Annotated in this window: 51 protein-coding genes and 1 tRNA gene (2 of these 52 only partly in view); 23 read left to right on the top strand and 29 right to left on the bottom strand. The window is 72.8% G+C overall.

Annotated elements, in window-relative coordinates:
• A protein-coding gene (locus ACN267_RS15255) for a glycosyltransferase family 2 protein (protein WP_281899332.1) crosses the window boundary here: on the top strand, positions 1–82 show its 3' end. Its footprint begins 1,232 nt before the window's first position; only the last 82 of its 1,314 coding nucleotides appear in the window; its start codon lies beyond the left edge, outside the window; it ends in the stop codon at positions 80–82.
• Between the two features lie 45 nt (positions 83–127).
• On the opposite strand, the gene ACN267_RS15260 is transcribed toward ACN267_RS15255, so the two are convergent.
• The 3 genes from ACN267_RS15260 to ACN267_RS15270 form a co-directional block, all read right to left on the bottom strand.
• On the bottom strand, positions 128–1,363 hold the full coding sequence (locus ACN267_RS15260) for a beta-ketoacyl-[acyl-carrier-protein] synthase family protein (protein ID WP_421488968.1): 1,236 nt from the start codon (positions 1,361–1,363) through the stop codon (positions 128–130).
• Positions 1,364–1,433: 70 nt separating this feature from the next.
• Entirely contained in the window at positions 1,434–1,694 is a 261-nt protein-coding gene (locus ACN267_RS15265; protein ID WP_204928196.1) for an acyl carrier protein, read from the bottom strand.
• Between the two features lie 168 nt (positions 1,695–1,862).
• Positions 1,863–3,146 (bottom strand): cytochrome P450, encoded by a 1,284-nt coding sequence (locus ACN267_RS15270; protein ID WP_204957196.1) that lies wholly within the window; start codon positions 3,144–3,146, stop codon positions 1,863–1,865.
• A 153-nt stretch (positions 3,147–3,299) separates the two neighbouring features.
• Here ACN267_RS15270 and ACN267_RS15275 point away from each other — a divergent pair, with 153 nt between their 5' ends.
• From ACN267_RS15275 to ACN267_RS15305, 7 genes are all read left to right on the top strand, one after another.
• On the top strand, positions 3,300–3,845 hold the full coding sequence (locus ACN267_RS15275) for an RNA polymerase sigma factor (protein WP_421488969.1): 546 nt from the start codon (positions 3,300–3,302) through the stop codon (positions 3,843–3,845).
• The gene (locus ACN267_RS15280; protein WP_421488970.1) at positions 3,842–4,603 is read left to right on the top strand and encodes a hypothetical protein; all 762 of its coding nucleotides are present in this window, start codon (positions 3,842–3,844) and stop codon (positions 4,601–4,603) included. Before ACN267_RS15275 ends, ACN267_RS15280 begins: the two co-directional genes overlap by 4 nt.
• 223 nt (positions 4,604–4,826) lie before the next feature.
• Positions 4,827–5,303 carry an iron chaperone gene (locus ACN267_RS15285; protein WP_281899341.1) on the top strand — a complete coding sequence of 159 codons (477 nt, stop codon included), beginning with the start codon at positions 4,827–4,829 and terminating at the stop codon, positions 5,301–5,303.
• A gap of 51 nt (positions 5,304–5,354) precedes the next feature.
• Positions 5,355–5,801, top strand: coding sequence for a hypothetical protein (locus ACN267_RS15290; RefSeq protein WP_204957193.1), 447 nt, complete (start codon positions 5,355–5,357; stop codon positions 5,799–5,801).
• Between the two features lie 90 nt (positions 5,802–5,891).
• Entirely contained in the window at positions 5,892–8,150 is a 2,259-nt protein-coding gene (locus ACN267_RS15295; RefSeq protein WP_421488971.1) for a catalase, read from the top strand.
• Positions 8,151–8,246: 96 nt separating this feature from the next.
• Entirely contained in the window at positions 8,247–8,687 is a 441-nt protein-coding gene (locus ACN267_RS15300) for a hypothetical protein (RefSeq protein ID WP_204957191.1), read from the top strand.
• A 170-nt stretch (positions 8,688–8,857) separates the two neighbouring features.
• A complete protein-coding gene (locus ACN267_RS15305) occupies positions 8,858–10,516 on the top strand; it encodes a glycoside hydrolase family 27 protein (RefSeq protein WP_421488972.1) in 1,659 nt (552 codons plus the stop codon).
• A gap of 51 nt (positions 10,517–10,567) precedes the next feature.
• On the opposite strand, the gene ACN267_RS15310 is transcribed toward ACN267_RS15305, so the two are convergent.
• Positions 10,568–11,413 carry an alpha/beta fold hydrolase gene (locus ACN267_RS15310; protein WP_421488973.1) on the bottom strand — a complete coding sequence of 282 codons (846 nt, stop codon included), beginning with the start codon at positions 11,411–11,413 and terminating at the stop codon, positions 10,568–10,570.
• A 98-nt stretch (positions 11,414–11,511) separates the two neighbouring features.
• Between ACN267_RS15310 and ACN267_RS15315 the strand changes: the two genes are divergently transcribed.
• Entirely contained in the window at positions 11,512–11,985 is a 474-nt protein-coding gene (locus tag ACN267_RS15315; protein WP_204957188.1) for a MarR family winged helix-turn-helix transcriptional regulator, read from the top strand.
• Between the two features lie 24 nt (positions 11,986–12,009).
• Here ACN267_RS15315 and ACN267_RS15320 read toward each other — a convergent pair whose 3' ends face one another.
• The 7 genes from ACN267_RS15320 to ACN267_RS15350 form a co-directional block, all read right to left on the bottom strand.
• Positions 12,010–12,909 (bottom strand): NAD-dependent epimerase/dehydratase family protein, encoded by a 900-nt coding sequence (locus ACN267_RS15320; protein ID WP_421488974.1) that lies wholly within the window; start codon positions 12,907–12,909, stop codon positions 12,010–12,012.
• A gap of 128 nt (positions 12,910–13,037) precedes the next feature.
• A complete protein-coding gene (locus ACN267_RS15325) occupies positions 13,038–16,247 on the bottom strand; it encodes an ATP-binding protein (RefSeq protein ID WP_421488975.1) in 3,210 nt (1,069 codons plus the stop codon).
• 86 nt (positions 16,248–16,333) lie between these two features.
• Positions 16,334–20,017, bottom strand: a complete 3,684-nt coding sequence (locus ACN267_RS15330) for an RICIN domain-containing protein (RefSeq protein ID WP_204957185.1) — start codon at positions 20,015–20,017, stop codon at positions 16,334–16,336.
• Positions 20,018–20,076: 59 nt separating this feature from the next.
• The gene (locus ACN267_RS15335; protein ID WP_421488976.1) at positions 20,077–20,508 is read right to left on the bottom strand and encodes a hypothetical protein; all 432 of its coding nucleotides are present in this window, start codon (positions 20,506–20,508) and stop codon (positions 20,077–20,079) included.
• Positions 20,509–20,558: 50 nt separating this feature from the next.
• Positions 20,559–21,071 (bottom strand): hypothetical protein, encoded by a 513-nt coding sequence (locus ACN267_RS15340; RefSeq protein WP_204957183.1) that lies wholly within the window; start codon positions 21,069–21,071, stop codon positions 20,559–20,561.
• A complete protein-coding gene (locus ACN267_RS15345; RefSeq protein ID WP_421488977.1) occupies positions 21,061–22,863 on the bottom strand; it encodes a RyR domain-containing protein in 1,803 nt (600 codons plus the stop codon). Before ACN267_RS15345 ends, ACN267_RS15340 begins: the two co-directional genes overlap by 11 nt.
• Positions 22,864–22,925: 62 nt before the next feature.
• Positions 22,926–27,131, bottom strand: coding sequence for a HEAT repeat domain-containing protein (locus ACN267_RS15350; RefSeq protein WP_421488978.1), 4,206 nt, complete (start codon positions 27,129–27,131; stop codon positions 22,926–22,928).
• 244 nt (positions 27,132–27,375) lie between these two features.
• On the opposite strand from ACN267_RS15350, the gene ACN267_RS15355 reads away from it, so the two are divergent.
• Complete coding sequence (locus ACN267_RS15355) at positions 27,376–28,335, top strand: SCO2521 family protein (RefSeq protein ID WP_204957180.1); 960 nt, start codon at positions 27,376–27,378, stop codon at positions 28,333–28,335.
• A gap of 4 nt (positions 28,336–28,339) precedes the next feature.
• Here ACN267_RS15355 and ACN267_RS15360 read toward each other — a convergent pair whose 3' ends face one another.
• The 6 genes from ACN267_RS15360 to ACN267_RS15385 all read right to left on the bottom strand — a co-directional run bounded on the left by ACN267_RS15360 (position 28,340) and on the right by ACN267_RS15385 (position 34,609).
• Complete coding sequence (locus tag ACN267_RS15360) at positions 28,340–29,317, bottom strand: SCO2522 family protein (RefSeq protein ID WP_421488979.1); 978 nt, start codon at positions 29,315–29,317, stop codon at positions 28,340–28,342.
• Positions 29,302–30,186 (bottom strand): SCO2523 family variant P-loop protein, encoded by an 885-nt coding sequence (locus ACN267_RS15365; protein WP_421488980.1) that lies wholly within the window; start codon positions 30,184–30,186, stop codon positions 29,302–29,304. The genes ACN267_RS15360 and ACN267_RS15365 overlap by 16 nt, the downstream gene beginning before the upstream one ends.
• A gap of 44 nt (positions 30,187–30,230) precedes the next feature.
• Positions 30,231–32,072, bottom strand: a complete 1,842-nt coding sequence (locus tag ACN267_RS15370) for an SCO2524 family protein (protein ID WP_421488981.1) — start codon at positions 32,070–32,072, stop codon at positions 30,231–30,233.
• A 221-nt stretch (positions 32,073–32,293) separates the two neighbouring features.
• Positions 32,294–33,082 (bottom strand): SCO2525 family SAM-dependent methyltransferase, encoded by a 789-nt coding sequence (locus ACN267_RS15375; RefSeq protein WP_421488982.1) that lies wholly within the window; start codon positions 33,080–33,082, stop codon positions 32,294–32,296.
• Positions 33,083–33,848: 766 nt separating this feature from the next.
• A tRNA-Val gene (locus ACN267_RS15380) sits at positions 33,849–33,920 on the bottom strand.
• Positions 33,921–33,976: 56 nt separating this feature from the next.
• The gene (locus tag ACN267_RS15385) at positions 33,977–34,609 is read right to left on the bottom strand and encodes a TIGR02611 family protein (RefSeq protein ID WP_421488983.1); all 633 of its coding nucleotides are present in this window, start codon (positions 34,607–34,609) and stop codon (positions 33,977–33,979) included.
• Positions 34,610–34,902: 293 nt separating this feature from the next.
• Between ACN267_RS15385 and ACN267_RS15390 the strand changes: the two genes are divergently transcribed.
• A complete protein-coding gene (locus tag ACN267_RS15390; protein WP_053653619.1) occupies positions 34,903–35,334 on the top strand; it encodes an SsgA family sporulation/cell division regulator in 432 nt (143 codons plus the stop codon).
• Positions 35,335–35,407: 73 nt separating this feature from the next.
• Here the strand turns inward: ACN267_RS15390 and ACN267_RS15395 are convergent, their stop codons facing one another.
• Positions 35,408–36,184 (bottom strand): glucose 1-dehydrogenase, encoded by a 777-nt coding sequence (locus ACN267_RS15395; RefSeq protein WP_204957174.1) that lies wholly within the window; start codon positions 36,182–36,184, stop codon positions 35,408–35,410.
• A gap of 166 nt (positions 36,185–36,350) precedes the next feature.
• Here ACN267_RS15395 and ACN267_RS15400 point away from each other — a divergent pair, with 166 nt between their 5' ends.
• From ACN267_RS15400 to ACN267_RS15415, 4 genes are all read left to right on the top strand, one after another.
• Entirely contained in the window at positions 36,351–37,265 is a 915-nt protein-coding gene (locus ACN267_RS15400; RefSeq protein ID WP_204957173.1) for a helix-turn-helix transcriptional regulator, read from the top strand.
• Between the two features lie 7 nt (positions 37,266–37,272).
• Entirely contained in the window at positions 37,273–37,728 is a 456-nt protein-coding gene (locus ACN267_RS15405) for an RrF2 family transcriptional regulator (protein ID WP_204957347.1), read from the top strand.
• Between the two features lie 116 nt (positions 37,729–37,844).
• Positions 37,845–38,024 (top strand): DUF4236 domain-containing protein, encoded by a 180-nt coding sequence (locus ACN267_RS15410; RefSeq protein ID WP_007075522.1) that lies wholly within the window; start codon positions 37,845–37,847, stop codon positions 38,022–38,024.
• Between the two features lie 127 nt (positions 38,025–38,151).
• Complete coding sequence (locus ACN267_RS15415) at positions 38,152–38,682, top strand: potassium channel family protein (protein WP_421488984.1); 531 nt, start codon at positions 38,152–38,154, stop codon at positions 38,680–38,682.
• Here the strand turns inward: ACN267_RS15415 and ACN267_RS15420 are convergent.
• Together ACN267_RS15420 and ACN267_RS15425 are read right to left on the bottom strand one after the other, a co-directional pair.
• Complete coding sequence (locus ACN267_RS15420; protein WP_204957171.1) at positions 38,642–39,547, bottom strand: hypothetical protein; 906 nt, start codon at positions 39,545–39,547, stop codon at positions 38,642–38,644. The two genes, ACN267_RS15415 and ACN267_RS15420, sit on opposite strands and share 41 nt — an antisense overlap.
• 24 nt (positions 39,548–39,571) lie before the next feature.
• Complete coding sequence (locus ACN267_RS15425; protein WP_421488985.1) at positions 39,572–40,093, bottom strand: VOC family protein; 522 nt, start codon at positions 40,091–40,093, stop codon at positions 39,572–39,574.
• A 50-nt stretch (positions 40,094–40,143) separates the two neighbouring features.
• Here ACN267_RS15425 and ACN267_RS15430 point away from each other — a divergent pair, with 50 nt between their 5' ends.
• Together ACN267_RS15430 and ACN267_RS15435 are read left to right on the top strand one after the other, a co-directional pair.
• Positions 40,144–40,605, top strand: a complete 462-nt coding sequence (locus ACN267_RS15430) for a MarR family winged helix-turn-helix transcriptional regulator (protein ID WP_281903144.1) — start codon at positions 40,144–40,146, stop codon at positions 40,603–40,605.
• A 57-nt stretch (positions 40,606–40,662) separates the two neighbouring features.
• Positions 40,663–42,681, top strand: coding sequence for a tetratricopeptide repeat protein (locus ACN267_RS15435; RefSeq protein WP_421488986.1), 2,019 nt, complete (start codon positions 40,663–40,665; stop codon positions 42,679–42,681).
• A 347-nt stretch (positions 42,682–43,028) separates the two neighbouring features.
• On the opposite strand, the gene ACN267_RS15440 is transcribed toward ACN267_RS15435, so the two are convergent.
• Both ACN267_RS15440 and ACN267_RS15445 read right to left on the bottom strand, forming a co-directional pair.
• Positions 43,029–44,759, bottom strand: a complete 1,731-nt coding sequence (locus ACN267_RS15440) for an ATP-binding protein (RefSeq protein WP_421488987.1) — start codon at positions 44,757–44,759, stop codon at positions 43,029–43,031.
• Positions 44,756–45,412, bottom strand: coding sequence for a response regulator transcription factor (locus ACN267_RS15445; protein WP_204957345.1), 657 nt, complete (start codon positions 45,410–45,412; stop codon positions 44,756–44,758). The genes ACN267_RS15440 and ACN267_RS15445 overlap by 4 nt, the downstream gene beginning before the upstream one ends.
• A gap of 95 nt (positions 45,413–45,507) precedes the next feature.
• On the opposite strand from ACN267_RS15445, the gene ACN267_RS15450 reads away from it, so the two are divergent.
• Positions 45,508–46,647, top strand: coding sequence for a LolA family protein (locus tag ACN267_RS15450; RefSeq protein WP_281899387.1), 1,140 nt, complete (start codon positions 45,508–45,510; stop codon positions 46,645–46,647).
• A gap of 257 nt (positions 46,648–46,904) precedes the next feature.
• Entirely contained in the window at positions 46,905–49,166 is a 2,262-nt protein-coding gene (locus tag ACN267_RS15455) for a HelD family protein (protein WP_421490428.1), read from the top strand.
• 66 nt (positions 49,167–49,232) lie between these two features.
• On the opposite strand, the gene ACN267_RS15460 is transcribed toward ACN267_RS15455, so the two are convergent.
• Positions 49,233–49,640 (bottom strand): hypothetical protein, encoded by a 408-nt coding sequence (locus ACN267_RS15460; protein WP_421488988.1) that lies wholly within the window; start codon positions 49,638–49,640, stop codon positions 49,233–49,235.
• Between the two features lie 399 nt (positions 49,641–50,039).
• Between ACN267_RS15460 and ACN267_RS15465 the strand changes: the two genes are divergently transcribed.
• Positions 50,040–50,324 carry a hypothetical protein gene (locus tag ACN267_RS15465; protein ID WP_176739158.1) on the top strand — a complete coding sequence of 95 codons (285 nt, stop codon included), beginning with the start codon at positions 50,040–50,042 and terminating at the stop codon, positions 50,322–50,324.
• Between the two features lie 124 nt (positions 50,325–50,448).
• Here ACN267_RS15465 and ACN267_RS15470 read toward each other — a convergent pair whose 3' ends face one another.
• From ACN267_RS15470 to ACN267_RS15480, 3 genes are all read right to left on the bottom strand, one after another.
• Entirely contained in the window at positions 50,449–51,435 is a 987-nt protein-coding gene (locus tag ACN267_RS15470) for a sporulation protein (RefSeq protein ID WP_421488989.1), read from the bottom strand.
• Positions 51,436–51,498: 63 nt separating this feature from the next.
• The gene (locus tag ACN267_RS15475) at positions 51,499–52,764 is read right to left on the bottom strand and encodes a Bcr/CflA family efflux MFS transporter (RefSeq protein ID WP_281899392.1); all 1,266 of its coding nucleotides are present in this window, start codon (positions 52,762–52,764) and stop codon (positions 51,499–51,501) included.
• A 42-nt stretch (positions 52,765–52,806) separates the two neighbouring features.
• Positions 52,807–53,475: a TetR/AcrR family transcriptional regulator gene (locus tag ACN267_RS15480; RefSeq protein ID WP_421488990.1), complete on the bottom strand. Its 669-nt coding sequence runs from the start codon at positions 53,473–53,475 to the stop codon at positions 52,807–52,809.
• Between the two features lie 56 nt (positions 53,476–53,531).
• Here ACN267_RS15480 and ACN267_RS15485 point away from each other — a divergent pair, with 56 nt between their 5' ends.
• Positions 53,532–54,386 (top strand): alpha/beta fold hydrolase, encoded by an 855-nt coding sequence (locus ACN267_RS15485; RefSeq protein ID WP_421488991.1) that lies wholly within the window; start codon positions 53,532–53,534, stop codon positions 54,384–54,386.
• 82 nt (positions 54,387–54,468) lie between these two features.
• Here the strand turns inward: ACN267_RS15485 and ACN267_RS15490 are convergent, their stop codons facing one another.
• Positions 54,469–54,591 carry a hypothetical protein gene (locus ACN267_RS15490; protein WP_255553776.1) on the bottom strand — a complete coding sequence of 41 codons (123 nt, stop codon included), beginning with the start codon at positions 54,589–54,591 and terminating at the stop codon, positions 54,469–54,471.
• A gap of 101 nt (positions 54,592–54,692) precedes the next feature.
• On the opposite strand from ACN267_RS15490, the gene ACN267_RS15495 reads away from it, so the two are divergent.
• Complete coding sequence (locus ACN267_RS15495) at positions 54,693–55,124, top strand: NUDIX domain-containing protein (RefSeq protein ID WP_421488992.1); 432 nt, start codon at positions 54,693–54,695, stop codon at positions 55,122–55,124.
• Here the strand turns inward: ACN267_RS15495 and ACN267_RS15500 are convergent.
• Positions 55,098–55,532 carry a hypothetical protein gene (locus ACN267_RS15500; protein ID WP_421488993.1) on the bottom strand — a complete coding sequence of 145 codons (435 nt, stop codon included), beginning with the start codon at positions 55,530–55,532 and terminating at the stop codon, positions 55,098–55,100. The two genes, ACN267_RS15495 and ACN267_RS15500, sit on opposite strands and share 27 nt — an antisense overlap.
• Before the next feature lie 56 nt (positions 55,533–55,588).
• Positions 55,589–55,954 carry a DoxX family protein gene (locus ACN267_RS15505; protein ID WP_421488994.1) on the bottom strand — a complete coding sequence of 122 codons (366 nt, stop codon included), beginning with the start codon at positions 55,952–55,954 and terminating at the stop codon, positions 55,589–55,591.
• Between the two features lie 116 nt (positions 55,955–56,070).
• Here ACN267_RS15505 and ACN267_RS15510 point away from each other — a divergent pair, with 116 nt between their 5' ends.
• Positions 56,071–56,368 carry the 5' portion of a winged helix-turn-helix transcriptional regulator gene (locus tag ACN267_RS15510; protein ID WP_088642232.1) on the top strand. 80 nt of this gene lie beyond the right edge of the window, so 298 of the gene's 378 nt are visible here — the first part of the coding sequence; the start codon lies at positions 56,071–56,073; the stop codon falls past the right edge of the window.

The following is a 56,368-nucleotide window of genomic DNA, read 5'->3' on the forward strand; positions in this document are numbered from 1 at the left end:
CTACGTGACCGACATGCTGGACCAGCACTTCGCCGTCACCGTCGCCCGGTACGACGGGGCGTCGGTGCTCACCGTCCGCTGACACCGCCCCGACGCGGCAGTCGGAATCGTCCCCGGAGGCGGCGGGTCACGCCCCGGGCGGGCCGAACAGCAGGCTGACGTTGTGGCCGCCGAAGCCGAACGAGTTGGACATCACCGTGGTCACGGCGGCCTCCCGCGGCTGCTTGCGGATGTGGTCGAGATCGTCACCCGGGTCGGGGTCGTCGAGGTTGTGGGTCGGCGGGAGCAGGCCGCGACGCAGTGCCTCGACCCCGATCGCCGCCTCGATCACCCCGGAGACGCCGAGCACGTGCCCGGTGACCCCCTTGGTGGAGCTGACCGGCGGACCGGCCGCGCCGAAAACGTCCCGCAGGGCGGCCACCTCGGCCGCGTCACCGGCCCTGGTGCTGGTGCCGTGGGCGTTGAGGTAGCCGACGTCGTCGGGTCCCAGGCCGGCGTCGCGCAGCGCCGTGCGCATGCAGTGCGCCGCACCGGACCCGTCGGGGCGGGGGGTGGTCGGGTGGTAGGCGTCGTTGTTCGCGCCCCACCCGAGCGGGTCGGCGTACCGCCGGGCGCCGCGCGCCACCGCGTGCGCGGTGCGTTCCAGGACGAACACCCCGGCCCCCTCGCCGAGGACGAGGCCGTTGCGCCGCCTGTCGAACGGGCGGCTCGCCTCCGTCGGGTCCGACCAGCCGTGGGCGAGCGCGCGGGCGTTGCCGAACGCGTCGGCGAAGGTCGGGAAGAGCGGTGCCTCGCTGGACCCGCAGAGCACCAGGTCGGCCTCGTCGGCGCGCAGGATACGCAGCGCCTCCCCGATCGACTGGGCCCCGGACGCGCAGGCGGTGCCGATCGACGAGGTGTAGCCCCGGATGCCGTGCCTGATGGCGATCCGCGCCGCGCCCATGTTGGGCAGGGTGCCGGGCAGCATGTACGGGCTGACCCCGAACCGGCCCCGCTCGGCCCGCGCGAGGACCTGGCTCGCCAGGGTCGACAGGCCACCGACGCCGGAGACGATCACGGCCACCCGGTACGGGTCGACGTCGCGGCCCACCTCGACCCCGGCGTCGGCAAGTGCGTCACCGGCCGCCCGCAGCGCCATCACCACCGCGCGGTCGGCCACCCGGGACTCGGGGCCGGGCAGCACGCTGGCCGGGTCGATGTCCGGGCTGAACGCGGCGACGTCGACGACGCCGTGCACCGGGTGCCCCTCGGGCGGCCGGGTCAGGCCGGACCGGCCCGCGCAGACCGCGTCGAACACCTCGGCGGCGGTGCTGCCGACCGGGCTGACCAGCCCGATCCCGGTCACCGTCACGCCGGCACGCATGCGCGTCCCCTCTCGTGCTGCTGCACCGAACGCTTCACGGACCGCCTCCGGGGCGGCGCGGCGGGCACGGTCAGTGTGCCGAGGCGGGCTCGACGCGGGCGGCCACCGTGCGGCAGAACTCGCCGACGGTCATCATCGCCAGTGCCTCGGCCTCGTCGTCGTCGAAGGTCACCCCGAACCGGTCCTCCACCCGGACGGCCAGTTCGGCGAGGCCGAGCGAGTCGACGTCGAGACCGGCCGGACCGAACACCGTGTCGTCGTCGGCGCCCTCGATGTCGTACTTCATCTCGGTCAACGCGGCGAAGAGGAACGCGCGGATCTCGTCGGTCATGGTCGGGGTTTCCTTTCCGGAGGTCGGCGTCGGCGGACCCGGCCGCCGGTGGGACGCGGGAGGCGTGGCAGTGGCCGGGGACGCAGCCGGGACCAGGTGCGACGTCGGTGGGACCGTCGCCGCGCTGGTCACCGGAGCAGCCGCTCCGTTTTGATCGACCTTACTCAATCAAGCCGGTTGCGCAAGGTCCACCCGGGCGGTGCCGGCCGGCCGATCGGTCGCCGGCGCGACGACCCGCACCGCGAGCTGGTCGTACCCCCGCAGCATGAGTTGCCGTGGCGCGTCGGGGGTCGCGGCGAGCGCCAGCGCCGGGAACCTGTCGAGCAGCCGGGGCAGCGCGAGCCGCCCCTCCGTGCGGCCCAGCGCCGCCCCGACGCAGTAGTGCGGCCCGGCGCTGAACGCCAAGTGCCGGTTGTCCGCCCGGGACGGATCGAACGTGTCCGGATCGGGGAACCGGCGCGGATCCCGGTTGGCCGCACCGGTCAGCACCAGCGCCGTCCGCCCACGCGGGACGGCCACCCCGGCGACCTCGGTGTCCTCGGCGGCGTAGCGCACCGCAAAGTGCACAGGCGGCTCGTAGCGCAGGATCTCCTCGACGTACGCCGGGGCGAGGGACGGGTCGGCGCGCAGCGCGGCCAGCGCGGCGGGCCGCGCCAGCAGCAGGGTCAGCCCGCTGCCGAACAGGTTGGCGGTGGTCCGGAACCCCGCGTTGTACGTGACGATCAGGTTCGCCAGCAGCTCCGCCTCGGAGAGCTGGTCGGGGCGTTCGGCGCGCAGCCGGGCCAACGCCGAGACGAGGTCGTCGCGGGGTTCGGCCCGGCGGGCGGCGAGCAGCGTGGTGAAGTACCCGGCCAGCTCCTCGGCGGCGCGGTTGGCGGCCCGGATCTCCCGGAACGAGCGCGGCCCGATCTCCAGCACCGCGTCGAACGCACGCACCCGGGACGGGAACCAGGCCCGGTCGGCGGGCGGCACCCCGAGCAGCTCGCCGACGACGGCGCTGGGCAGCGGCAGGGCGAACGCCGCCATGAAGTCCACCGGGCGGCCGTCCGCGCCCGCCTCGGCGAGCCCGTCGAGCAGGTCGTCGGTGATCCGCGCGATCGCCGGTTCCAGGGCGGCGACCCGGCGGGCGGTCAGCGCCTGGCCGAACAGGTGACGCACCCGGGCGTGGTCCTCGGCCGGGGCGTTGAACATGCTGGCCTGTAGGGTCCGCAGCACCGCGTGGTCGCGCCAGCGGACGCCCGCGTGGTCCAGGTAGCGCGCGTCGAGCACCCGGAAGACCGGATCACGCAGCACCCGCTGGGCCGCGGCGTACCCGTGGACCACCACGGCGTGCGGTGCCGTCGGGGCGAGGGCGACCGCCTCCCCCAGCTCGTGCAGCCGGGCGTAGTACGGGTACGGATCGCGTCGGACCTCGTCGCCGAGCAGCTCGTCGAGGGATACCGGGAAACCCATGGCGCTCCTCGTCGGGGTGCACGGGCGGAGGATGCCGTGACCTTAGACGCATCGACGGCAGGCTGTCCACGGCTGGTTCGGTGCCGAACCGGGTGTGACAGTGGGGACGCCGCCGGACAGGTAGGGGGTGGAACGGCCGACCGAGAGGTGCACATGAGCAGTGCTGATGACGGCGTACGGGAGCAACGGTTCCGCTCCCTGCACGCCGCGACGTACCCGGACCTGCTGCGGTTCGTCCAGCGGCGGGTCCCACCCAGCGAGGCGGAGGACGTCGTCTCGACGGTCTTCCTCACCGCCTGGCGACGCTTCGACGACCTTCCCACCGACGCCCGTCCGTGGCTGTTCGCGGTGGCCCGCAACACGATGGCGAACCACACCCGGAGCTGGTTGCGCCGACAGGCCCTGGACGTCCGGCTGGTGGCGGCGGACGGGCCGGCGTACGCCGACGACATGGTCGACGCCGCCGCCCGGATCGACCTCGACCGGGCCTGGCGCAGCCTGCGACCCGCCGACCGGGAGGTGCTGGCGCTGGTGGCGTTCGACGGGTTGACCGCCGAGCAGGCGGCCACCGTGCTGGGCTGCCGCCGGTCGACGTTCGCCATGCGGTTGGGCCGGGCCCGGGAACGCCTGCGGGCCGCGCTGGAACCGGCCGCCCCCCGTCCGCACGCCCTCACCGTCTTCAAGGAGCAGCAGTCATGACGGATCTGGAACGCCTTGCCGCATTGGACCCGGCACGCGGGGTGCAGCCGACCCCGGCCGACTGGGAACGGGCCACCGCGGTCGTCGACGGGATCGTCGCAGGCCGGGCAGCCGTCCGTCCCGGGCCGGCACGCCGCCCGGTGACCAGGCGTTGGGTGGTCGGCCTGGTCGCCGCCGGGGCGGTCGCGGTGGTGGGCGCGGTCACCGTGCCCGCGCTGCTACCGGGGCCGATGGACCGGGCCTTCGCCGCCTGGACCCCGGTGCCCGGCGCGCTCACCGGCGAGCAGGTCATGCCGCAGGCCCGCCGGTGCGCCGCGAGCGGGGTGGGCAGCGAACCGACGGCACCGGTCGGCCCCGCCGACGTGCTCCTGGCCGAGCGCCGGGGGGTGGCCACCCTGCTCATCCAGCAGCGTGGCGCGGGCGTGATCGAGTGCATGAGCGTCGACGACGGCCAGCCGACCGCGATGACGTTGGCGGACGGCCCCCTGCCGCCTCCCGCCGCCGGCACCGTCAACCTTGAGACGCGCAGTTCGGTCGGCTCCGGCCGGGACCAGTACTCCAACGCCGTGGGTCTGGTCGGCCCGTCGGTCACCGGCGTCGACCTGGTCCTCGCCGACGGCAGGACCATCCGGACCAGCACCGGGGGCGGATGGTGGGCCGCGTGGTGGCCGGGGCCCGAGGGCGGTGAGATCGGCAGCATCACGGTGGTCGTGCACAGTCCCACCGGCTCCACCACGCACCGGATCGAGGACCTGTGACCGGCGGCCCCGCCGGGGTCCGGCGCACGGCGTGGCGGGCCTCGCCGCAGCGCCGCCCGGCGGGGCCGCTCGGGGCGGTCCCGGCCCGGTGGGCGACCCGGCCGCCGGGCGGGTCGGCCCGGCCGGTCAGGAATCGAGAAGCCGTCGGTCCGACCGGGTCATAGCCTTTACCCCAGGTGGCCGGCAGCGTGCCGCGCCCCGTCCGACCAGCGAGGGAGCCCGCGTGTCCACGAAGAAAGCGACCACCGCGACCGACGGCGACACCAGCGGGGAGGCCGGCGGCGGGTTCACCGCCGAGGAGCGGGCCGCGATGCGGGAACGTGCGGCCGAGTTGCGGGCCGAGGGGCGCAAGGGCGCCAAGAAGGCCGACGGCATGCAGGCGGTGCTGGACCGGATCGCCCAGATGGCCCCGGCGGACCGGACGCTCGCCGAGCGGGTGCACCTGACGGTCACCACGGTGGCCCCGCAGCTGTCGCCGAAGACCTGGTACGGCATGCCCGCGTACGCGAACGAGGACGGCAAGATCGTCGTGTTCTTCCAGGACGCCGGCAAGTTCAACTACCGGTACTGCACCCTCGGGTTCCAGGAGTCGGCCCACCTCGACGACGGTGACCTGTGGCCGGTGTCGTACGCCCTGCGGTCGTGGACCCCGGAGGTGGAGAAGCGGGTCCGGGACCTGGTGACCACGGCGGTCTCCTGACGGTCACCGCCCGGCGGGTGTCAGCGTCCCGTAGGCGGGTAGCCGGGGAGGATGACGCCCACCAGCAGAGCCCTGATCGCCGGTGCGGCCGGCGCGTCCGCCCTCAACGCCGTCACCTACCTGGACATGGCGCTGCGGGCCCGGCCGGCCAGCAGCGCCGCCGAGGACAGCGCCGGCCGGCTGGCCGATCTGGCCCACGTCGACCTCGGTGACCAGCGCACGGCCGCGAACCGCCGGTCCGGGCTCGGGCCGCTGCTCGGCTACGCCACCTCGGTGGCCGCAGCGGCCGGCTACGCGGCGGCGGGTGGTCGTCGGCTGCCCACCGCCGTGTCCGTCCTGGCGCTGACCGGCCTGGCCATGATCGGTTCCAACGGTCCGCTGACCGTGCTGCGGGTGACCGACCCCCGTACCTGGTCGGCCACCGACTGGCTGACCGACCTGGTGCCGCACCTGGCGTACGGCGCGGTGACCGCCGTCACCCTTCGTGCACTGCGCTGAGCCACCACGACCGACCGGCGTGTTTTGCGGCGGGATGCCCGGGTAGGGGAGGAACACCCGTTCCCCGCTCCCTGAAGAGGTGCCGCCCAGATGGAATCCCGCAAACCGACCGAGGTCGTCAAGGACGTGGTGGACGCCGCCGCCGAGAAGGTGTCCCAGCTGATGACCCCCGAGGTCCCCGGAGCGCCGGGCAGCGCCCCGCCGACCGTCGACGAACCCACCACCCCGCACGATCCGCTGCCACCGAAGAAGGAGCAGGGCGCACCGGAGACGCGTACCCCGACCGGCGCGGCCACCGGCGCGCCGACCGTCGCCAACGGCCAGCAGGGCGCGTTCCTCACCACCGCGCACGGGGCCCGGCTGCGCGACACCGACCACTCCCTGAAGGCCGGCCCGCGCGGCCCGACGCTGCTCCAGGACCACCACCTCCGCGAGAAGATCACCCACTTCGACCACGAACGCATCCCCGAGCGGGTGGTGCACGCCCGGGGCGCCGGCGCGCACGGCGTCTTCACCGGGTACGGCGCGCAGGAGGTGACCCGGGCCGGCTTCCTGCGCAAGGGGAAGGAGACGCCGGTGTTCGTCCGGTTCTCCACCGTCCTGGGGTCCCGGGGATCGGCCGACACCGTGCGCGACACCCGGGGCTTCGCCACCAAGTTCTATACCGACGAGGGCACCTTCGACCTGGTCGGCAACAACATGCCGGTCTTCTTCATCCAGGACGCGATCAAGTTCCCGGACATCATCCACGCCGGCAAGCCGCACCCGGACCGGGAGATCCCGCAGGCGCAGAGCGCCCACGACACCTTCTGGGACTTCGTCTCGCTGCACACCGAGGCGCAGCACCACACGATGTGGAACATGTCCGACCGGGGCATTCCGCGCTCGTACCGGACCATGGAGGGCTTCGGGGTGCACACCTTCCGGCTGGTCAACTCCGCCGGGGCGACGGTGCTGGCCAAGTTCCACTGGAAGCCGAAGCTGGGCGTGCACTCGCTGGAGTGGGAGGAGGCTCAGCTGCTCAGCGGCATGGACCCCGACTTCCACCGGCGCGACCTCTACGACGCCATCGAGGCCGGCGCGTACCCGGAGTGGGAACTCGGCCTGCAGGTCTTCCCGGACACCCCGGAGGAGACCTTCGCCGGCATCGACCTGCTCGACCCCACCAAGATCGTTCCGGAGGAGCTGGCGCCGGTGCAGCCGGTCGGGAAGCTGGTGCTCAACCGGACGCCGACGAACTTCTTCGCCGAGACCGAGCAGGTCGCCTTCCACCTCGGGCACCTGGTGCCGGGCATCGACGTCACCAACGACCCGCTGTTGCAGGGCCGGCTCTTCTCGTACGTCGACACGCAGCTCACCCGGCTGGGCGGGCCGAACTTCGCGCAGATCCCGATCAACCGGCCGCACGCGCCGGTCAACGACATGCTCCGCGACGGGTTCCACCAGCACGCCGTGCACGCCGGGGTCGCCCCGTACCGGCCGAACTCGCTCGACGGGGGCAACCCGTTCCCGGCCGGGGACGCCGAGCACGCGTTCGTCGACGTGCCGGTGACCGTGGCCGAGGCCCCGAAGGTCCGGGCCAACCCGGCCTCCTTCGACGACCACTTCAGCCAGGCCCGGCTGTTCTGGTTGAGCATGTCGCCGGTGGAGCGGGAGCACATCGTCCGGGCGTACACCTTCGAGTTGGGCAAGTGCTACCACCAGGCGATCCGGGAACGGCAGCTGCAGTGCCTGGCCAACATCGACCCGGTGCTCTGTGCGCAGGTGGCCACCGGTCTGGGCCTGCCGACGCCGGAGCCGACCGTGCCGCTGGCCGACGTCGCGCCCAGCCCGACGCTGTCCCAGCTCGGCCGCACCTGGCCGGCCGACGGCCGGACGGTCGGCATCGTGGTCGACGCCGACGCCGGTACCGACGACGTCGAGCAGGTACGCCGGGAGGTGTTCGCCGCGGGCATGGTGCCGCTGGTGATCGCCGCGCACGGCGGCACGGTGGGCGACCTGACGGTGCAGCGGACCTTCGCCACCGGCCGCTCGGTCGAGCTGGACGCGCTGCTGCTGGCCGGGGCCCCCGCTCCGGCACCGGACGCGCTACCGGCCCGGGACGCCAAGGCGGGTGCGGCGGACGCCACTGTCGTCGACCCCCGGGTGCTGCTGCTGGTGCAGGAGTGCTGGCGGCACGCCAAGGTGATCGGCGCCTGGGGCGCGGGCGTGCGGGTGCTGGAGCTGGCCGGGGTGGCCGGCGCGGCGGGCGTGGTGACCGGTGACTCGCCGACCGGTGTGCTCGCCGGCGCGCAGGCCCTGCTGGCCGCCCACCGGGTCTGGGACCGGTTCCCCGCCTCGATCTCCTGACGGGAGCTGTCGACGGGTGTCCGCCGTGGTGCACGGTGGACACCCGTCGCGGCGGGGCCGGCGGGCACCTTGCCGCCGGCCCGTACCGTCGGTGCGGTGGCCGCCGAGAAGGAGCTGTCCGGGCGGGGTTTCGCCATCGTCATCGTCGGCGTCGGCGTGCTGCTCTGCTGTGGCACCCCGACCGCCGGCTTCTACCTGTCCCGCAAGGACGCGAGGGAGGAGCCCGGCATCCGCGCCGCCGCCGACGCCTACCTGTCCGCCGTGGTCAGACATGACGACAACGGCGCGTACGACATGTTGTGTGCGGCCGACCGACGCCGCGAGTCGCGGGCGGACTGGCTGGACCGTCCTGCGGGCGGGTACGGGGTGACCGGGTTCCGGATCACCGACGTGACGGTCGAGCGTTCGGGCGATACACCGACCCGGCGGTGGGTGACCGCCGAGGTCACCTATTCGGACCAGGCACCCCGGACGGTGGGGTTGAACGTCGAGCGGCAGGACGGCGACTGGAAGGTGTGCAGCCCGGACGTCCGGTGACCGACCCCCGGACGGCGGGCGGCGGGCGGTGCGGCCCCGGGCGAGGGCGGCGCAGACCGGCCCCGGGTGCGGTCGACTGGCGCATATTGACGTCACATGTCAGACGAATTACGTTGGCGGACGTCGATGTATTACGAACCGTGGCCTGCACCCCGGCAAGGAGCGTGCGCATGTTCCGACGACGAGTCGCCCTGCTGTCCCCCGTACTGCTGGCGGCGACCCTGGGCACGGCGGTGGTCACCGGCGCGGCGGTGCTCGGCAGCGCCCCGCCCGCGCAGGCGCTGGAGAACGGCTTGGCCCGCACCCCGCAGATGGGCTGGAACGACTGGAACTCGTTCGGCTGCAACGTCAACGAGACGCTGATCCGGCAGACCGCCGACACGCTGGTTTCCAGCGGCATGGCGGCGGCCGGCTACGAGTACGTCAACATCGACGACTGCTGGTCGACCAAGCAGCGCAACGCCAGCGGCGACCTGGTCGCCGACCCGGCGAAGTTCCCCAGCGGCATGAAGGCGCTCGCCGACTACGTCCACGGCAAGGGCCTCAAGCTGGGCATCTACTCGTCGGCCGGGACGACCACCTGCGCCGGCTACCCGGCCAGCATCAACTACGAGCAGCGCGACGCCAACCTCTGGGCGTCCTGGGGCGTCGACTACCTCAAGTACGACAACTGCGGTGACCACCTCGGCCGCAGCGGGCAGCAGCGCTACACCGCGATGCGGGACGCCCTGGCGGCCACCGGCCGCAACATCCTCTACAGCCTGTGCAACTGGGGCCAGGAGAGCGTCTGGACCTGGGGCGCGTCGGTGGGCAACTCCTGGCGCAACACCGGTGACATCGGCGGCAACTGGAACTCCATCATGGGCATCCTCGACCAGCAGGTCGGCAAGGACTCGTACGCCCGGCCCGGTGCGTGGAACGACCCGGACATGCTGGAGGTCGGCAACGGCCCCACCGACACCGAGTCACGGGCCCACTTCAGCCTCTGGGCGCTGCTGAACGCGCCACTGCTGGCCGGCAACGACCTGCGCTCCATGTCGGCGGCCACCCGGACCATCCTGACCAACACCGAGGTCATCGCGGTCAACCAGGACTGGGGTGGCCGGCAGGGCTACAAGATCAGTGACAGCGGTGACCTGGAGGTCTGGCGTAAGCCGATGTCCACCGGAGCGGTGGCCACGGTGCTACTCAACCGGGGTGGCGGCACGGCCACGGTTACCACCACGGCCAGCGCGCTGGGCCTCGGCAGCGCCTCGTCCTACGCGGTGCGGGATCTCTGGGCGCACAGCAGCTCGACGTCGGGCGGCACGCTCAGCGCCTCGGTGCCGGCGCACGGCGCGGCGATGTTCCTGGTGACCGGCGGCGGCACTCCCCCGCCCACCACGCCGCCCCCGACCACTCCCCCACCGACGACACCTCCGCCGACCACGCCGCCACCTGGCACGACGTCCGCCGTGCGCAGCGTCTCCGCCGGCCGGTGCCTGGACGTCAACGGCGCGGCGCAGACCAACGGCGCGACCACCATCGTCTGGGACTGTCACGGCCAGGCGAACCAGTCCTGGACCTCGACCGGCAGCCAGGAACTGCGGGTCTACGGCAGCAAGTGCCTGGACGTCAACAACGCCGGCACCGCCAACGGCACGTCGGTGATCATCTGGGACTGCAACGGCCAGTCGAACCAGAAGTGGCGTTTCAACGCCGACGGCACCGTCACGGCGGTCGGCTCGGGCCGATGCCTGGACCTGGTGGGCAACGGCACGGCCAACGGCACCCGTACCCAGATCTGGGACTGCAACGGGGCGACCAGCCAGCGGTGGAGTCGCGGCTGAACCGGTGGCCGGGCACCGCTCGACGACGCGCCGCCTGCGCGCGGCGCGTGGTCAGTCCCGCGCGGCGAGGACCTCGCGCAGCGTGGCCGCGTACCCCCGGGGGTGGGTGGTGTTGCCGTTGTGCCCGCCGGGGAAGACCACCGGCGTGGTCCCGAGCAGCTCGGCCAGCCGGTCCGCGCACCGGCGGTCGAAGACCTCCGGCGCGGTACGGACGCCGACCGCCGGGACGATCCGGGTGCCGCAGCCGGGCAGGTCCTCCGGGCGCAGGTCGTCGCCGACGATCGCGGTGAAGTCCCGGCGGATGAACGTGTCGAAGTTGGCGACGCGCTGCGGCGTCAGCGGCTGCGGGGTGAGGTCGGGCTCGGCCACCTGGCAGGTCGGGTCGATGCCGAGCACCCGGGCGATCTCCCGCATCGCCTCGGTCAGCCCCCGGGCCGCGTAGCGCCTTTGGACGTCGAGCAGTTCGCGTTCGTGGCGGGTCCGCTCGGCGGTGGGCAGCAGCCGGGGTGAAACCGGCTCGTGGGCGACGAGGGTGTGCAGCCGACCGGGGTGGCGGACGGCCAGCCGCAGCCCGATCGAGGCGCCGAGGCTGCACCCGAGCATCGCGGCCGGCCGGTCGGTGAGGCTGGTCAGGAGATGGTGGACGTCGTCCGCGTGGTCGGCCAGGGTCACCGGCCGCTCCGGGTCGGTGAGCGTGCTGCGGGACAGCCCGCGCCGGTCGTAGGTCACCACGGTGTACGCGTCGGCGAGCTGCTCCACCAGGTCGGTGGTCCGGTGGGCGTCGCCCTCCCCGCTCTGGCCGATCAGCAGGAGCGGGCCACTGCCCCGCACCTCGTGGTAGAGCCGGGCGCCGGGAACGGCGAGCGTGCCGGTCCGGAGGGTGGCGGTGACGGACATCTGCGTCTCCCTGCGTCGGGCGGGCGGGTCCCGCCGACAAAAAGCATCGTATCAGATGCATCTTAAATGATGAATCTTTTCTGATGTACCCTGACCCGGTGAACGGCATCGAGTTGTTCCTCCTCGGGCGCACCCTCATGAAGCTCGGCGAGGAGGCGATCCCCACCGAGGGGATCGACTCCCACCCGGCGCTGCACCGCTCCGTGCTCATCGTCGCGAGCGACATCCGGGCCCACCCGGGCACCTCGGTCAGCGAGATCGCCGACCGGACGGGCTTCCCGCAGAGCAAGGTGTCGGTCTGCGCCGCCCGCCTGCGCGAGGCCGGCGCCATCGAGGCCACCCCCGACCCCGACGACCGGCGACGGCTGCTGCTGCACACCGCGCAGCAGCTCTCCGACCGGGTCGTCCAGATCAGGGCCGCCTCGGTCGACAGCGCGCTCGCCGCGGCCCTCGGCACCGACGACCCGGCCCGGATCGCCGAGCTCACCGCCGCCCTGGAGACCCTCGCCCGCAGCCTCACCCCGCAGGCGCTGCTACGACTGCGCGGCGGCACCGAGCCGACGGACGGGTGAACGGGCTCGCTTCCGGCGGCGCGGCTAGCCGGTCGGGGCGAAGGTGTCCCGCAGCGCCGGATCCAGCGACCGGCCGGTGGTGGGTTCCATGAACAGCTCGGCCAGCAGCAGGTCGGCGAGGTGGGTGGGGTTGAGGCCCGCCTCCCGGCGCGCGAGACCGTGCAGCAGGCCACCGCAGCCCAGCGCGGCCCGTACGGCGGGGGCGGGCAGGCGGCCGACCCGACGCGGCTGACCGACGGCGGTGGCGATCCGGGTCATCATGGCCGCCCAGGTGAGATTCTCGTCGACGACCGGGACGTCCGCGCCGCGCGCCTGTTCGAGCGCCTCGACGGCGACCTCGGCCACGCTGCGCGCCGAGGCGGCGGCGGTGCCGCCGACGGGGACCGCCAGCGGCACCCGGGACCGTGCCCACCGGTCGAGCGGACCGGCCCAGTTGGGCAGCCGGTCGCCGGCCCGGCCGAAGACGAACGGCAACTCCAGCACGGTGACCGGGAGCTGCGGGCCGGCGGCGACCCGGCCCTCGGCGGCCTGTTCCCGCCGGCACCTGACGTAGACGTGCCGGTCCGCCAGCCGCCACTGCGGATGCCGCCGGTCGAAGAAGGTGTAGTACGACCCGGTCAGGACCGCCCGGGTGAGGCCCTCGGCGCGGGCGGCGGTGAGCAGGCGTACCACCGGGTCGACGAGTTCGCGGCGCAGCACCGGATGGATCGGCCGGGGCAGCACCCGCTGCTCGTCGGCCCGGGTGGCGAGGACGACACCGTCGTGCCCGGCGAGCAGCGACCGCAGGTCGTCGGTCGGGGCGGACTCGACGTCGAGCAGATGGTCGACACCGGGCCGGGCCGTCCGGGCCACCGTGGTCACCGTGTGCCCCCGCCCGCGCAGCACCTCGACGACGTGCCCGCCGATCAGACCACTGCCGCCCACCACAAGGATTCTCACGTCTCATCGTCCACTGCGGACCCGGCCGGTTGTCAAGCCACGCTCCCCCGCCGGCGGTCGACGCCGCCCGGTGCCGGTCGCCGCACCGACGTCCCGCCACCACCGGCGGTGGGTCAGGTCGTCAGCTCGGCGAGGAGCCGCTCGGCCCGGCGGGTGTGCAGGAACGCGCCCCGCGCCGCCGACACCGTCCGGGCCTTCTCGGCGGCGACCCGGACGACCTCGACCGGCTCGCCCCGCGCGCGCAGCAGCCGGGCCCGCAGCAGGAGCAGCAGCCCCTCCGGGTGCCGCTGACCGCACGACTCCAGATAGTGGTCGGCCTGGTCGAGCGCGGTCGCTGCGGCGTCGACCGCGCCACCGGCGAGAAGCATCTCGCCGAGGAGACCGTGCCAGGCGGCGACGTCCGAGCGGGGCGGGTCGAGTAGGTGCGCGGCGATGAGCCGCCGGGCCCGGTCCGCGTTGCCGAGCGGATCCCGGCCGGTCACCGCCAGCGCCCAGCAGCGGGCCAGCCGCTGGTAGGTGCCGAGGAAGACGAACGAGAACCCAGGGTCGACGGCGATCCCCCGGCCGGACGCGCGCAACGCCAGCACCGGATCGCCGACGATCACCGCTATCCGGGTGGCGGCGCACGCCCACACCGTGACCATGTACGGGTCGTCGCCGGCCAGGTCCTCCAGCCCGTCGAGCACGGCCCGGCCGTCGGCCACCGCGCCGTGCAGCGTGGTGACCTCGGCCAGCATCGCGGCCATCAGCAGTTGGAGGTCGTGCCGCACCGGGTCCTCGTCCCGGCGCGGGACGTCGAAGATCATGTTCCGGGACCTGTCGAGCCAGCGGACCGCCTCACCGATCTCCCCGTAGTCCCACTGTTGCAGGCCCCAGGCGTGCAGGCCGCAGGCGAGCACCCACGGGTCGGCGGACTCCCGCCCCCGCTCCAGCAGCCGGCGGGCCAGCGGGGCGCTGCGGTCGAGTTCGACCGCCTGGACCAGGGCGGCCCAGCGGGAGTAGAGGAAACCTGCCGCCTCCCGCTCCCGACCGAGGTCCCGGGCCAGGTGCTCGGCCCGTTCCAGCAGGTCGGTCACCGAGGAGCCGTACATCGACCGCATGCCGAGAACGGCGGTGAGCTGGGCCAGGGCGGACAGCTCCCATACGGCGAGACCCGCACCGCGGGCCACCTGCACCGCCGAGCGCAGCCACCGCTCGGCGACGTCGAGCGCCGACTTGCCCGCCGCCTGCCGGCCCGCGCGGATCAGCGCCTGCGCCGTCCGGGCCGGTTCGGCGAGCAGGCCGGCGGACCACAGGTGGTGGGCGAGGCGCTCGGCCACCGTCTCGGCGTCCGCGCCGCCCTGTTCCAGCGCGTCCGCGATCCGCAGGTGCAGCTGTCCCGCCTGTGCCGGCCGGGTCGTCGCGGTCACCGCCTCACGTACCAGGTCGTGGGCGAACCGCAGCGAGAACGGGTCGTCCGGGCGGCTGCGGAGCATGCCGAGCGCCTGCACCGGTTCCAGCTGTTCCAGGCAGCGGTCGAGGTCGAGCCCGGCCGCCCGGGCCAGCAGCCCGAGTTCCACCTCCCGGCCGATCAACGCGGCGGTCCGGAGCAGGTCGCTGCTGCCGGCGGCCAGCCCGGACATCCGGTCGATGACCACGTCCCGAACGGTGGCCGGCACGCCGGCATACCCCCGGGGCCGGTCGGTGAGCAGCCGGGACAGTTCCCGGACGAAGAACGGGTTCCCGGCGGTGCGGGCGAGGATGCTCCGGGTCGACTCCGGGGTGGGTGTCGAGCCGGTCTCCCGGCGGATGAGTTCGGCCACCTCGGACTCGGTGAGATTGCCCAGGCGGATCCGCTGGTGGCCGGGGAGCCGGCTGACCGCGGCGAGCATCCGGGACAGCGCGACGCCCGGGGTGGGAGCGTGGTCGCGCAGCGCGCCGACCAGTGTGGTGCCGCCGGGCAGCCGGGCCGCCAGGTGGCCGATCAGGTGCAGGGACGCGTCGTCGCCCCACTGCAGGTCGTCGAGCGCGAGCACCGTCGGCCGCCGGGCCGACGCCGCGGCGACGATCGCGACGACCTGTTCGAAGAGCCGGAACGGGAACCCGTTGTCGGGCAGCACCGGCGCGGCGAGGACGTCCTGGCGCGGCTCCAGCAGGCTGCCCAGCTCCCGGCCGACCGGGACGGCCCCGGGTCCGTCGGGCATCCCGTCGAGCAGGGTCCGGATGGCCTGGACCCACGGCCACATCGAGGGTGCGCCACCGCCGTCGAGGCACTGCCCCCAGACGACGAGCGCGCCGCGCCGCGCCGCCTCGGCGGTGGCCTCCCGCAGCAGCCGGGTCTTGCCGACCCCTGGCTCACCCTGGACCAGCACCAGCGCGGTGCCGCCCGCGAAGGCCGCCGTGGTCGCGTCCCGCAGGGCCGCCAGTTCGCCGGCCCGGCCGACCAGGCCGTCACCGGTCGGGCCCGGCGGTACGGCCGGCACGGCAAGGCCCGGCGGTGCCGTCCGGCCGAGCGCGTGGTGGTACGCCTGGCTCAGCGCCGGGCCCGGGTCCACCCCCAACTGCTCGGCGAGGTCGGCCCGGACGGCCCGGAACACGGCCAGCGCCTGCGCCTGTTGGCCGGCGGCGACCAACGCGGTGACCAGCGCCGCCTGCACCGGCTCGTGCAGAGGCGTCATCGCCGCCGCCAGCCGCAGGGGGACGAGGACCTGGTGCGGCTGTCCGGCCGCGATGGCCAGGTCGGCGGCGGCGACGGCGGCGGTGAAGAACTCCCCGTCCAGGGCGGCGAAGAGGGCGACCGCGCCCGGCCGGTGCGGGTAGCCGTCGCCGGCCGGCCCCCGCCACAGCGCGAGCGCCCGGGAGTACGCGTCGAGGGCGTCGGTGTCCCGGCCTGCGGCGAGGTGGGCGGCGGCGGTCCCGACGTGCCCCCGGAACGCCATCAGGTCGAGCAGCTCCGCCGTGGCGGCGAGGCGGTAGCCGGTCGCGTGCCGGTGCAGGTAGGAGCCGACCGCCCGGGGTGGCAACCCGGGTTCCAGCAGGCGGCGCAGCGCACCGACGTACTTGTGGATGACGTTGACCGCGGTCGCGGGCGCGTCGTCGCCCCAGACGAGGTCGATCAGCTCGGTGGTGCTGACCGGTTCACCGGCGCGGGCCAGCAACAGGACCAGCAGGTAGGCGCGCTGGCGGGGGCCCGGGTCCAGCTCGACGCCGCCCCGCTGCACGCGCAGCGGGCCGAGGATCTGAAGTCGCAGCGCGCCCTGCGGCCGGGTCCGGTGCCCACCCTCGACGCCATCTCCCGACGACAGCCCCACCACGCCCCGGTGACCCCCGACCGTCGACGACATCGACGCCGTTCAGCTTACGCCGCAGGACGTCGCCGACCGGTGCGCAGCATGCCCCGGGGCGCGGGGGTCGTCGCCCCCGCGTCACCTCACCAGCGCCAGCCCTCCCGCCCGGTGTCCGGCACGGACTCCACGCTCAGGTGCGCGTGCAGGCCGTGGTCGGTCAGGTAGGTCTGGACGAGTTGGCCCTGCACGACGGTGTTGTTGTAGATGGTCATCGAGGCGGTGTCCTGGTGCACGCACCAGACCTGCCCCTGGCTGTGCGGGTCGTAGCCGTCCAGCACCACGTGCGCGCCGGGTTGCGGCAGGCCCCCGTCCGGGGTCGAGGTCAGGTACTCGTCGCCGTACAGCAGGTAGAAGCACCTGTCGGCACCGCGCTGCCCGGCCGGCACCGGCTGCCACTCCCGGCTGCCGGTGGTGGCCGGGAGCAGTTGCACCGGCCGGCCCTCGACGCCGTCCGGGCCGGCCACCCCCAGTTCGGCCGCCGTGCCGGCGGGCGCGACGACCGGCAGGATGTCGCGCCGTAGTTCGAGGTCCGTCGAGGACGCGAGGAACCAGCGCTGGTACGGCGAGTCGGTGGCGTCCCGGGCGGCCAGCACGAAGTCGCCCGGCAGCACCGTCAGCGCCTGCCCGGTCAGGTAGTTGAGCAGGGTGTAGGTGCCGTCGCCGTTGGCCACCGGCCGCCACAGCTGGGCCAGCGACGGTGACCAGCCCAGCGCGGCGCGGGCGTCCGGGGCCGCGTCGGCCAGCCCCAGGTAGCGGTCGTCGGTCGAGTTGCCCTCCCGTACCCGTTGCAGGCGCAGGTAGCCGGAGACCTCGTTGTCCCAGTCCAGCCGCCACTGTTGCGCCCGCGACGGGTCGTACGCGGTATCCACCACCAGCGGCCCCCCGTTGGGTTCGGCGTCGGCGACGGAGGTGGTGGCGGCGTTGCGCAGCAGGGCCCGGCCGGGCATCGTCGGTGTGGACAGCGGCGGCACCTCCGCGGCGGCGCGCAGGTCGAAGCCGTAGGTCACCGGGTGGTGGTCGGAGTTGGTGATCGTGTTCTCGGTGTGCGCCCGGAAGAGCGTCGGCGCGCCGTTGCCGAAGTCGGTCACCGCGTAGTCCAGGGTGTTCGTCGGGCCCGTCGTCGGATGGGTGTTGGCGTCCGGGGCCATCACGGCGAACTGGTTGGCCGGCAGCGCGTTGCGCAGGTTCTGCGGCTCCCGGTTGAAGTCGCCGAGCACGACCCACTCGTAGGTGCCGTTCGGGCCGGGGTTGTTCTGGATGTACGTGCGGATGTTCGCCAACGTGGTCGGCATGTCGTTGCCGTTGCCCGCCCAGCCGTGCACGGTGAAGAAGAACGTCTCGCCGATCCGTACGCCGAGCGCCGGCCGGGCGCCCGCCTGCCCGGCGACCACGGCGACCTGGTCGGCGCGCTGCGCGGTGGCGATGGCGAGGTTGACCCGGTTCGGGCCCTGGGTCGAGGTGTCCGTGTTCAGCCAGTACAGGTGCCGGGTGGGTTCACCGAGCAGGGTGCCCAGGTAGTACTCGTAGACCGGGGGGAAGATGCCGTTGTTGGCGAACACCTGCTGGGCGTGCCGCGCCATCTCGTGCGCGCTGCCGGCGGGCGGCGACCCGGCCTCCTGGAGGGCCACCGCCAGCGTTCCCGCGCTGAGGAACCCCAGCACTGTCGCGTACTTGTTCTCGTAGCTGCCGCCCGCGCTGGACCCCGCGCCCTGCATGTTCCAGGTGACGACCGTCCGCCGGTTGCCGTCGCGCGGTTCGAGCTGGCCGACGTCGCGCAGGAACAGCGACGGCCACCGCTCGCCGGTGCGTACCGCGACACCCTGGCCGGCGTAGTTCACGGTCTCCCGGCCGGACCAGTCCTTGATCGGCGCGCCGCCCTGGCTGAGCGGGGTGAACGCGCGCGGGTTCGCCGCGTCGGAGCCGAACTGGTAGATCGCCTCCGCGTCGCCGCCGTCGCTGGAGTACGGCTCGTAGGGCAGGTAGGGGCCACCCGGGACGGACTGTTTGATCATGGTGTTGCGGTGGAAGACGTTCTGCGGACCGGACGCCCCGGACCACTTGATCGCCTTCGCCGCCGCCGCCCACCAGATCGGGAACCAGGTGCCGTCCTCCAGTTCGCCGCCCTCGCCGCCGCAGTTGGCGGTGCAACTGCCCGACCGGTGCTCGTACGGGACGCGGACCGTGTTGCCCTCGAACAGGTTGTAGCGTTCCCAACCGCCGTGCAGGTTGAGGTCGGAGTCGAGGTCGTTGCCGAACGCCACATTGCCGCTGGCCGACCACTGGAACGTGAAGTGTCGCAGGTTCCGGCTGGTGTTGTACGCCCACAGCGAGTCCCACACCCGGCTGCCGCGCAGGTAGCCGTTGCCGCCCTTGCCCTTGTTCCACGCCCCGTCGAACGTGTTGTGCTCGATCTGGAGGTTGCGGGCGACCTCGGTGACGATCGGGTGCGAGCCGGTCATCGACCCGGCCAGCCCGCGCGCCCAACTGTTCGCGGCCCACTTGAACGCGATGCCGTGCATGGCGTACTCGGGGGCCAGGTTGCCGTAGTTGTGCACGGCGTCGGTCGGGCTGGGGTGGTAGACGCCGCCGAGCAGCTTCGGCAGCCCCTCCATCTCCTGAGAGAAGGCGAAGTTCTCGAAGCCGACCCCCTCCACCGCCCGCAGCGGGGTGATCTTGCTGGTGTAGACGTTGCCGGCGATCGGCGCGGAGCCGTCCGAGGTGGAGTCGACGGGCGCGTCGTACTCCAGCGGGCGGTCCAGCGTGACGGTCTTCGCCGACGTGTTCACGGCGATCGCCCGGAACATCTGCTGGCGCATGTGCAGGTTCTCGCGGGTGCCGGGATCGTCGGGCGCGAGCCCCTGCTGCTCGTAGAAGCGCAGGCTGTTGGCGACCCCGACCCAGACGTAGCCGCCGACGCGGAAGCCGTCCATCTTCGCCTTGGCGTCCAGGCGGATCACGGTCTGCCCGGCACGGGCCGAGAACCCCGGGTCGGTCGACGCGGAACCCAGTTTCTGGCCGGAGGCCCAGTGCTGGTTGATCGATCCCTCGAACAGGTCCTTGCGGTTGGCGGGGGCGGCGGCCCACTCGTCGGCGTACCGGTCGGCGACCTCGCGGGTCTGCACCTTGAACAGGGCGCGACCGGGCCAGATCCACCCCCCGGTGCCGGTGTCCGGCGGCGAACCGAAGGTCATCGTGTCCTGGTTCCACCGGCTGCCGTCGGCGGTCAGCGTGTCGTACCGAGTGTTGACGTCCGGCCGGAACACCACCCGGGTGCCGCCGCTGCCGGCGCCCTGCCCCCGCAGCACCAGGAAGTTCGCGTCAACGTAGATCTGCCGGGAGATGTCGATCCGCCCGGCCGGCAACCCGATCAGCGAGAGCCGGTGCGGGTTGCCCGACGGCGAACAGTTCGCCTTGATCCGGTCGATGGCCGACTGGAGGCCGACGCTGTCGTCCACCGCGTCGTCGGCGCGGACCCCGAACTCGGTGGCCAGCCGTGCCGCGTCGATCGTGCAGGACCCGCCCGCCAGGTCCGCGTCCGACGGCAACGACTGGCCGCCGAGATAGCCGACCCGGGACCAGTCGGGCAGCCCGGCGACCCCGCCGATCCGGTTGCCGGCGGTCAGGTCCGCGTCCCCGGCGACACCCGCCGAAAGCGACGCCGCCCCGGCCGGCGGCGGTGCCGCCACCGCCCGCGCCACCGTCGGCGCAGGCACCGCCACCGACGCGACGAGCAACAACCCCAGCAGTACGCGGGCAGCGCGGACCATCGACTCTCCCCAGTTCCGTGGTGGCTCGGTACCGGTGGTGGCCCGGTACGGGTAAGGGCTCAGTACCGGTAGTAGTGCGCGTCCTTGCGGCCACCCGAGGCGGTCGTGCCCTCGGCGGCGATGCCGATCCCGTCGACGCCGTTGTAGAACGTCTCGTAGTTCCGGTTGGGGCCGATCACCGCGAAGGTGTCGCTGCTGGTGTTGAAGTGGCCGATGACCCAGATCAGGGTGCTCTCGCTACCCGTCGGGATCGGCCCCCACCAGCAGTCGGCACCCGGGCTCAGGACGGGGCCCAGCTGCACGGTCCGGCCGTAGAGGTCGACGTATTCGAGGTGCACCCGGTAGTTGCCCCAGGGGCAGAGCTGCACCCACCCGTCGCGGATGGTGGAGGCCGCCGCGGGTGTGGTCGGCGCGACGACCAGGGCGACCGCGCCGACCGCCGCGACGGCCGAGGCCAGCAGCCGCCGTGGTTCGAACCGCTTCGATGTCATACCCGCGAGGGTAGGTCGCCGCACTGGACAGACAGTGAACCCACGGTTCACTACGCCCCGGGCGGCTGCCGACGGGCACCGGCGGGCCAGAGGACCGAGACCGGGATGCCCCGACGCCGGGCCCGGTCGACGGTCCGGTCCGTCGACGCCGCGTGACAACCCGGCTCGCCGTCCCAGACCGCCACGAGCCGCTGCACCCGACGGACCAGCTCCCGGTTGGCGGCGACGAAGGCGGCGGTGCCCGACCGGTCGTGGCCGGTGTGCACGACGGTCACCGCCCGGTCGAGCAACTCGTCGAAGCCCGCCCGCTGCCCCGGGGCGATGACCGCGTCCCGGTAGTCCCGGGCCGGCAGGATCACCTCGTACGTGCCGCCCAGGTCCAGGACGGTACGCGCGAAGATCTGATCCGTGCCGCCGGCCAGGCAGGTGACCCCGCGCACCGGCCGGTCGCCGAGCCGGCACAACTCGGCCCGGAGCGCGTCGGCGACGAGCACCTCGGTGTCACGGGTCAGGTGGATGTGCCCGGTCACACCGACGCGTTCCAGCCCGGCATCAGTCGACATCAGCCGGTCCTCTCCGCGGCTCGGGCACCCCGGGCAGCAGCCGGATCAGCTCGAAGCCGCTGTCGGACAGCACCGTGGGCAGTGCCCGGATCTCCTCGCGGTTGCGTTCCTGGACCTCGGCGGGCAGCTCGTCCCACGGCCGCAGGGAGGGGTGCCGCTGCCCGACGTCGTCGCGGGGCTCGCCGTACGCCCAGCCCTCCCCCCGCCGTTCCCGGCACCACCGTTCGTGTTCGAGCCGGGCGAGCAGTTCGATCCGGTCGTCGATGGCCTCCCCGGCGGAGACGTCACCGCTACCACCCCGCCGGGGTGCGACCACGCACCCGAGGTTCAGCAGCTTCGCGGCGATGTCCTGGACGTGGGCCCGGTTGGCCCGCCGCAGCGACTCGGGCAGCAGCGACCAGTCGACCATCGCCGGGCCGTCGCCGAGCCGCAGCCCCGCCCGTTGCTGCGCATCGAGGTAGCGCTCGTGGATCAGGCGGGCCAGCCGCTCGGTGAGGTCGTCGCCGATCAGCCGGGCATCGCAGGCGCGGGTCAGCACCGGATAGAGGCGGAGCTTGCCGTGCACCTCGTCGAGCAGGTCATGGTGTGAGTCACCGTGGAAGGCCGCCGCCAACGCCGCCTGCCGGTAGACCGGCACGAACACGCAGCTCTCGACACCTTGCCAGAGACCGGGTGAGTCCAGCACGAATTGCAAGCCGCTGATCTCCTCCGGGGAACAGACGTAGATCCGATCGTAGCGGCCGGAGCCGAGCCGGCCGAGCGTGACACCGTCGAGGTCTCCGTCGTACGCGGTCAGTTCGCAGACGGTGCCCATGAACGGGTAGCGGGACGTCACCTCCTCCAGTTCGGTGCTGGCGTCCGGGGCGACGAGGTCCACCCGCAGGGGTGGAACGACCACACCGGCGGGCGCCTGGGCCCGGCACGCCCGCCAGTGCCGGGCGGTCTCGGTCAGCAGGGCACGGCGGAACCCGCCGGTGCCGGCGACGAGCAGCCGGGTGGGCCGGTCGGCCCTGCCGGTCAGGGGATGGTGTCGGTACAGCGCGCGGGCGGCGACGTCGTCGACGTGGAAGTAGTCCAGCCGCAGCCGGCTGGAGCCGGCCGCGCCGAGCCGCCGGGCCTGGAGCGACAGGCACATCTCGGAGTCGTTGACCAGGACGTAGACCCGTGGTGGCTGCCGTCCGTCCCGGACGAGCCGGCTGGCGGTGTTGGCGATGGCGTGGTTGCGGTCGTCGTCCTCACCGCAGGCGTAGATGGTGTGGGCCCGGGGCAGCCCCGCGCCGCGCAGCACCTCGGCACTGGTCGGATCACCGATGACGCCGAGATAGCGGCGGCGGCGGTACTCCAACGGGCCGAACGGCACGGACCGCACCACGACCACCCGCTCTCCGTCGGCGAAGAGCCGGTCGGCGAGCATGTGGGCGAACCGGGAGTCACCGCAGACGAGGACGTGGCCACGGGCCCGTCGGGCGCGCAGGCGGCGGCTCTCGGCGGCCAGCAGCAGCCGGCCGGCCTCGGCCACGGCGAGCAGGGTGAACAACGGGGCGGCGAACCGGGCGACCTGCAACTGCCACGGGTAGGGGCCCGGGTTCTGGAACGGCTCGGCACCGAACACGAAGAGTTGCAGGTCGTAGTAGAGCACGTCGAACCGGTCGTGCACGGTCTCCGGCCGGGTCGCGAGCAGGCTCCCGAAGCCGATGTAACCGAGAATCAGCGCCGCCAGTCCGACGGCCCCGAACAGCCCCCGCAGCCACCAGCCAGCCCGGCGGGGCGAGCCGACGACCGGGTCCGTCATGAGGCCCATGGTATTTGACGCGGTCGATCAGAAGCCGTCGCGAAGCGCCCGTCCGGGGCCGGTCACGGGAAGTCGTCGGGCCTGGTGCCGGGCAGTGTGGCAAGCAGCTGACCGGCCAGCCGCCGGGTGCTGTCGTCCTCGCCCCGGTGGGTGAGCCGCACGAGCAACCCACCGGTCCGTGGGTCCCGCCAGTGATGCCTGGTCAACGCGAGCAGCGCGGTGCGGCGGATCTCCCAGTCGTCGTCGTCCACCAGACCCAGCAGCAGGTCCGGCACCTCCGCCCGGTCGGCCATACTCGCCCCCAGCTGTTCCACGGCCCGACGCCTGACCTCCAGGGACGCGTCGTCGCGGACCAGACCGACGAGCAGCACCTGCACCTCGGGGTCGACGCCGAAGTGTTCGCCGAGCGCGGCGGCGACCCGGGCGCGGATCGCCGGGTCCTCGTCGGCCAGCCGACGCATGAGCCGCAACGTCACCGCCATGGACGTCGGACCCTGCCCGGTCAGGCAGCCCACCGCCGCGTCGAACACGGCCGGGTCGGTGTCCAGGTCGATGCACTCCAGCAGCACGTCGGTCACCACGTCGGCGCTGCCGTACCGGCACAGCGTCTGCACCGCGGCCAGCCGGATGCCGCCGTAGCTGTCCCGTCGGGCCCGCCGGCACAGCGTCTCCAGCAGGGCGGCGGAGCCGTCGTGCCGGGCGAGCGCCTCGGCCGCCGCGCGGAGCACGGTCGGATCGGGATCTCTGCTGACCTGCTCGGCCAGGCACTCCCGCACCGTCGGGTCGGACAGGTCGGCGAGGCTGGCCAGGCTACGGGTGACCCGCAACCGGACCAGCGCGTCCCGTTCCTCCAGAGCCCGGCCGACCAGCAGGGCGCGGGTGGCCTGACCGAACCGCGGTCGCCCGGTGAGCAGGTCGACGGCGGCGAGCCGGACGCTGGCCGTGGGGTCACGGCGGGCGCGTTCCACAAGCAGTTCCCCGGTGCGGTGGTCCGGGTACGCGTCGACCAGGGCACGCACCGCCGCGAGGCGTACCGTCGCGTCGTCGTCCTCCCGGGCCGCGTTCGTCACCACGGTCCAGCCGGTCTCCTCGGCACGGTCCCGGTCGATCAGCGCGGTCACGGCGGCAGCCCGTACGGAGGCGTCCTCGTCCTGGGTGATCAGGTCGACCAGCCGGGCCCGGCACCGTCCCTGCGGATCGGGTCCGGAGGCCAACAGCCGCACCGCCGCCGTGCGCAGCCGCGCGGAGCTGTCCGAGCCGGCCAGCCTCAGCAGCAGTTCCGTGCTCTCCGGGCCCGGTGGCCCCGGCAGCAGGGTGGTCAGCAGACAACGCCGTACCTCGTCCGGGGAATCGCCGTCCACCCGACTTAGCGCGACGGCGCGGGCGGTCCCGGCCTGTTCGGGCAGGGCCAGCAGGCCCTCCAGCGCCCGCTGCGCCACCCCCGGGTCGGGGTCGGTCTCCAGCAGTCGCCGCAGCGTCCCCGGGGCGTCCGGCAGCTCGGTCGGGCGCGCGGTGAGCACCCCGACGGCCGCCCTCCGCACGGTGGCGGCAGGGTCGGTGGTGGCCCGGACCACCATCCGGCGGACGTCGGTGGACAGTTCGGTACGACCGCCGAGGGCCTGCACGGCCAGCGTGCGCACCGCCACGTCGGCGGAGTCGACGAGTTCCCGCAGCACGTCCGGCAGGTCGGGGTCGACGCCGAAGTGGGTGACCAGGGCCCGCGCCGCGGCCTGGCGTACCGCGGTGGAAACCTCGCTCCGGGCCTGGGCGAGCAGGAGGTCACGGCACCGGCGGCGGCCGGTGGGGGCCATCCGGGTGGCGGCCTCGGCGAGCCCGGCGACCAGGGTGAGGTGGGCGTGCCGCTCGGTGCCCTGCCCCAGCTCCAGCAGCAGCAACTCCTCCAGCTGTTCGTCGGCGGTGGAGAGCGCGACGGCGATCCGGGTGGCGAACGCGGAGCCGGTGCGCCAACTGGTGCGTATCCCCCGGCGGCGGTACCAGTGCAGGAAGGTCGCCCGGCCGGGCCAGTCCGGCCCCAGCGCCCGGATCGAGGAGAGCAACTCCTGCTCGGTGAGGTCGACCAGATTGGGATCGTCGAGGGAGATGCCGTGTTCGACCAGCAGCACGACCTGGCGCAGCACGGCCTCGCCCGCCTCGACCAGGTCGGCGGGTTGGGCTGCCTCTGCCACGCACTGCGCGGCGAGCACCAGGTTCCAGGGCGGGCCGGTGAGGTTCAGCGGCGGCCAGGGTCGGGTCCCCTCGGTGGCGAGCCGGACGATCAGGTCGTTGGCCTTCTGGGCGGGCAGTGCGCCGCCCACCAGCCGCAGCACCTCCCGCCAGGACGGATCGGCCCAGTGGTCGCGGAACAGCGCACGCAACCGGTCGGGGCCCCAGGAGTCCCGACCGTGCTCGATCCCGTCCACGATCTCCTCGGCACAGAAGAACTCCAGGAACGCGCGGTGCACGAACCCGAACAGTCGCAGCCCGTACCGTTCCAGGATGAAACTCCGCTGGCGCAATCTGTCGATCATCGAGTGGGCCATGGCGAGCGCCCGCTCGTTACCGAAACTGTAGAACGTGACGAGGTGGTCCCGGAAGATGAGCGCCAGTTCATCGGTTTCAATACAGTTACCGGCGAGCCCCGACTCCCGGAACTGCATCCGGAATGCCAACTGCCGCAGCAGCCGACGCTTTGCATCAAGGTTCAACGCCGGCACCTCGCCGTGGCTCTCCCGCAATTGCTTGGTGACGTCCCACTCGGAGATCAGGACGTCGGTGACGTGTGCGTACAGCCGTCGTCGGTTGCGTGGCAGCGGGTGGCCCCGGCCGACGATGGCCATGAGTATCAGCAGCAGCGGGTTACCGGCGATCTCGTGGATCGCCCGGGAGTTGCGCACCACGTCGAGCAACTGCCGCCGCTGCCGTTCCGCCTGCGCCCCGTTGGCCATCACGTAGCGGTACCAGTTGTCGAGGAAACGGGCGATCTGCCCGTCGTCGAGATCCTCGATCGTGAAATGGTCGAATCCGGCGTTGGCGAAGGTCTGCCGCAGGTATCCCGCCCCCCGTGAGGTGACCACCGTCAGCACCCCCGGGTACTCGTTGGCGAAGGTGGCGATCTGCGCGGCCACCTCCTCCCGCTGGGCCGGGTCGAACACCTCGTCCAGGCCGTCGAACAGGAACAGCGCCCGGCCACCCCGGCGCAGGTACGACTCCAGCGCCTTCTGGTCGAGTCCGGTCAGGCCCTTCTGCTGGCTGTGGCCGACATAGTCCAGCAGGCCGTCGCACCGCCCGTCGCCCCGGTGCGTGGCGTACGACCGCAGTTCGATCAGCACGGGCAGGTAGCCGTCCAGCGCCGCCAGCCGGGGCTCGGCGCAGACCCCGGCCAGCACCAGCGCCAGGTAGCGGGCGACCGCCGACTTGCCGGACCCGGGGTCGCCGAGCAGCACGATCATCCGTCGGGCGGGATCGCCCACCACGTCGAACAGCAACGGCGCGTCCTTGGCCGCGTACTCCTCCCGCAGCCGCTCGACCTCTTCCGGGTTCACCACCCCGGGCAGCCCCGCGTCGTCACCGTCCGGCGTGGTCCCGGCCGGGCGCCACCAGGCCAACGGCATCTCCGGGCGGGCTTCCTCGTGCACGCGGGGCTCCACGAACACCTTCGGCAGCCCGACGGTCAGGTAGCCGATGGTGGGTTGGGGTGACACCGCGTTCACCGGGACCGCCTCGTACATCAGCGCCAGGTTCCGGTAGTAGCGGGCCCGCATCTCCTCCGGCAGGTGGGTGCCCGGGTCGGCCGGCCCGCGGACCTGGGACCGCCCGTTGAGCACGTCGGTCAGGGCCGCCATCACCTTGGCGGTCAGGTCGTCCACGCTGGAGAAGAAGTCACACAGGTGGTGCTCCTTGAGCTCCCGACGCAGTTCGAGGATCCGTTCGCCGTCGGCGCCCCGGTCCACCATGTCACCCGGCCAGCGCGCGTCGTCGGCGAGCAGGAAGACCAGGCACGGCTTTCCGGCCGTGAGCGCGGCTCGGTATTCCAACTCGGTGATGGACGACGTCTGGCCGGGCGGCCGGAATCCGTACCGCCAGGCGAAGAGTCCCAGGTAGAGGTCGCAGTCCCGGACGTCGTTCAGGCAGCGCTCCAGCGGCTTCTGGACGTCGGCGCCGTACGCCTCCATGGCGACGTCCTCGATCTTCAGCCGACGGGCCACGGCGTGCACGGCCACGCGGTATTCCAGCAGGTCCTTTTGGGTGGCCGAAATGTAGACCTTCATGAACGGCAAACTCCAGGAGGGAGACTGGCGACCGCTACTTTGAAAGTACCAGCCGTCGTCACCTGCTTATGTTCGACGGACACTCGACGCGCGTTGCTGCGCGTGGGATTCCCGCGGAAGCCGGGCCTATGATGTCGACAGCACGGATTCAGATCCGAGCGGGCCGGTCTCGTTTTCACGAGAGTTCCTTTCGGGACGCATTCCGCGAGCCGGCGCGGACGGATGCGGTGATGCGGAGGAAGTCATGCTCACACTCGGTGAGGTGCACACCAACCTGCTGCAGCACAGCACCGCGCTGGCCCAGGAACAGAGTTCCGAGGTGCTCCGCCTGGTCGAGGGCGAGGCGGTGCTGACCTCCCGCCGTCCGTCGCTCTACGCGGTCTCGCCCGACGTCCGCACCGGGGTGGACTGCTGGCTGCCCAGCGCCCGACGCCGGCAGTTACGCGGGGTCGGTGCGGTGGTCACCCGGGCGATCGTCACCGGCGGCCGGATCGTGCAGGCGTCCTCGGTCATCCGGGTTACGGGCGGCGATCGACGCCGGCCGTGGTCGCACTACCTGGCCAACCCGGGCATCGTGGAGACGGTGGGCAAACTGGACGCTGCGGATCTGACCGCGGGATTCCTGCGCGGCGACGACGCGGACGTGTTGAACCTGGAGGCGATCACCGGCCGGGTGCTCGACGGTGTGCAGATGTCCGACCTGCTGGACCGGCGTCCGCCGCTGCGCGCGGCGCGTACCCGGCTGCGCTGGGCCGCGCAGGTCTCGCCGCGGCCGGAGCGGGAGGTCTCGGCGGTGGTCACCGTGGACTCCCCCACGCTGCGTACGGTCGAGTTGGTGCTGGATCCGCAGGACGTACCGGACGCCGTGGCCGGCCTCTGCGAGGACCTCGCGCTGCACGACTGGCTGCTGACCACGCTCTCCTCCCTCGTCGAGGCCGCCGTCGCCCGCTCGGCCTCCGGCCAGGAACACGTCGAGCGGCTGCGGCCGGTGCTGGAGCACCTGCTGCACCTGTGGCTGCCCGGCGCCCGGGTGAACCCCCGGCTACGACCCGTCTGGGACCGACTCGAACAGGTGCCGGGGTTCAGCCGGCAGTGGAACTCGTCGGTCAACTGGATCCGGGACCAGATCACCGTGGCCAACCTGACCCTGCTACGTGACCTGGCCGGCCGGATGTCGACCGGCCAGCCGTGCAGCAGGCACTGACCGCTCACCCGCCGATGAACACGTAACTCAACCGGTCGACCAGCTCGTCGGGCAGTCGCAGGCCCTCGCCGCCCGCCCGACTGATGATCTGCTGCGCGATCGCCGGAGGCACCGCCACCTGGCCGAGAATCGTCCGCACCGCCAACTCCACAGGCAGGTACTGGGTATCCATCAGCGTCAGCGTGCGGTACGCGCAGAACGGCGCGGCGGCCGGATTCAACTGGACGACGGCCGGTAGCGCGTCCCACGAGTCGGGCAGCTCGCCGGTGAGCAGGTGCGGCTGCACCAGCGTCTCGCCCCGATGGCGCAACACGCCCAGCCTGGCCATCTGCCAGACCGAGGCGAGCAGGGCGCAGGCCCACACCCGGGCGTTCGACTCGCCGGACCACAGCTCGACGTCGACGAAGATGGAGTGCCGGGGATCGCCTGACTGCACCGGCGGGGACCACGGCCGGGGCAGCGTCATCGCCGGCGCGTCGACGTGACCGGGTGAGCGCATGCCGTTGGACAGCCAGCCCGACTCACTCAACGGAGGGCGGCTGCCTGTGGTGTTCCGGGGCGGCTCCACCACCAGGTTGTCGACGACCATCCGGGCCAGTTCGACGCCGTCGTGGCGGGCGAAGCTGGACTCCCTGGCGACGTAGTCGAGCACCAGCCCCTGCGCCGCCGCCGCGCCCTGCACCTGCGCGATGACCTCGCGCGGGGTGCCGAACCGGTGGAAGTAGTCGTCCACCATGAAGCAGGTGCTGATCCGGGGCTGGCGGCCCGCCGTCAGCCCGCGGTTCGCCAGCGCCGGGATCATCGCCGACCACTCGGCGATCCGGGCGAACCTGTCCCGCAGTTCCTGACATCCCGCGCCGAAGTCCTCGGCGTAGAAGTGCCCCAACTCCACCGACAGGTGCGCGTACGCCACACTCTCCGTACGACCCACCGCAGCTGCCTCCCGGAACCTGACGTCCACGTCGTTCACACGGCTTCCCACGCGGTCTCGTCGAACAGCTTCGCGGCCAGGTCCACGAAGGCGTCCACCGTCTTCACATTCGCAATCTTGGTCTGCACGTCGTGGTCCGAGATGAGTTGTTCCCGCCACTGCAACAGCGGGTCCAGCGGCACCGAGCCGAGCCTGGTGGTTCGGCCGACCCCCTTACGTCGGGCCAGCTCCGACAACTCGTCGTCGCACTTACGCAGGAACGCCTGTTGGGCGAGGTCGAGATGGACCACCTCGTCCCCGCGGGAGTCGATCAATGCGGTGCGGACGAACCGCAGCGACTCCCGCAGCCGCTCCGCGTCGTGGCCGCACTTCTCGCCCATGGCCAGGATCCCGCCCGCCTCGAAGGCCAGGTCCGCCGCCGCCGTGACGTGTTGCGGAGTCCACCGGTGGAAGACCAACCAGCGGGCGGTCACCTTGCCCAGGGCGGGGGTGGCGGTCGCGGCCAGGGCGATCTGACTGGCGTACGAACGACCGGCACTGAGGTCCACCAGGGTCAGGTCGAACTCCTCCTCCAGGCGGAGGAAGAGTTCGGCGCAGCGCTTGGCGATGTCACTGGTGAAGCTGAACTCGCTGCCGTTGCGTTGACCGGGCAGGAACACCAGGGAACCCGAGCCGACGGGCCGCTGGCGCAGGCTGGGCCGCTCGGAGGTGCCCCAGACGTCCAACCGCTCGGGCAACGGGATCTCCCCGCGTAGGTACCGGTGCAGACCGCCGCGGCTGGGGCCCGATCCCTCCACGCCGTTGACGGCCTGCGGGATCTGGAAGGTGATCCCCGCCGTCGGCGAGCCGAAGTCGTAATCCAGGTAGCAGGTCGACCGGCCGGACAGGGCGCTGCGGTAGGCGATGTTCGCCGCGGTCACCGACCGACCGGTACCACCCTTGTGGGACGTGACGAAGACCAGCATCAGATCCCCTCGCTGCCCTTCTGCTGACCGGTGGTGGCATCGTTGATCTCCAGCAACACCGTGTTCGCCAGGGCCGCCGCCGTGCCCGGACGCTCGTCCACCAGCAGTTGGGCCCGGTGCAGGCTGGCCCGGATGCTGCGCATCCTGCGTTGCAGCGCCACACCGGAGAACGTGCCGCGCATCAGCTCCCGGTCGAACAGGTACTCGGCCTCGTCGACGAGATCCTGGGCGTACGCCACGAGCCCGCTGGCCCGGGGGAACGGCCGCTCCGAGAGCAGCTGACTGGCGTTGACCATTGCGTGCACCGCCCGCTCGGTCAGGTACCAGGAGGGTGCCTCGGGCATCGGCGCCAATTCCGGGAACGCGCCGCCCGCATGGTCCCACAACCCCCGGTGCCGACCGTCCGGGATGCGCCGCAGCAGCAGGTGGTCCCACACCTCGTCCGCCAGTTCGAGCAGTTCGCTGCGCCGCCGGGCGTTGTTCAGCAGGCCGGCGACGGTGATCGCCCGCTGGAGCAGCACCGTGGAGAACTCGTTGACGTTCCACGTCATGATCGCATTCGAGTCACGGTCGTTGAGGATCACCTGTTTGCCGGGCGCGTGCACCAGCAGCGCCGGCTCGCCGGGTGACGCGCGCCTGGTGATCCGCGCCCGCTGCGCCAACTCCACCAGCACCGAGGCGATCCGGCCGAGTTCCTCGTCGCCGCCGCGCCCCACGGCGAGCAGGCCCTTCACCGCGAGCGAGGTCGTCTGGAGGGTGTAGTAGTCGGTGCGGTCGCCGTCGGTCGTCCGCCACGGGATGTCCTCGATGGGCCAGCGTCGCCGGTTGCCGAAGGTCGCCACCGTCGCCCAGTAGGTCCGGGTCAGCTCCCACCGCAGTTGCAGCGCCCGGGACAGTCGCTGCTGTTCCTCGTTGAGCAGGCCGAGCAGGCGGGTGCGCTCGGAGTTCAGGTCATCGATGGCGTCCATCGCGATGACCGTGAAGTAGAGGTAGGGGGCGTTCTCCGCGGACCCGGGGCGCTGCCGGCCGATCGGCTCGGTGGTCGGGACCTCCTCGGCGTCGGCGATGGTGCCCCACGACCAGCCGCACTCGAAGAGCATCTCGCTGTTGTCGAGATCCTCGGTCACCCGACCCGACCCGAGCAGCACGCTGCGCAGGCTGGCCATCGTGTCCCGCAACTGTTCGCGTAGCGCGTCCACGACTGCCCGGCGCGGCAGGTCGTCCTGGTTGACCATCTTGCACAGCCGCTCGCCGTACTCTTCGGAGGAGGTGAAGACGGAGGTGCTGAAGCTGCGGAGCAGACCGACCATGGCCGCGGTCAGCCGCACGTTGGCCATCGCCTCCAACTCGTCCAACTGGGCGAGGAGATCACGCCGTTGGGTGGCCTTGCGGTAGACCTTGACGAAACCGATCGTCGCCAACGTGAGCGTTACGGACACCGCGAACGAGTCGACGATGTCCAGCGAGCGCTGCTCCTCGGTGAGCGGCGGGCCACCCTCCGTCGGGGTGAGGTAGCTGCCACCGGCGAAGATCGGCGTGCCGGCCTCGTCGGTGTAGCGGCGGAAATAGTCGACCATCACGCCGACCAGCTGACGGGGAATCTTGATCGCGTCGCCGAGCGATCCGAGTGCCTCGATCACCTCGTCGTCGACCCGGTTCGGGTCGTCGAGCGACAGCTCGGAAACCTTGGCGGCGGGGAGCAGCAGGGTCAGCAACTGTTCCGCGTCACTGATCGAGTTGCTACCGCTCCGGCCGCCCCAGCGCCATTCACCATTGTCCCAACAACTGCGCACCGTGGCCCGCCAAATGTCGAGGATCTCCTGGCGCGGCTGTATCCGCATGATCCACCGCCGTCTGTTGTTGTAGTCACCGACTCTGCACCGCTGTTGCTGCCGTACGCGCGAAGATCCACGGTGGCCGACAATGACGTGCACCGTCATGGTAGCGGGCCGGTCGAGCACCGTCCGAAGCGCTTTGTCGCAGGGGTGTCGGCATGCCGACGATCGGGTGTGGACCAGGCCCGCAGCCACCGTCGAGGCACCGACTTACGCCGGTGTCGTCGCTATCCGCGGGTACGACCCGTGGTCAGCAACATACTCACGTAGCCGTCACGCAACGGGGGCCGGGCGTGTTCCTCGTGCACGTCCAGGTCGTACGCACTCGCGGCGATACCGGCCACGACCTCGGAGCGGGCCAGTGACACGGCCGGAAACGACCGCCGACCGACCTGGTAACCGGCGGAGCCGAGCATGACCGCCAGGGCAAAGGGCGACCCGGGCCGCAGCGCACCGAGGAACCGGGCGATCGCCCGTTCCGCCTCCGACCGGTGAGCCGAGATGGAACACGCCACGAAGAACATCGTTCCGGCGTCCCAGGCGTGCGTCGGCAGGTTGAACACGCTGGTCCGCGACACCCGGGCCACCCGCGCCAGACGCCGCCGCGGATCGGTCAGCGCAGCGTACGCCGGGTGCTCCGCACACACCTGCCAGTACGGATCCCACATCGGGTCGTAGGAGTCGACCTGCTGACGCAGCCAAAACACATTCGATGTCGACCATTCACACAGATCGACGGTGTGGGCGAACGGCAGGAGCGACAGCGTCGGATAGAGATTCGCCCCCGACCCCACATCGACGCAGCGCGCATCGGAAATCTTCGCTCCGGCGAAGAAGTCCCTGGTCCGGCGGAGGAATTCCCGATCATCGGCCCGCAGTTCCCCGTAGTTGTGTCGGACATACGTCTGTGGATCGAACCCGTCCCACTGGACCTCGGCATTGGCCGGCCGCAGTGCCTGAATCGGCACCGGCGACGTCGACGGGTCGCCACCACCAGCCGCCGGGGTCAACGCCATGATTGCGCCTCCATCGATGTCGGCGGACGACCTTCGGTGAGGTCCCGGACGCGCTCGGTGCACCGCCCTTTGTGTATCGGAAAGTGCTGCCGGCCCGCAAGAGTCGCGGGGTTTGCGACCAGCGGCGGGCGGGCCCGGAGCGGCGGACAGGTATACCCCTACGCGTCCTTTCGATCTGATGACATTGACGAATCACTGACGACGGCCACCCACGGATACCGCACCGACAGCGGTTTCCTCCGCAACTGCCAGCCGCACTGGGCGGCGGAACTGCCCACACCCGGGCGATCCCACCCACAGTCAGGGCCGCCCGAGCCCGAGCGCGGCGGCCACACCTACCGAATCGAGCATGCCCACACCCGCCGGTCCGGCCACACCCGCCGATCCGACCAGCCCGTCGAATCGGCAAGCGCGGTCGATCCACCCAGCCCACCGATCCGACCAGCCCGTCGAATCGGCAAGCGCGGTCGATCCACCCAGCCCGCCGAATCGACCACGCCGGACGGGATGTGCCTGATTCGCTGATGTCATCAGATCGAAAGGACGCGCACCCACCATGCCGCACCCACCCCGTCCCGCCCGAACATCCCGCGCAACCGTGCCGCCCGCGCGGTCCCGGCCTGCATCCGAGCCCGGTGGGGCTGCGCGTTGCGCCCGGCCGGCCCACCACGACGGCCGGCGGTAGAGCAACGCGGGAATCCCACCCGGGAGCAGAAAGGCCACCTCCCGAACCCGGGAAGCGGCCTCTGACCTGCGGAACTGAGAGTGGGCGATGCTGGTATCGAACCAGCGACCTCTTCGGTGTGAACGAAGCGCTCTCCCACTGAGCTAATCGCCCTCAGCGCCGTTGACTCTACCCGATCGTGCGGCGGAGCCAAAAACCCGGGGTGCCGGTCAGGTCGTGGCGAGGTAACGCAGCAGTTGGGCGACGAGGTCGATGCCGAGGCTGTACTTGAGCGAGAGCCAGAGCACCACCGCGACGAAGACCAGGCCGACGGAGCCGAGCAGGAACCGCACGGCCAGGGAGCGGGTGGCGGCCCACCGGGTCCAGGCGTGCACGTGGCGGCGGGTGAAGCCGAGCAGCCGGCGGGCCCAGTGGAACTCGACGGCCCAGATGGCGAGGCCGGCGATGACGATCAGCCAGCCGGGGCCGGGCAACGGGATCAGGGCGATGCCGACGGTAACCACGAGCGCCCCGGCGACCGCGATGAATATCTTGAGGGCGACGCGGCCGGTGGGGTTGGCCCGGATCAGGTCGAGGGTGGTGCGTACCCGCCAGCGCCAGCCGGTGGGACGGGCGGCGAGGGTGGTCCGGCCGGATCGACCTCCCCCACCGCGGGCGCGTCCGTTGGCCGGTCGGGCCCGGCCGCGGGAGTTGCGGGGTGCGCCGGTGACCCGGCCGGCACGACCGGCGTCGGAGGTCGTCCGACCGTCTCGGTCCGGTGGCTTGATCGGCACCCTGTCACCCCGCCTTTTGGCTGCCCGGGCCCCTACTTTCGGTGACTCGGCCCTACTCACCGCATCCATTGAGGAACGCTTCGCGGCCATTTCACCCCCCAGTGTCGTCCCGGCCCGTCACTTGCGCAGACCACTGGACGTTACCGGAGTAAGTCGACGACTGAACCACCCGACTTCGGACGGGCTCCCGACTGGGCAGAACCGGAAATCCTACAAGAATTCTCACATTCTCGCGGCGATTCGGACCCCCTTCCCACCACTGGGTGAAGTCAGCGTATGGCGGAGCGTAGCCAGCAGTAGCGCCTGAGTATGGGAAAAGCGGGACACGCGCGTTCCGCAGCGGTGCCGGGGGGAGAACGTCCATGAGTGTCATCCGACCGACGACCGTAGAGGTCGAGACGTCGCTAAGGCTCGTCGCGCCTGACGCCACCGCCTTGCCGGTGCGTGCCAGCCTGCGTTACGACCCTGCTGACCCGTATGCGGTCCATGTCCTGTTCCACGCCGAATCGGCCGGCGGCGAGGCGGTGAGCTGGTCGTTCGCCCGCGAACTGCTGGTCACCGGCCTGGACGAGCCGGCGGGCATCGGCGACGTGCGGGTCTGGCCCTGGGCCACCCCGCGCGGCGACTTCGTCGCGCTGGCCCTGTCGTCGCCCGACGGCAACGCCCTGTTCGAGGTCCCGCGCAGCGTGCTGGTGCGCTTCCTGCGCCGGACCTACGTCGTCGTCCCGCGCGGCCGGGAGGCCGAGCACCTGGACGTCGACACGGCGGTGACCCGGCTGCTCGCCGGTCGCTGACCAGTCTGCCCCGGAGCCGCGCGGATCTGCCGAGTCCGCGCGGCTCCGGCCGTCCACCGCCCGGGTACGCCGGTCAGCCGTGCGTGGTGATGCCCCCGTCCACCGGGATCACCGCGCCGGTCAGGTACGCCCCGGCCCGCGACGCCAGGAAGATCGCCGCACCCGCCATGTCGTCGGGGCGGCCGATCCGGCCGAGCGGCACCTGCTGCGTGATGGCCGCCCGGGTCGCGGGGTCGTCCAGGGCGAAGGCCATCATCTTGCTCTCGAACGGGCCGGGGGCGATCGCGTTGACCGTGATCCGCTCGGCGGCGAGCTGGTGGGCGAGATTACGGGTGAGCATGTGCACGGCGGCCTTGGTGGCCGAGTAGGCGTACACCTCCATGGCCGGCACCCGGAGCCCGTCGATCGAGCCGATGTTGATCACGCGGGCCGGGTCGTCGTCGGAGGCCGCCGCCCGCAGGGCCGGCAGCAGCGCGGTGGTGAGCCGGAACACCGCCTTCACGTTGACCGCCCAGAGCTTGTCGAACGCACTGCCCGGATACGACTCCAACGGTGCGCCCCAGGTCGCCCCCGCGTTGTTGACCAGCACGTCGAGCCGGTCGTACCGCTCGTGGACGGCGGCGGCGAGAGCGTCGGCACCCGCGTCGTCGCCAAGGTCGGCGGGGATCGCCTCGCACCGCCCCTCGGCGGACAGCTCCCTGGCCACCGCCTCGCACACGTCGGCCTTGCGCGACGAGACGACCACCGTGGCACCGGCCCGGACGAAGCCCCGGGCGATCATCAGGCCGATCCCCCGCGAGCCGCCGGTGACCAGGACCGTCTTGCCGTCGACCGAGAACAGATCCGTCATGGGCACCCCATCGCACGTCGCAGTCCTTACCGATCGGTAACGTAGCCCGGTCCCGGCAGCCGGACAACCCACCGGGGTAGCCACCGAGGCGTCCGTCCGCCGCAGGCGCGACAGAGTCCCGTCGCCGGGATGCGACCTCAGCCGTCCCCGGTTACGGTCGAAGACGATGGTCCCTTCCGGTCAGCTCACCCCGGCAACCCGTCCCGACCTGCCCCGCCCCGAGATCGACATCCTCGATCTGGGCGACCTCGTCCCAGGCCCGGGCGCGCCCCGGCCGGTCCTGCTCGACCACGATCTGCTCGTCCTGGTCACCGACGGGCACGGCCTCGTCGAGCTGGACTTCCGGGCGCTGCCCTGCCGCCCCGGCACCCTGCTGCGGGCCACCCCGGGCCAGGTGCTGCGCTGCACCGCACGGCTCGACGCGGTCGTTCTCCGCTGGCGCGCCGACGCGCTGCGCGGCCTGGACGTCGAGACGAACGCCGTGCCGCAGCACCACCAGCTCACCGGCCCGGACGAGGACGCCGTCGTCAACGTGGTCTCCCAACTGGTGGTGGACCACCGCCGGCACCGCGACGATCCGGCCGCGCACACCCTGCTCCGGCACCAGCTCGCGGTGCTGCTGATCCGGCTCGCCCTGCTGGCCGACACCCGGAACTCCGGCGGGACGCCCGACGACTCCGACCCGCAGCGGACCGAGACGGCCACGTTCCGCCGGTTCTGCCGGGAGGTCGAGGCGGGTTACCCGTACACCAGGCGGGTGGAGGACTATGCGGCCCGGCTGGGCTGCTCGGTGCGTACCCTGACCCGGGCCTGTCTGGCGGTGACCGGCCGCAGCGCCAAGCAGGTGGTCGACGAGCGGGTCGCGCTCCAGGCCCGGCGGCTGCTCGCCGCCACCGACGAGCCGGTGGCCCGGATCGGTCGGCAGCTCGGCTTCCCCGAACCGACGAACTTCGGCCGGTTCTTCACCCGCGAGGTGGGGGTGAGCCCGGGGGCGTTCCGGGCCGCCCGGGAGCGCCCGTCGACGCGTATCGTCCGACCACGGCGACCCGCTGACCCCGCAGAACCCGACGGACGGGCATGATGACATGGTGCAGATCTCCGCGCGCGGCGACTATGCGGTCCGAGCGGCCCTGAGCCTGGCCACCGCCTACCCCTCCCTGCTCTCCACCCAAGCGATCGCCAACGAGCAGGACATGCCGCGCAAGTTTCTCGAAGCGGTCCTGGCCGACCTGCGTCGGGCCGGTGTGGTCCGCGCGCAGCGCGGCGCCGAGGGCGGCTACACCCTGGCCCGGCCACCGCGCGAGGTCACCGTCGGGGCGATCCTGCGCGCCGTCGAGGGCCCGTTGGCCGGGGTACGCGGGCTGCGCCCCGAGGAGACCAGGTACGAGGGCTCGGCGGAGAACCTTCCCCGACTCTGGGTGGCCGTGCGTGCCGCCGTCCGGCAGGTGCTCGACGAGGTGACCCTGGCCGAGGTGGTCAGCGGGCGGCTTCCGACGCACGTCCGCAAACTGACCACCCTGCCCGACGCGTGGGAGCCGCGCTGACGGTCGGTACGCCGATCCGTCCAGCCTGGACCTGACCAGGTTTCGGTTTCCGTGGATGCGGGCATTTATGGGGCCGAGACGGCAGCGAGGACAGAAAACGCGAAGGGAGCGCCACGATGGGTCTGATGTTCCGTAAGCGCAAGAAGTACGGGCCGATCATCCTGAACTTCACCGAGAACGGTTTCTCGTCGTGGAGCATCAAGATCGGTCGTTGGTCGTGGAACTCCCGGGCCAAGGCGCACCGGGTCGACCTGCCGGGCCCGCTGTCCTGGAAGCAGGACAAGTCCCGGGCGTGACGCCCTTCCGCGAACGGGGCACCGGCGGTCCGCCGGTGCCCCGTTCGCCGTCCGCGCATCGGGCCCGCCTCCGGTCAGGTTCGGCATTCGCCGGATCCCGGCGACGGCCTCGGCGCAGAATCGCCGCATGGCCAGCGACGACGGGAGTTACCGGCGGATCCGACGGCACACCCTGGCGGCCTGCTGCCTGCTGGTGGTCAGCTACTTCCTGATCCCGTTGGAGCCCGATCCGAACGGCGTGCGGCTGACCCTGCGGGCGGCGGGCACCCTGGTGCTGATCGGTGTGGTCACCGTCCTGGTCACCCGCCAGGTGAGCCGCCAGCTCGGGGTCGGCGAACCGGTCGGTGACGACGAGGTCCGGTCGTTGAGCCGGCTGGTGGTGGCCCTGGTCGCCGGGCTGCTCGCGTTCGCGGTGGCCGACTACGTGGTAGCCGCGAGCGGGCCCGCGCAGTTCTCCGGGTTGCGTACCCGGCTGGACGCGCTCTACTTCGCCCTGGCCACCCTCACCACGATCGGCTACGGCGACGTGCACCCCCAGGGGCAGCTTGCCAAGGCGGTCGTCTGCGTGCAGATGCTGTTCAGCATCGGCGTCATCGCCACCGGGGCGTCCATCGTGGTCAAACGGTTGACCGCGCGGCCGGGGCGGGGCCGGCGCTGATCAGTACGTCCCCGCCGAGCCGCCCGTGTTCCGGGTCCCGGGTGACCGCGCCACCGTCCAGCAGTTCGGCGAGCGCGTGCCCGGCGTCCCCGGCCCGGTAGGCGGTCGCGGTCAGCGTGTGCCGACGCAGCTCGGTCACCGTACGCGGGCCGTGGCGGGTCAGCTCGGCCAGCAGCGCGTCACGCAGCGGACCGGTCGGCGGGTCCGCCCCCACGTCGAGCAGGTCACCGGCCGGGTCCCGGTAGCGGATGCCGGCTGCGGCGACGTCGGCCCCGGTGGCCCAGAGTGCCTCCTTGAACGCCTCCAGGCTCTTGTCCAGCCCGGTGCCGAACGCGACCAGGCGGGCCGGTGCCCCGTCGGCGGGGACCAGCTCGACCTCGGTGACCAGGGGGAACCCGGCGGCGGTCAGGGCCGGTCGCAGGGTGGCGGTGGTGGTGGTGCTCAGCAACACCTCGGCCGGTCGGCCGGTCGCCGTGGCGGCCAGCAGCGCCGGCTCCGGTGCCGCACCGTCGACCAGGGTGAGCAGTGGCGCGCCGGCCGCCCCGGCCGCCTTGAGCACCACCGGCAGCCGGGCCGGGTCGCCCGGCACCACGTGCACGGCCACGTCGCCGGGCAGGCCGGCCTCGACGACGCCGAGCCGGGCGGGCAGTTCGGGACCGCCGTCGGCGAGCACCAGCACGGTGAGCCGGCGACCCCGCAACCGGTCGGCGAAGCCGGCCACCACCCGCAGGGCCGCCTCGGCGGTGCCGGGGTCACCGGCGTACGCCAGCGCGAGGGTGGCCCGCCGGGAGCGGTGCAGGGCCCCCGGCAGCCAGTGGTCGAGCTGACGGACAAGGAGTCCGCCCGGGACGGCGTCGATCGACATCCTGTCGTTCTACCGTACGGCGGTTCAGGCCGGGACGGAGATCCCCACCCCGCCCCGGGTCTGCCCGCCGTAGCGGGCCCGTTCGCGGTCGAGGTCGAGCCGGCCGATCCGCTTGCGGGCGGCGAGGGCGTCCTCGTCGAGCAGGGCGGCCGGGACGATCCAGACGATCTCGAACTCCAGCCCGTCGGGGTCGCGGCCGTACAGGCTCTTGGTCGTGCCGTGGTCGGAGGTGCCGACCAGGGCGTCGGCGGCGGCCAGCCGCTGCGCGGTGGCACCCAGCTCGTCGAGGGTGTCCAGCTCCCAGGCCAGGTGGTAGAGGCCGACGGTGGCCCGGCCGGCCTGCGAGCGGCCGGCGTTCGCGCCGATCTCGAACAGGCCGAGGTCGTGGTCGTTGGTCGAGTCGGGGGCCTGGAGGAAGGCCGCGCCCCGGAACCCGTCCGGGGTCATCGGCACCGGGCGGAAGCCCAGCACGTCGCGGTAGAAGTCGATGCTGCGACGCAGGTCGGAGACGTAGAGCACGGCGTGGTTGAGGCGGTGGATTCCCATGTCCACCACGCTAGCGCGGTTTTGTTGAGCGTTCAACTATTCCGGATATGATGGTCGTCATGACCCGCTGGCTGGACCCCGACGAGCAGCAGACCTGGCGTGCCTTCCTGACCGCCTCCCGGGCGCTGAGCGACACCCTCGACCGCGAGCTGCAACGCGACGCCGGGATGCCGCACGCCTACTACGAGATCCTGGTCCGCCTCTCCGAGGTGCCCGACCGGCAGCTGCGGATGAGCGACCTGGCCGACCTCACCGGCTCCTCACGCAGCCGGCTGTCGCACGCCGTGGCCCGGCTGGAGACGGCCGGCTGGGTGCGCCGCGAGGACTGCCCCACCGACCGGCGTGGGCAGATCGCCGTGCTCACCGACGCCGGCTTCGCGACCCTCGCCGCCGCCGCGCCCGGCCACGTCGAGGGGGTACGCCGGCACCTGTTCGACGCGCTCAGCCCCGCCCAGGTCGACCAGTTGCGCCGGATCAGCGAGACGCTGGTCGCCCACCTGACCGGTTCTTGACCAAGTTGCCGACCGGCAAGGGTTGTACTAACCGTTGCCGGCCAAGCACGATGGGGCGTGTCTTCCGGCTTCGGTGAACTGACCCTCCAGGCGCAGCACCTGGTGTCCGCCGGCGACCTGGTCGGCGCCCAGCGGCTGCTGGCCGACGCGCTGACCGACGCGGACCCCCGCCCCGACCACGCCTCCCCCGAACTGGCCGAGGCCGCCGGGCTCCAGGCCCGACTGCTGGTCACCCTCGGCGAACCGCACTCCGCGCGCGGCTGGGCCGCCTTCGCGTACGCGGCGTCGAGCCGGCTGTACGGCATCTCCGACCAGCGGACCATCTCCACGGCGGCCACCCTGGCGGCGGTGCTGCACCGGGTCGGCAGCGACGCCCGCGCCGCCCGCCTCTATTCCGAGGTGATCCTGGAACTGACCGCCTGGGACGGTCCCGAGTCGCTGCGCGTCCTCGCCGCACACGCCGACCTGGCCACCGTGGAGTACGCCCGGGGTCAGTGCTCCGAGGCCCGCGAACGTCTCCAGGACGCCTGGGAACTGCACCGCGAGGTGTACGGCGACGGCCACGCCAGCGGCATCAAGATGCTCGCCCGGCTCGGTGCCATGCAACGCGACTGCGGCCGGTTCGACGAGGCGCACGACAACCTCGCCCTCGCCCGCGAGCTGGCCCGCCAACACCTCGCCGCCGACGACCCGCTCGCCCGGCAGGTGGCGGCCCTGGCCCGGGCAGCCGCCGACCCGGACCACGTCTGCGACGAGGAGCCCACCCCCGAGCGTGGCACGCCGGTGGTGCCGGCCGCCCGTACCCCACCGCCCGCAGAGGGTCCACCCGACCTGCCGCCCTGGTCGGCCGGCCCGGCGTCACCCGACGATGCGTACCCGCCGACGGTGCCCGGCCAGCGGATGCCCGCCGACGACACCGGCTACCCACCGGACGCCGCCCGCCCCGGCCCCGGCTACCCCGCCGACAGCGGATACGGCCCCTGGGACGGTCAGCCCGGCGGAGCCGGCTACCGGGCCGGCGACGGTCCGGGCGATGCCGGCTACCGGGGCGATACCGGTTACCCGGCCGGCAGCGGCTACCCGACCCCAGGTCACCCGACCTCCGACTACCCGAGCTCCGACTACCCGGCATCGGGCCACCCGGCCGAGTCGGGCTCTCCGGCCGGCGCGGGTCGTCCGGTCGGCGCGGGTCGTCCGGTCGGACCGGCACATTCGCCTGGGCCCGGCTATCCGCCCGAATCCGGCTACCCAACGGGGCACGATCACTTCAGCGCGCCAGATCAGTCCGGCGGGCCCGGTCGATCCGGCGGGCCCGGCCATCCCGGCGGGTCAAGCCATCCCGGCGGGTCCGGTCGTCCCGGCGGGCCGGGCTATCCGGCCGGGGCGGACTACCCGGCCGGGGCGGGGCGGATCGACGAGGGCGGACACTGGCCGCCCGAGCAGGCCGCAGCAGGGGCGAACGGGTCCACACCCGACGGTTGGCGGGACGCTCGCTATGCCCCGCCGCTGTCGCAGAGCCGCCGGGACGAGGAGGCGGCCGGGGTCCGCCGGGTCACGCCGGCCGAGCCGCCGGTGGACCCGTCGCGGTTGCTGCCCGTGCTGGTGCCACGCCGACACGCCCCGCCCCGACGCCGCCCGGGTGCCGTACCGCTGGTGGCCGCCGGCGTGGCGGTGGTGTTGCTGGGCGCGGTCGCGGTGATCGCCGGGGTGTCCCAGGTGGGCGGCTCCGACGCACCACCGCCCGCCGCGCCGACCGAAGCCGCCCCGACCGCCGCCACGCCGAACGCCGGCCCACCCGCCTCACCGGGCACCCCACCCGGGCGGGTGACGCTACGCGACCGACCCGACGGCATCACCCTGACCTGGACGTACCCGGCCGGCAGCGAGGGCCCCGTGGTGCTCTCCGCCGCCCAGGCCGGCCAGGACCCGCGCCCCTTCCAGACCCTCCCACCCGGTACCGACAATTTCGTCGTACACGGCCTGGACCGCACCACCAACTACTGCTTCACCGTCGCCGTCGTCTGGTCCACCGACGTGGTCGCACGAGCCAAACGCGTCTGCACCACCCGCCGCTAACCCACCCCCACCCGCCCACATCCCCACCCCACCCAGCCCCGCCCCACCCCGCCCCACCCGCTCATGTTGATCAAGAGGTTTACGTCACCCCCAGCGAAACTCCTGACGCAAACCTCTTGATCACGCTCCATCCACCCCGCCCAGCCGGATGATCAAGAGGTTTGCGTCAACCCGAACGGCGGGAGTGACGCAAACCCCTTGATCACCGCCCCCTTCACCCCGCCCAGCCGGATGACCAAGAGGTTTGCGTCAGCCCGAGCGGCGTGGAGTGACGCAAACCTCTTGATCAACATGAGCGGGTGGGGCGGGGGCCACGAGCGCGTGGGTGTGTGGAGGGAGGGGGGCGGTCAGTCGGGGTCGGGGAGGACCGGTAGGTGTAGGCGGACGGTCAGGCCGGGGTGGGCGTCGTCGAGGTCCACGGTGCCACCGCCCCGGCGTACCAGTTCGCGCACGATGGCCAGGCCGAGTCCGGCGCCGCCCGCGTCCCGGGCCCGCCCTTCGTCCAGCCGGGCGAACCGGCGGAACACCCGCTCCCGGTCCGCGACCGGGATTCCCGGCCCGTCGTCGGTCACCGTCACCAGGTGGTACGCCCCGTCGACCGTCGGCTCGACCGCCAGCACCACCCGGGTACGGGCGTGCCGGACGGCGTTGTCGACCAGGTTCCCCAGCACCCGCCGCAGTTCGTCGGGGACGCCGACGGTCCACACCGGACCTGCCGCCGTGACGACGGTGACCTGTGGCGACACAGCCGGCTCCGACCCGACGGCGGTAACCCCAGGCGACACAGCCGGCTCCGACCCGACGGCGGTAACCCCAGGCGACACAGCCGGCCCCGATCCGACGGCGGTAACCCCAGGCGACACAGCCGGCCCCGACCCGACGGCGGTAACCCCAGGCGACACAGCCGGCCCCGACCCGACGGCGGTAACCCCAGGCGACACAGCCGGCCCCGACCCGACGGCGGTGGACTCCGGCGGCGATGGCGGATCCGCCGCGAGGGCGGCCTGCGGCGGCACGGCAGGTTCCGCCGCAGCGACGACGCTGCCGCCCGGCAGCAGAGCAGGAACCGCGGCGGAGGTGGGGCCGGGCCAGCGGGCGGCGACCTCGGTGAGCAGGGCGCCCAGTTCCACCGGCTCCGCCGCGCCGAGGTGGTCGACCTGCTGTGCCGGTTGCTCGTCGAGTCGGGCGAGCAGGAGCAGGTCGTCGACGAGCCGGCCCAGCCGTTCGGTGTCGGTGAGCAGGTCGGCGGCGACGGCAGGCCAGTCGGTACGGTCGCCGAGGCGCTGGGCCACCTCCAGTTCGGTGCGCATGTTCGTCAGCGGGCTGCGCAGTTCGTGTGCCGCGTCGGCGAGGAACGACCGTTGCCGGGCGCGGGCCGCCGCCACCCGGTCGAGCATGTCGTTGAGGGTGACCGCCAGCCGGTGGATCTCGTCCTGGGAGGCGGGTACGGGCAGCCGGCCGGCCGCGTCCCGCCCGGTGATCTCGGCGGCTCCGCTGCGCAGCGCCTCGACCGGGCGCAGGGTGGCCCCGACCACCCGCCAGGCGACCACCGCGAGCAGCCCCACCAGCAGCGGGAAGGCGACCAGCAGCACCGTACGGGCGGCCTGGGTGGCGTGCCTGACGTCCACCGTGGAGCGGCCCACCAGCACGGTCACCGGCTCCCCCGCCGACCGGGCGGGTACCGCCACCACGCGTACCGGCCCCTCCCAGCCGAGCCGTTGGCCGGGCACCACCGTGCGCTGCCGGCCGGTGCCGGTGAGCTGGTCGGGGCGGACCATCGGCACCAGCCGGTCGGCGTCGATGGAGGCGGCCCGGATCCGCCCGGCGGAGTCGACCACCTGCACCCGTAGCTGCCCACCGGCCACCGGCAGCGGGTCGGGCAGGGCGTCCTCTCCGGCGAGCCGGGCGACCGCGTCGGCGGTCCGGAACGCCTCCTCGTCGACGGTGCGTTGCAGCGTCCAGCCGAGCGCCACCAGCAGCACCACCCCGCCCAGGGCCAGCCCGACCGACAGGCCGGCCACGCCGAGCACCATCAGCCGGGCGCGCAGCCCGAGCGCCGACCAGCGCAGCCGGCTCACGGGATCAGCCGGTAGCCGGCGCCCCGGACGGTCTCCAACCGGTCCCGGCCGATCTTGCGGCGCAGGTAGCCGACGTAGACCTCGACCGCGTTCGGGGCGGTCCGCAGGCTGGCGTCCCAGACGTGGTCGAGCAGCTCGGTCTTGGAGATCACCTCGCCGGGGCGGCGGATCAGGTACTCCAGCAGCGCGAACTCCCGGGCGGTGAGCACCACCTCGGCGTCGGCGCGGGTGACCCGGCGGCGGGCCGGGTCCAGCCGCAGGTCCCCCACGGCGAGCACGGTGGGCCGCTGCGGTGCGCCCCGGCGCAGCAGCGCCCGCAGCCGGGCCACCAGCACCACGTACGAGAAGGGTTTGGTCAGGTAGTCGTCGGCCCCGCAGTCGAGCCCGTCGGCCTGGTCGTACTCGCCATCCTTGGCGGAGAGCATCAGCACCGGCAGCCAGTGCTCGTCGGCACGCAGCCGGCGCACCACCTCGTAACCGGACAGGCCGGGGAGCATCACGTCGAGGATCATCGCGTCGTAGCCGCCGTGCCGGGCGGCGTCCAACCCGGCCGGGCCGGTGCCGGCCGTGTCCACCACGAACCCCTCGGCTGTGAGGCCACGCTGCAACGCCGCCGCCAGCCGGGCCTCGTCCTCCACCACCAGCACCCGCATCATTCCAGCCTGCCACCTCGACGCGACGGGCCGCGACGTCGTCCTCAGCGGGCTCACAGCAGTGAACCGGGAGGATGGTCGCAGGAGGTGCGCTCATGTCCGTACTGAAGAACCGTTCCACCCTGCGGTGGCTGGTGCCGCTGGCCGCCGCGGTCACCGTCGTCGGTGGGGGTGCCGCGATCGGCACGTTCGCCGCGAACGCCGAGCCGGCCCTGCCGCCGCGCAGCGCCGCCCAACTCCTCGTCGACCTGCAGACCGCCCGGCTGGACGGGCTCTCCGGCACCGTGGTGCAGCGGGCCGACCTCGGGCTGCCGCCGCTGGCCGGGCTGGCCGGCGGGGACGCCGCGCTGCTCACCGGCACGCACACCCTGCGGGTCTGGTACTCGGGGCCGGACCGGCAGCGGGTCGCGTTGCTCGACACCCTCGGCGAGCGGGACGTCATCCGTTCCGGCCGGGACGTGTGGACCTGGGACAGCAAGGCCAACACGGCGACGCACCGGACGCTGCCGGAGTCGACCGGGCGGGCGGCGGAGGGCGCGTTGCCGGTCACCCCGAAGGATGCCGCCGAGCGGGCGTTGGCCGCCGTCGACCCGAGCACGCTGGTGACCACCGGCCGGTCGGCCACGGTCGCCGGGCGGGACGCGTACGAGCTGGTGCTCACCCCGCGTGACGAGGCGTCCCTGGTGCACCAGGTGCGGATCGCCATCGACGCGACGGAGCACGTGCCGTTGCGGTTCGAGGTGCTCGCCGACGGGGCCGACCAGCCGGCGTTCGAGGTGGCGTTCACGCAGGTCGACTACCGTCGTCCCGACGCCGACCAGTTCACCTTCAACCCGCCGCCCGGGGTGAAGGTGACCGAGGAGACCGCCGGACGACCGGGGTCCACGGCCGGCCCGCACCGCAAGGACGGCAAGCCGGGCGCGCAGCGTCCGGGGGCCGAGGACGCGGGTCTGCGTACGGTGGGGACGGGCTGGACCACCGTGCTGGTGGCGCGGACCGGCGCGGCGGACCTGGCGCGGACGCCGGCCGGTGACGCGGCGAAGCCGGGCCCGGCCGACGGTCCGGGCGCGGCGCAGGCCCTCGACCTGCTCAACGGGTTGCCGAAGGTCAGCGGGGACTGGGGCAGCGGCCGGTTGTTCTCCGCGAAACTGTTCAGCGTGCTGCTCACCGACGACGGGCGGGTGCTCGCCGGATTGGTGACGCCGGAGCGGCTGTACCAGGCCGCGCGGGGCTGATCCCGCACGTCACGACCCTCGGGGGTCCGGGCCGGCTCGCGCCGGCGCGGGCCCCCGTTCGTCGTGTCCGGCACGGCGGAGGCTTGGTGGGGGGACGCCGCAGGCGGTATCTTGAACAGTTCCCGAAATGCAAAAAGGAATGGCTGAAGAGCCATTCCGCGCATGATTCTAAGCGACGAGGAGACGGCTTGTCAACGCACCCGGACGAGCTGCGACAACACGACGACGAGATCGGCCGTGAGCAGGAGTACGTCTCGATGCTCTACGGCCGGCTGGACGCCATGCGCGAGCAGGCCGGCCGGCGGCTCACCGACGAACTGCGCGCCGGTGGCGGCGGCACCCAGCAGGACCACTCCCAACGCGACAGCGCCGTCCAGATGTACGCCGACCAGGTCGAGCAGTTCTCGGCGGTCGAGCAGGGGCTGGCCTTCGGCCGCCTGGACGGGGCCGACGGCAGCCGGCACTACATCGGCCGGATCGGCATCTTCGACACCGACGGCGACTACGACCCGCTGCTGATGGACTGGCGTGCCCCCGCCGCCAGGCCGTTCTATCTCGCCACCGCCGCCAACCCGCAGGGCATCCGGTTACGGCGGCACCTGCGCACCCGGGAGCGGAAGGTCACCGGCCTCAACGACGAGGTGCTGGACATCGCGACCGCCTCCCCCACCGGCCACGAGGAACTGACAGGTGAGGCGTCGCTGCTCGCCGCGCTCGGCGCCGGCCGGACCGGCCGGATGCGGGACATCGTGGAGACCATCCAGGCCGAGCAGGACCGGATCATCCGGGCCGACCTGCCCGGGGTGCTGGTCGTGCAGGGCGGTCCCGGCACCGGCAAGACGGCGGTCGCGCTGCACCGCGCCGCGTACCTGCTGTACACCCACCGGCAGCAGCTCTCCACCCGGGGGGTGCTGCTGGTCGGCCCGAACGCGACGTTCCTGCGGTACATCTCGCAGGTGCTGCCGGCGCTGGCCGAGACGGGGGTGCTGCTCAGCACCCCCGGTGACCTCTTCCCCGGGGTCACCGCCAGGCGTGCCGAACCGGCCGGGACCGCAGCCCTCAAGGGCCGGGCGGTGCTGGCCGAGGTGCTCGCCGCCGCCGTCCGGGACCGGCAGTGGGTGCCGGACGAGCCGATCGAGATCGAACTGCCCCAACGGGAGGTGCTCCGGCTGGACCCGGAGACGGTACGCCAGGCCCGCGACCGGGTCCGGCGTACCGACCGCCCGCACAACCTGGCCCGTGCCCTGTTCGACATCGAGATCGTGCACGCCCTCGCCGACCAGGTCGCCGAACGGATCGGGGCCGACCCGCTCGGCGGGGACAACCTGCTGGAGGAGGCGGACCGGGCCGAGATCCGCCGGGAGCTGCGGGAGGAACCGGAGATCACCGCCGTCCTGGACGAGCTGTGGCCGGTGCTCACCCCGCAACGGCTGCTCGCCGACCTGTACGCCTCGCCGCAGCGGCTCGCCACCGCCGCGCCGATGCTCACCGACGACGAGCGGGCCCTGCTGCACCGTCCGGCCGGCGGTGGTTGGACGCCGGCCGACGTGCCGCTGCTGGACGAGGCCGCGGAGCTGCTCGGCGAGGACGAGCGGGCCGCCGCCGCCCGGCGGGAACGCATCAGGTCCTTCCAACGCGAGTACGCCGAGGGTGTGCTGGAGATCGCCAGGGGTTCCCGCTCGATCGACGTGGAGGACGAGGCCGACGGTGGTGAGATCCTCGGCGTCACCGACCTGATCGACGCCGACCGGCTGCTGGAGCGGCAGGAGGAGACCGACCGGTTGACCACCGCGCAGCGGGCCGCCGCCGACCGGCGGTGGGCGTTCGGGCACGTCATCGTCGACGAGGCGCAGGAGTTGACGCCGATGGCCTGGCGGCTGCTGATGCGCCGGTGCCCGAGCCGGTCGATGACGATCGTGGGGGACGTGGCGCAGACCGGCGCGCTGGCCGGCACGCCGTCCTGGGCCGAGGCGTTGGAGCCGTACGTGGCGCGGCGCTGGCGGCTGGAGGAGCTGACCGTCAGCTACCGCACCCCGGCCGAGATCATGGCGGTGGCCGCCGAGGTGCTCGCCGGCATCGACCCGGCGCTGCGCCCACCCCGGTCGGTACGCCACAGCGGCGTGCCGCCGTGGGACCGGACGGTCGCGGCGGACCGGCTCGGCGCGGAACTGGTCGCGGCGGCCCGTGCGGAGGCCGCCGAGCTGGCCGGGGGCGACGCGGACGGCCGTCCCGGCGACGGCGGGGGGCGGCTCGGGGTGATCGTGCCGGCCGGGCGGGCCGACGGGTTGGCGGGTGTGCTGCTGGCCGCGTTGCCCGAGGCGGCCGTCGGCGAGCAGCCCGAGTTGGAGAGCCGGGTGGTGCTGCTGACCGTCGGCCAGGCCAAGGGGCTGGAGTTCGACTCGGTGCTGGTGGTGGACCCGGACGGGATCGTGGCCGAGTCACCCCGGGGACGCAGCGACCTGTACGTCGCGTTGACCCGGGCCACCCGCCGCCTGGGCGTGCTGCGCCCCGCCGGCTGACCGTGCGGCCGGGTCGGGGGGCGGGCCCCTCCGACCCGGCCGCCGGGGCGTCGACGGCGGCCGACGTCAGTCGTCGGAGAAGTCGCCGATCTCGACGGCGCTGGCGGACTGGTCGCTGACCGGGCCGCCGGTTGGGGTGCTCAGCCCGCCGGTGGTGGCGTCACCGGTGGTGGTCGGGGCCACCGTGCCCGGGTGCCGTTCGGGTTGCCGGGCCACCCGCCTGACGCTGGCCGGCCCGGCCGTGCCTCCGGTGGTGGTCAGCGCGCCCTGGCCCCGGGTGGGGCCGCCGTCGCGCAGCACCTCCGGGTCGACCGGCACGTGGGCCACGTCGTCCGGGTCGTCCTCCTGAAGGGCCCGGGTCACGTCGATCCGGGGCACCGTCACCTCGTCCAGGGCTCCGGGAGCGTACGCCCCGGCGGTGAGCCGTTCCTCGGCCTGACGGGTGGACTCCCGCATCCTGTCGTCGTCGCGCACGTTCCTCACCTCACAGGGTCTCGACGGAACCCACTGCGTGCCCGGGGGCCGCACCACCAAACACCACCGCCCTTGGCCGGCCGGACACCACAGCCCTTGGCCGGCCGGGGCGGCGCGTACCACGGTCGGGGCACCGCGACGCGGACCCGGCGGGCGACGAAATTCCGGCCGGAGCCGGTGTTACCTGCTCACCGGCGGGGGGTAGACCCGGGGTGCCCCCGCCACAGCAGGTGAACCGTGCCGTGGCCGACCGCGGTAGCGGGGCGAGGGAGTTGCAGGTACTCATCAAATCCTGAGGAGGACCAGATGAGCACGCAGGCTGCATCCACCAGGCCCATGAACCGGCCGATGCAGGACACCGTCCAGCGCAACGCCATGATGAACGAGCAGACCCGGCAGATGCCGGCGATGCACGACGGGCACCGGGAACCGATGCCGTCTCCGGGTACGGAGACCAAGCAGTCGTTCCTGACCACCGAGTTCTGGGTCTACGCCGCCGCGGTCGCGGTCGTGGTGATCTCCGCCTTCTGGCGCGGCACCGCGACGAACGGCCTGAACATCAACAACCCGACGCAGGCGTGGTGGTTCCTGACCGCCCTGACCGGCGCCTACCTGGTGAGCCGGGGCCTGGCGAAGGCGGGTTCGGCGCGGCGTTCCGGCGCGGAGCGCAAGGGTCGTCGCTGACCCGGCTGATCCCAGCAGCGTGAGCTGCTGATCACGATGGCCCCCGGGATTCCTCCCGGGGGCCATCGCTGGTCCATGTCAGCCGCCGCTCGGCGGCCCGCCCGGCGTCGGGCGCGGTCTCAGCTCACTCGTCGTCGCCGAAGTCGCCACCGTCGTCGTCGCCCTCGAAGGCGTCCTCGATCAGTTCACCGGCGACGAGTCCACCGACGACACCGAGCGCCGCGCCGGCCACCACGCCGCCCATTCCCGGCCCCCGGCCGTGGTGACCGTGGCCGTGGCCGTGCATCGGGTAGCCGTGGGTGGGGGCGCCGTATCCGGAGGAGGCGCGCAGGTTGCCGTACGTGGCGGTGGTCTCGCGCAGCCAGCCGTCGACGACCCGCACCCAGTCGATCCGGTCGACGTCGGCGTGCGAGACGGTGTAGCGGCCGAACACGTCGTGCCCGGAGCTGAGGAAGCCACCCCGCTTGTCGCACTCCAGCACCACCTCGACGCCGTGCGGGCTGGTCACGAAGGTCAGCTCCAGCTCGGAGATGGCCTGCGCGTACTGGGGCGCGGCGAAGAACTCGATCTCCTGGTAGAACGGCAGCGTCTGCTGCGAGCCCCGGATGTGGCCCCGCTCCAGGTCGGCGTGCTTGAACCGGAAACCGAGCTGCTGGAACGCGCCGAGGATGTGCTCGTGCACCGGCAGCGGGTGCACGTTGACCTGGTCGAGGTCGCTCTTGTCGACCGCCCGGGCGATGGCCAGCTCGGTCCGCAGACCCATGGTCATGCCGTGCAGACGCTGACCGTAGACGTCGGTGATCGGGGTCTCCCACGGCACCGGGAACTGGAACGGGATGGCGAGCTGCTGCTTGGGGGCGAGCTGGAGCGGGCCGCTGACCACCATCCGATGGAACTCCATGACGCCTGCGTACTCGCTGTCGCCGCCCTCGATCTCGACCCGGGTGACCAGGCCGATGCCGATCTGCTCGATGTTGGCGGGGGCGTCCCCGCCGATCAGGTTCACGTTGCCGTCGAGGGTCAGGCCGGGCCGGGTGTTCGGGTTGGCCAGGACCGTGTCGACGCTGGGCCCGCCGACCCCGAACGCGCTCAGCATCTTCTTGAAGACCATCGGAACTCCCGCTTCACGGTCGGCGTACTCCACCGTGGAGCACGCACGGTTACCCTGCGCACCCTAACCGCCAGGACTGTGAAGTGGCTGAAAGGGCACACCGGGGCGGGCCAGCAGCATCAGCGCCGCGCAGGCCGCCACGAAGAAGACCGCCATGGCCGAGGCCATGGGCAGCAGGGTGGCGTACCCGAGGAGACCGGTGAGTGGCGTGACCAGTGCACCGGCGAGGAAACCCAGACCACCCTGGAGCGCGGCGGTGGTGCCGGCGGAACGCCGGCCGGCCTCCTGCGTCAGCGCGGTGCTGGCCGGCAGGGTCAGGCCCATGCCGGCGACCACCACGGCGAGCAGCGTCCACGGCACGGCAAGCGGCCCCCCGGCCCGCCGGTCGACCAGGGCGACGACCAGCAGCACGAGGGTGGCCACCGTGGACGCGGCGAGCCCGACGGCCCGCAGCCGGCCGGCGCCGAGCCGCCTGACCAGCACCCGGAACAGCAGCCCGGCGGCGGCCATGCCGGCGGCGTTGGTGGCGAAGATGAGGGTGTAGCGGGACTCGTCCACCCGGTAGGCGGTCTGGAAGACGAACGCCGAGCCGCCGATGTAGGTGAAGAAGCCGGCGATGGCCAGGCAGAGCACGATCAGGTTGGTGAGCACCGTCCGGTCCCGCAGCAGGCCGGCCATCCGTGACAGCGCCGCACGCGGGCCACCGTCGTGCCGGCGGTGCGCGGGCAGCGTCTCCGGCAGGCCGACCAGCGCGGCCACCGCCATCGCCGCCCCCAGCCCGGTGAGAGCGAGGAAGACGGTACGCCAGGTGCCGTGGTCGAGGATCACCCCGCCGACCGCCGGTGCCAGCACCGGGCCGAGGAAGGTCACCGAGGCGATGCTGCCGAACCGGGCGGCGGCCCGGTCGCCCTGCCACACGTCGGTCACCATCGCCCGGCCCAGCGCCACCCCGGTGCCGGCCGCGATCCCCTGCCCGAGCCGGGCGAGCACCAGCACCCCGGCGGTCGGGGCGGCGGCGCAGAGCAGCGACAGCAACGCGAAACTCACGGTGCTCACCAGGACGATGCCGCGCCGGCCCCGGATGTCGCTGACCGGGCCGAGCAGGAGCTGACCTGCGGCCACGCCGATGATGAACGCGGTCAGGGTCAGCTGCGCCATGGTGGCGCTGGTGTCCAGGGAGCGCCGCAGTTCGGGCAGGGCGGCGATGTACGCGTCGGTGGCGAACGGTCCCACCCCGGTCAGCAGCACCAGCGCGACCATGGACGGCCTGCCCGCCGTCCGGCCGGGTCGGTACGACGTGGACGGCGTCTTGACCCGCGGAGGTGTCACCCATGGACCGTAGACGAGCTGACCGTCGGGCGTCAGCCCACCTCAACCGGCGTGGTCGACGAGCAGTCCACGCAGGACGCTGCGCACCGTCGTGGCGAAGAGGTCGCGGGGCGCGGACGGTGACGGGTCGGTGATGGCGGCGGCCAGGTTCGGGTACGCCGCCAGGTCGATGCCGGTGAAGCCGACCGGCGGCGCGGCGGTCTCCTGCCGGGCGAACAGCGACGTCACCCCGGTCATCATGGCGATCGCCTCGAACTTGGTGGTGGTCGCCGCCGGCACCGGCCGCAGGACGGACAGGCAGTGGTCGAACCAGGCCAGGCTCTGCGGGCCGGGGGCGGTCGGCCGGGGCAGGACCGCCACCAGCCAGGGGTGCCGCCGGTAGAGGTCGAGCTGCCGACGGGCGAGACGCAGCATGGTGTCGAGCCAGTCGTCGCCGGCCTCCGGGTAGGGGCACAGCTCACCCGCGGCACGGTCGACCATCAGGTCGAGCAGGTCGTCGCGGGAGGACAGGTAGCGGTAGAGCGAGCCGGCGCCGGTGTGCAGCGCGGCGGCGACCGCCCGCATGGAGACCGCGCCGATGCCGTCGGCGTCGGCCACCGCGATCGCGGCGGCCACGATCTCGTCCCGGGAGTGCGACGGCGCGGGACCGCGCTGCCCCCGGGCCGGCCGGGACCAGATCGGCGGACGCGCTGGCTCGTCGGGTGAGGTCACCGCTACACTCTAAAACTGCAAACGCCGTTCGCGGTTTCGATGTCGGGGAGGACGAGATGGAACAGCACTGGACCGTGCAGCGGGTACCGGCGGCCGACGACGCCGAGATCGTGCTCCACTCCACCGGCAGCGGGCCGGGCATCATCGTGGTGCACGGCGGCGGCGTCACCATCGGCATCTACCGCCGGTTGGCCCTGCGGCTGGCCGACCGGTTCACCGTGCACCTCTACAACCGCCGCGGGCGGGACGACGCGGCGGCCCGCGCCGAGCCCTACGACGGCGAGCAGGACGTGGACGACCTCGCCGCACTGTTGGCCGCCACCGGGGTCGGCAACGTGCTCGGCCACAGCGGCGGCGGCTTCGTGGCCCTGCGCGCCGCCGCCCGGGGGTTGCCGATCGACCGGCTCGCCCTCTACGACCCGGCGGTGCAGGTCAACAGCCTGTTCCCGCTCGACTGGGTGCCCGCCGCCCGCGCGGCGGCACACGCGGGCGACATCGCCCGCGCCATGGCGATCACCGGGGCCGGCCTCAACACCCAGTCGGCCACGTCGCGCCTGCCGCTGGCCGTCCAGGTGGCCATCTGCCGGCTGTTCCTGCGTACGCCGATCGGGCGCGGCATGGGCGAGCTGCTGCCGTCCACCCTGGACGAGAGCGCGCTGATCCAGCACCACGACAGTTCGCCGCAGCGGTGGGCCGGCGTCACCGCCGAGGTGCTGTTGGCCTGCGGCGGCAGTGGCCCGCCCTACTACCGGCCGATCAACGAGGCGCTGGCCGGGGCACTGCCGCACGCCCGCACGCTGGTGGTGCCGCGCGCCGGTCACGACGCGCTCAACCGGGCACCGCAGCACCTGGTCGACGCGCTGGCCGAGTTCTTCACCACCCCGGTCACCTCGGAGCGCGCCCGCTCCTGACGAGCCGGCGAACGGGGGGCGGGCCGGCGTCGACCGTGTGACGCGACCGACGCCGGCCCGCCGTCGGGGAAGCCGGTCAGGATCACGCCCAGAAGCTGGCCGGAAGGGCCTCGGTGGTCGTCCACCGCGACGCCCGCTTGTGGACGACACCGTCGATCAACACGGCACCCGTGGTGTTACCGCCGGGAAGCACCTCTTCACGCATCTGCCCGGGATACCGGGCGTCACGACGCCGACGACACCGAATTTGGTACGGCCGGACCCGACCACGGCCCGACTGTCCCACCCCTGTGTTCGAATCCCGGCATGCACATCGTCGTCTGCGGCGCACTGGTGGTGAACGACGCGGTCCTGCTGGTGCACCGCAGTCCGGCCCGCCTGGCGTACCCGGATCTGTGGGATCTGCCCGGGGGCCACGTCGAGGCGGGCGAGTCCGATCGACAGGCCCTCGCCCGTGAGCTGCGCGAGGAGGTCGGCGTCGAAATCGTCGCGGAGTCCTGCTCCCGGCTGGGCGACCTGCGGTCCGGCAGCGGCGAGGACGCCGTACACGTCGGTGTGTGGCACGTCGGAGCCTGGCTCGGCTCCCCCACCAACCGTGCGCCCGACGAGCATGACGATCTCGCCTGGGTCGGGCTCAGCGAGTTGGGTGGCCTCCCCCTCGTGCACGGCGGCCTGCCGGCGCTGCTCCGTGCCCTGGACGGGCCGCCCGGCTCACGCCTGGTCGAGGAGGTGGCGTGACGGGAGATAGTCGATCTTCGTGTCGGCGTAGACGCCGAGCGTGCCGTCGGCGAGGCATCGCAGGCCGACGCTGACCCAGCGCACCTCGCCGTCGGCACCGAGCGCGTAGCCGACCGCGACGGCGAACTCCTCACCCCCGCAGGGGCAGGAGCAGGAGTCGTGACCGGCCTCGACCCAGTAGTCGGCGCTGTCGCCGATGAAGGCGACCGCGCCGCAGGCGAGGCAGGTCCGCCGGGTCGCCTCCTCCTCGTCGATGTCGACGCGGAAGGCCCGGCCGTCGCACCCGGCACACCGAGACTCCACCACCGTGTCGACCGGGTAGCCGCCGGCCGCGAAGTAGCGGAGGTATTCGGCGAGGTCGTCGACGTTCTCCCCGCGCCACAACTTCCCGGACCTGTCGAGTGCCATCCCGGCATTCTGCCTGGTGTAGGCGGCGCGTCGGCGAGCGGACGACCTCGTCCGGCTCAGACCCAGACGGTGGCCAGCCAGGTGGCGACGGCGGCGGTCACCAGCAGGACGATGTTGAGCCCGATCTGGCGGGTCTCGCCCCGGGACAGGTGCACCGCGATACCGCCGACCTGGATCAGGACGAACCCGACTGCCGCCGCGACCGCGAGCCAGGGTGCGATCCCGGTCAGCGGCGGCAGGACCAGGCCGACCGCGCCGAGAACCTCCAGCACCCCGATGGTCCGGACCAACGGCATGGGTACGCGGTCGACCCAGCCCATCATCGGTTGCAACTGCTCCCGGCTCTGCACGACCTTCTTGCCCCCGGCGTAGAGATAGAAGACGGCAAGCAGGGCGGCGACGATCCAGTAGGCGAGTGTCATGACGGGCCCTCCAGCTCTGAACCCAATGGTTACGAGAAGGAACTAGCCACATCATGTGTCACTATCGGGGGGCTTACAAAAGGCACACGGGTGTGCGTAAGGCACAGGGGGTGGTCATGTCGCAGTACGAACACACCTGCATGATCCGGGGCGACGGCGGCCGGACGATCCGGGCGATCCTGGACCGCATCTGCAACAAATGGACGCTGCTGATCGTGGCGACCCTCGACGGGGGCGCGCTGCGGTTCACCGAGCTGCACCAGCAGATACCCGGCATCTCCCAGCGCATGTTGACGTTGACCCTGCGCCACCTGGAGCGCGACGGCCTGGTGTCGCGGACGGCGTACGCGGAGGTACCGCCCCGGGTGGAGTACGCGCTGACCCCCACCGGCAAGAGCCTCATCCCGCCCGCGC

Source organism: Micromonospora sp. WMMD734 (genome assembly GCF_049178975.1).
GTDB classification, from domain to species: domain Bacteria; phylum Actinomycetota; class Actinomycetes; order Mycobacteriales; family Micromonosporaceae; genus Micromonospora; species Micromonospora wenchangensis.

Excerpts from the sequence above, each read along its gene's own strand:
- ACN267_RS15260 (WP_421488968.1), bottom strand. The coding sequence starts at position 1,363 with ATGCGTGCCGGCGTGACGGTGACCGGGATCGGGCTGGTCAGCCCGGTC.
- ACN267_RS15265 (WP_204928196.1), bottom strand. The coding sequence starts at position 1,694 with ATGACCGACGAGATCCGCGCGTTCCTCTTCGCCGCGTTGACCGAGATG.
- ACN267_RS15270 (WP_204957196.1), bottom strand. The coding sequence starts at position 3,146 with ATGGGTTTCCCGGTATCCCTCGACGAGCTGCTCGGCGACGAGGTCCGA.
- ACN267_RS15275 (WP_421488969.1), top strand. The coding sequence starts at position 3,300 with ATGAGCAGTGCTGATGACGGCGTACGGGAGCAACGGTTCCGCTCCCTG.
- ACN267_RS15280 (WP_421488970.1), top strand. The coding sequence starts at position 3,842 with ATGACGGATCTGGAACGCCTTGCCGCATTGGACCCGGCACGCGGGGTG.
- ACN267_RS15290 (WP_204957193.1), top strand. The coding sequence starts at position 5,355 with ATGACGCCCACCAGCAGAGCCCTGATCGCCGGTGCGGCCGGCGCGTCC.
- ACN267_RS15295 (WP_421488971.1), top strand. The coding sequence starts at position 5,892 with ATGGAATCCCGCAAACCGACCGAGGTCGTCAAGGACGTGGTGGACGCC.
- ACN267_RS15305 (WP_421488972.1), top strand. The coding sequence starts at position 8,858 with ATGTTCCGACGACGAGTCGCCCTGCTGTCCCCCGTACTGCTGGCGGCG.
- ACN267_RS15310 (WP_421488973.1), bottom strand. The coding sequence starts at position 11,413 with ATGTCCGTCACCGCCACCCTCCGGACCGGCACGCTCGCCGTTCCCGGC.
- ACN267_RS15325 (WP_421488975.1), bottom strand. The coding sequence starts at position 16,247 with ATGTCGTCGACGGTCGGGGGTCACCGGGGCGTGGTGGGGCTGTCGTCG.
- ACN267_RS15330 (WP_204957185.1), bottom strand. The coding sequence starts at position 20,017 with ATGGTCCGCGCTGCCCGCGTACTGCTGGGGTTGTTGCTCGTCGCGTCG.
- ACN267_RS15335 (WP_421488976.1), bottom strand. The coding sequence starts at position 20,508 with ATGACATCGAAGCGGTTCGAACCACGGCGGCTGCTGGCCTCGGCCGTC.
- ACN267_RS15340 (WP_204957183.1), bottom strand. The coding sequence starts at position 21,071 with ATGTCGACTGATGCCGGGCTGGAACGCGTCGGTGTGACCGGGCACATC.
- ACN267_RS15345 (WP_421488977.1), bottom strand. The coding sequence starts at position 22,863 with ATGACGGACCCGGTCGTCGGCTCGCCCCGCCGGGCTGGCTGGTGGCTG.
- ACN267_RS15350 (WP_421488978.1), bottom strand. The coding sequence starts at position 27,131 with ATGAAGGTCTACATTTCGGCCACCCAAAAGGACCTGCTGGAATACCGC.
- ACN267_RS15355 (WP_204957180.1), top strand. The coding sequence starts at position 27,376 with ATGCTCACACTCGGTGAGGTGCACACCAACCTGCTGCAGCACAGCACC.
- ACN267_RS15370 (WP_421488981.1), bottom strand. The coding sequence starts at position 32,072 with ATGCGGATACAGCCGCGCCAGGAGATCCTCGACATTTGGCGGGCCACG.
- ACN267_RS15375 (WP_421488982.1), bottom strand. The coding sequence starts at position 33,082 with ATGGCGTTGACCCCGGCGGCTGGTGGTGGCGACCCGTCGACGTCGCCG.
- ACN267_RS15385 (WP_421488983.1), bottom strand. The coding sequence starts at position 34,609 with ATGGATGCGGTGAGTAGGGCCGAGTCACCGAAAGTAGGGGCCCGGGCA.
- ACN267_RS15390 (WP_053653619.1), top strand. The coding sequence starts at position 34,903 with ATGAGTGTCATCCGACCGACGACCGTAGAGGTCGAGACGTCGCTAAGG.
- ACN267_RS15395 (WP_204957174.1), bottom strand. The coding sequence starts at position 36,184 with ATGACGGATCTGTTCTCGGTCGACGGCAAGACGGTCCTGGTCACCGGC.
- ACN267_RS15400 (WP_204957173.1), top strand. The coding sequence starts at position 36,351 with ATGGTCCCTTCCGGTCAGCTCACCCCGGCAACCCGTCCCGACCTGCCC.
- ACN267_RS15410 (WP_007075522.1), top strand. The coding sequence starts at position 37,845 with ATGGGTCTGATGTTCCGTAAGCGCAAGAAGTACGGGCCGATCATCCTG.
- ACN267_RS15415 (WP_421488984.1), top strand. The coding sequence starts at position 38,152 with ATGGCCAGCGACGACGGGAGTTACCGGCGGATCCGACGGCACACCCTG.
- ACN267_RS15420 (WP_204957171.1), bottom strand. The coding sequence starts at position 39,547 with ATGTCGATCGACGCCGTCCCGGGCGGACTCCTTGTCCGTCAGCTCGAC.
- ACN267_RS15425 (WP_421488985.1), bottom strand. The coding sequence starts at position 40,093 with ATGGGAATCCACCGCCTCAACCACGCCGTGCTCTACGTCTCCGACCTG.
- ACN267_RS15430 (WP_281903144.1), top strand. The coding sequence starts at position 40,144 with ATGGTCGTCATGACCCGCTGGCTGGACCCCGACGAGCAGCAGACCTGG.
- ACN267_RS15445 (WP_204957345.1), bottom strand. The coding sequence starts at position 45,412 with ATGCGGGTGCTGGTGGTGGAGGACGAGGCCCGGCTGGCGGCGGCGTTG.
- ACN267_RS15450 (WP_281899387.1), top strand. The coding sequence starts at position 45,508 with ATGTCCGTACTGAAGAACCGTTCCACCCTGCGGTGGCTGGTGCCGCTG.
- ACN267_RS15455 (WP_421490428.1), top strand. The coding sequence starts at position 46,905 with ATGCTCTACGGCCGGCTGGACGCCATGCGCGAGCAGGCCGGCCGGCGG.
- ACN267_RS15465 (WP_176739158.1), top strand. The coding sequence starts at position 50,040 with ATGCCGGCGATGCACGACGGGCACCGGGAACCGATGCCGTCTCCGGGT.
- ACN267_RS15470 (WP_421488989.1), bottom strand. The coding sequence starts at position 51,435 with ATGGTCTTCAAGAAGATGCTGAGCGCGTTCGGGGTCGGCGGGCCCAGC.
- ACN267_RS15485 (WP_421488991.1), top strand. The coding sequence starts at position 53,532 with ATGGAACAGCACTGGACCGTGCAGCGGGTACCGGCGGCCGACGACGCC.
- ACN267_RS15490 (WP_255553776.1), bottom strand. The coding sequence starts at position 54,591 with ATGCGTGAAGAGGTGCTTCCCGGCGGTAACACCACGGGTGCCGTGTTG.
- ACN267_RS15495 (WP_421488992.1), top strand. The coding sequence starts at position 54,693 with ATGCACATCGTCGTCTGCGGCGCACTGGTGGTGAACGACGCGGTCCTG.
- ACN267_RS15500 (WP_421488993.1), bottom strand. The coding sequence starts at position 55,532 with ATGGCACTCGACAGGTCCGGGAAGTTGTGGCGCGGGGAGAACGTCGAC.
- ACN267_RS15505 (WP_421488994.1), bottom strand. The coding sequence starts at position 55,954 with ATGACACTCGCCTACTGGATCGTCGCCGCCCTGCTTGCCGTCTTCTAT.